Genomic DNA, 52542 nt, shown 5'->3' on the forward strand with positions numbered 1-52542 from the left:
CAGTTTCCTGCGTCGCAGGTATTGCACCTGCAAATCCTAGTAATTGATTATACTACATAAATATATCTATACTTACATATATAATGAGTATCATCATTATTATACTAACGATTTACAAAGTATCCGAACCTATCCAGAGAAAGATTGGTCACTCCGGGAACAGATCACTTTGCTTGTCAACGACCCCGGATATCATTGCCCTTCTTTGAGTGTGCGGTCAAAGAATGTCACCATTTGCCAGTAAGCATCCTCTGCCTCAAAGCTCCGGGATAGTTCGCCATCCTCAAGCATGAAACCATGCGGTTGTCCCTGGTATACTTTTAGTTCAAAGTACTTGCCAGCAGCATCAAGTTCGGTGGCGTATGTGTAGATATCGGATATGTTGCTTGCCTGGTCACTTGTCCCATGGATTATCAGTATAGGCTCTTCAAGCTGGCCGATCACGTCAGCGGGCCTGGTTGGTTGGGCTTCGGTCTCTCCCGAATAAGGGAAACCGTACCATGCAACTCCCGATCCGAGCTCTTCGATCTGAGGAAGGAAAAGCATGGTATAACGCCCGCCTGCACAGAAACCTGTCAGACCAATGCTTTCGGTGTCCACATCAGACCTTGTCCCAAGGTATTCAACGGAGTCCCTGATCAATTGCTCCACCACCGCATCATCGGGAGATGTCTCAAAGGTCTGCCACTGTGGAGATATCACGACATATCCTTCTGAAGCCAGCCTGTCACTAAGGTCCAGATAGCCCTGCTCCAGTCCGTTGAATGAGTGTATCAGGACCACCGCAGGCTTACTCTCGCTGGTCAAAGGCGCGGCCACGTAGGCAGGATAGGTCATATTACCACTAACGATCTCAACCTCCGTCCCTTCTACCTGAAGTTCTGTTACATTCTCATTTCCACTTGCATTGCTCCATGTTTCACTATCTTCGGTTTCATTCATGTCACTGGCACAGCCAGATATCCCGACAATGGTTATCACTAACAGACAAAGAAGTAAGTATCTCATTTGTAACCCCCCTTATTGTACAGTACCTACATGTAAACGGACATTCATCCACTGGACCCCGATCCCTGTTGAATGGCCAAAAACACTGGTTTACAAAAGAATATGCTATCTTATATTATTTCTACGATACGCCTGAGTACAAAATTAAATCTGAGAGCTCAAGGGGAGTTTCCAGAGCAGAGTGGTTTCTGTTCTTGTATCAATATTTGTGGGATATGCCGTCTATGACATGTGACTACATTGGTTACGAAATCCACTCCCGGAAAGAGCCCATGAATCTAATTCAGATGACGGGCATGCATATATCAAGAATATGATGCTTTTGTGGATGTTCTTCAGGGCTGTTCAAATATATCTCATAACTTGCCCTGGACATATCAATCTCAAGGTTATTCTGTATCAGCCACCCAGCGACCTTCTCCCATGCAGGGCCATATTCTTCTGCACCTGTCAGCTCTGTACGCATTACTACATACTTTCCTCCGGGAAGCTTTTTCTTTTTTATCTCCCCTTCAGTTTCAATGCCATCTTCAATGGTCATGCATACGTCCAGCTTGAGCTCTTCAGGAGGTGTAACGCCCGGATCATCATAATAGGCAGACATCAGGATAGTATCTGGTCCTATCAATTGTTTCGCACCTGCCCAGCCACAAAGTTTACCGAATAGTTCTCCAAAGATGCTAGCATTTCCCAGGTAGTTGCCGATAAATGAAACACATGCTACATTTCGTTCTTCTATTTCTTTTATCTCTGGTTCGTTTACAATTTCCAAACTTATCACCTACATTTATTGTGAATCCTTTTCTGTACTATTGATATAAAAACCTATAATAAGTTGGGTGAAAGTGTTCAACTGTTCCGTGTCGCCAGAAATGACTACTTTTCTTCCATTATTTATTGTATGTTCAGAATGTCAGATAGATATAAGAATGATAGCAGTGATGGCAGCCATCACTCCTGCCCACTGGCGTGGAGCAAGTTGTTCTTTTAATAATGTACATGCCAGCAATACGGTAACCGCAGTACTTAGCGATGACAGGACTGTGGCAACATCCAGTCTTCCTGCTTCTGATGCCAGAGCAAACAAGATAGCACCTCCCGTGTTAAATAATCCTGCAAGGAGAACTACCGGAATTACATCGGACGTGGGTTTACTGAGAGTGTTTGTTAAAATCATGAATCCCGTGAGCATGAGAAGTGCTGTAACTCTTGAAGCTGTTAATGGCCAGTATATTGCAGTGGAACTGAAATTATCAATGGATATAAAGAACAATCCAAATAACACACCTGCAAGGAGCGGGTATTCCATGTCTTTTGCTTTTAAACCCGGCCCGGCATTCATACTGACAATAAACCATATTCCAATGAACGCAAAAGTAAAACCCGTGATCTTGAGGATGGAAGGAACACCTTCGTTGAGAGCTGAATATATTACAGGTGTGATCACCGATATTACTGCAGCCAGAGGAGCAACTATGCTCATTTTTCCTTTGGCCAGACCTATATATAATGCTATCAACCCGGCAGCTCCAAAAAATCCTGCAAAAGCACCCCACATAAGATTGTTCGATGGAGGCAGGCTCTCTGAAAATGCAAATGCGAGAATTGGAAATGTAATGATACCCATGACCTGTGTGACCAGGACCACAGAATAAGCACTTGTCCGCCTGGTAGCACACCCTCCTACAAAATCACCTGCACCCCATGATAATGCAGCTGCAAGTCCAAAGATGATAGCAAGGGTTTCATCAGGTATCATTGTACTTTTCCGGTAATTTTCAGACCCAGGCACTTTCAAAACATGCCTGTTACGGTTTTAAAATCATTCAGCCTGTATTCCACATGACCTTATAGTTATAGTTCTTTTTGGACTCGTGGGAATGCCCGGTATCCAGGCACAAATTGTAAAAGAATGATTCTAGAAGTATTGCTTACACGGCAGTTCGGTTAAAATACCGCTCCCTCAATACTCTATGAAGGCATTTAGTAAAAACCCAAAGTGTTAGTTGCCTACGAAAACGCAATAGGGAAAGATTAGTGTTTTGTTCCAAATTTTGAGCTGGAACACGCTTCATAAGCCCAATAGAAAAATTAACTCTATTTACTTAAATGGATCATTTAAAAATGAGAGTAGAGAGCTTAGAGCTCTCCATCTTTCTTTTTCGGTCTAACAACTGCAACAGCTATGATTAGAACGATAATCAGACCAATTACCCAGTAAAGGTAGCTGGAACCACTTTCGTTTTCGGCAAGCGTTTCTTCTTCCTGTACATCAGGAGCATTGATATCTGTTCCCTGAGTTTCAGCTATTATCACTGTTGTTTCCTCGGCCTCTGTCCCAAACAGTGCATAGAGTGAGAAATGGCTGATCATTGCAGTTGCTCTGCCGTTCTCCCAGTCTACGGTTGTTTCCAGAGCGATCCATCCATCTTCTGACGTGTATGTGTAGATCACAGGAGCCCTGCCTTCAAAGTCTGCAGGGTCGAAGTCCATTGTTACCATTACCTGCTGGCTGAATGTGGTTCCTGACGGACCGAACCTGAAGTACAGGCCGGATTCAATAACCTCTCTTGGAGTGTCTGAAGGCAGGGAGGATGGAGTAGTTACTATAATACTGTTCACAGGGTTGCCTAATGGATCAAGTGCCTTTGTTCCCGTGAATAGTGTCAGGGTGGTAGTTGAATCCGAGGATTTGACAACAGTATCTTTGGCCAGTCCTCCATCATTTCCCCGGGGCAGATCGGTTATAGTTCCCTGGCTTCTTTCTCTTGCGATAACTGAGCTGCCGGAACTACCGGTTCTTTCCGAATCCTTGAAAAGTGCCAGTGTGACTGTATGTGGGGCGGGGGTGAGTACTGTTCCACCACCAATGGTAATTTCAGGTGCACTGATGCTTGCAGATACATAGTTGTGCTGGGTATTGAGTGTAGATCCCGCAACCTTAATCCATTCGTTGTCACTGAGATTATACAAGGCTACTGAAGATTCACCTGCAGTGTTCATTCCCGGATCGTCATATGAGAATTTGATGTCCATACCCATAGGGACATACATGGGCATACTTGTTATACCATAATTCAAATAGGCAATGTCCACATAACCATTTACATTCGTTTTTCCTGACGGAGATGCAGGAGCTGAGGATCTTTCGCTGAGGCGTATATCATAAAAGGTTCCAGCAAAAGAAATGCCTGCAGATTCGTCAGTTACTATTATATTGTCAACTGTGAGATTTTCAGATATATATGCCTGCAGTTGACAATCATTGCCGGTTGCGTGGGTATTTGATAACGTTATGTTGTCTGAATTCTCAATTTTTAATCCATATGAGATGCTATCGATGGCTATAACAGGCATCGAATCATCTGAGAGGATCCCGTTGATGGTATTTTTTGAGTGTCTTTTAACACCGTAATTACTTAACAGGTCCATATTTTGAGGTTCAGTGTCCTGCCTTTGGATTGCAGCAACACCATAAGCACCTGTGCTATCTACAGTGTTATCCATTAATGTAATGTTAGAAGCTTCATGCAAATAAATACCCACAAAGGCATTCTCGTTTGCCGTATTGTTGGTGAGAGTGCTGTCATTTGTATTATATATAGTAATTCCAATTCCTGAATTGTAATTTACAACATTGCCACCCAGAAGAATATCGTATGATCCTTCAATATCAATTCCATCTTCAGAATTGTAATTTACAGCGTTGGAATCCAATAAAACATTGTTCGATTCTTCAATATCAATTCCATCGTCTACATTGAAATGAATGGTGTTATCCAGCAGCATAACATAATTAGATCTCCAGACACTTACTCCATTATCTCCATTACCACTTACTCCATTACCAAGCAGAGCGATATAATCGGATCCACATAAGAAAATTCCGCCATCAAAATTATCGTTAACAATGTTATCCAACAGCATGGTATTACTGGAATTGTGGTTGTGAATACCAGCGTAGTTATCGACAGCAGTTACATTTCGTACCAGATTATATTCTGAATTGAACAGGAGAATGCCTTCATAGCATCCTGATACAGTGACATTTTCGATAGTGGAGTTGCTTGTATTGATCAAAGCTACACCATCCAGACCATTGCCTACCACAAGATCTCTGATTGTGATATTCTGGGAATTGACAGCATACACCTGTCCTGCATCTGTGGGTACTTCGTAATCAACTTGATTGACCAAATAATAAAGTGGCTGTTCATGGACTTTGTTACTGGAATTAATATCATGGATGTATTCTTCCAATGAATCACCATAAACACCAAAGTTAATTCCTGTTGATGCCATATCATTGTTTTCCATAAAGCCGCTTATAGAATTTTCCAGAAGGATATCAATATAATTTGAAGATAAACTATTATTGATCAAAGTCGGACGGCTTGCATTGACTACCCCAATACCAAAACCGAATCCAGATATATCGTTATTTACAAGTGTACAGTTCGAAGCGGAGCTGATAAAGATACCAGGAGATGGATTAAGGACATTATTAGAAATGTTGAATCCGTCAATTGTAACATTATGGGCAGTGATATTTATTGTCCTTGCAATGGTATCTGGGTGAATAGTGGTATTAGCAGAACCATTCTCAGAGCGAATAATAACTTCTTTATCAACAATTATGCTTTCGTGATATATTCCATCACTTACAAGAATAATACTATTATTAGTTGCATTGGAAAGGGCTGAACTGATGTTTAAATAATCCTTCCCTTCCCCGACGGTCAAAGTAGGAGTGTCTGCGGAAGCTGTTGCGATACATGATGATATTATTAAGAAAAATATCAAGCATTTAGAAAAATATAGTTTATTCAAATTCATTGTAACCACTTCATCTTCGATAATATATTGCTTCGTATATAACACAGATATTATAAAAATGCGTTTCCTTCACATTTTGGGATCAGCCTATGTAAATCCGGAAAACTCAGGACCATGAACTATTTCCATATGGAGGAAATTAAGAGCAGTGCGAGCGTGCACACGGCAATCATGGAGAAATATGTAGTGAACGCAGCATAGAGGTAACCGTTCTCATGATTGCTTTGTGGAGTTCCTTTCCTGTGTATCAGCCAAGACTCGTATGCAACAAAGATACTCACTATTATCAATAATATAGAAGCGCAAGGATAGAATAAAGACATTTTTACCTCATTTGTATAGTCCCCGGAGTATACAAGTCTATTAATATATAGATTGTACCCTTGATCCTGCAAATCTTACTTAGACCCGAGTTTGACAACCTTAGCAGATTAGAGCAAGAATACCCCGATCTTCAGGCCGGATAGTTCACTTGAATCCTGACATTGAAGAAGTATCTAATACAAAAAATACTTTCATTTTATTCTTTTGAAAAATACTGAGTACAAAGTAATATTCACTTCAAAACAGACTTTGCCCCTAAAAATCCCGCCATATTTCCAATGTTTTTCTAACGTGAACGTTCTTTCCACCTATACCGGGAGATAATTGTAATAGGAATTTATCCAGACAGGAATAATCTTTCTAATATATTATAACTTTATACAATTACAGCCGAAGTACTTATATATCTTATTAAAATATTTCTTTTTGGTGGTATGAACAATGAATCTTTTTAAAGAGCTATTGGTGAAAATATTATTTGTTTTCGTTATCCTCATTCATGTGCAAGGTCTTGGCAGTGCAGTAGAGTATTCATCATTCTCAGCAGATGTTACTGCAGACAGTGCTTCTTTAGCAGTTGGTCTCACGGATCTGTCGATCATCTATTTTGAGCCTGCTGGCGATTGCAAGATATCGATCGGTGACTCTCAGGAGTTTAGTGTACAGACCAATGAAGAATGCACAGTTGAATGGTACCTTGATAATATCCTGGTCCAGTCTGATGCAAACGTTACAAATTCACGATTTATTTTTGACTCCTTTAGTGACAATTCCTCATTCCCTGCACAGTATCGGATCAAAGCTGTCGCATTTAATGCAACCGGGACTGATGAAAAGGAGTGGAAGTGCTATGTCACCAGGAAAGTACTTCGCACCGGGCAAACACTGGAACTAAAAGACGGGTATGAATTGACTTTATCCTTGATAGATAAAGTGGGTAATAAAGCTCTGGTCGGTTTAAATAAAGATGGAGAGCTCGTCGATCGAGATATAATCAATGTCTATAAGCTTAATGATTGCTATTATTACAACAGGACACTTGATGGCAATAGTCAGGTCATAATATATGCTCATATTTCAGATATATTCCAAGGTCAAGTTGATTCTTTAGCCGTTTTTGAACGCATTGAGCAATATTCTGATGTGGGTACATTGAGTATTGATCCAGACATACTATTGGAATTTGAAGATAGATGGAACCTGGGAAATGGCTATTCTTTGAGAATAACAGATATAGCTCCCAACGGAAAATCCTGTCTGATCTCCCTTGATAAAGACGGAATAATTGTAGATAGACGTATACTTGCTGATGATGACCTATATATCTATCAGAGAGTAAACAAAGATACACAGGACATTGAACCAATTCTGCAAGTCCAGATTCTGGACACATTCAATTCAGCTGATAAAGACTATGTCCAGTTCTCCACTAACTACGTGTTAAACCCGGATATCAATACTATCGATATAGACCCTCTTACGTTAATAGGATCAGGCAGCCTCTGGACCCTAAGTAACGGATATGCAATTCATATAGATGAGATCTCTTCGAACCAGAAAGCACTCATTACTCTTAAAAAAGATGGTATTAATGCTGACCAGGCCATCATTGATGAGTACGATGTATACAACTACAGCAGATTGAATCCGGTAAATGGAACTAGTTCCCAGATACTACATGTGAACTCATCTAAGATACTTGATGGAGAGGATGGCGGCTACATTGAATTTGGTTCCTTCTATCTGATAAACTCTGATAGCGGTACTTTACCTCTTGACCAGAAAAGGATAGTCTCTGTCGGAGAGGTTATTGAATTAGAAGAGGGATACTCGCTTAGTTTACTTTCCCTTTCCGTTCAAGGTAAAAACGCGCTCATAGGTCTGAGTGAAGATGGAATGACAATTGATGAGCACATACTAAGATCAGGGGAGAATTACTATTACAACCAATCGGTAGAAGGCAACGATAAAATGGTAATTAGCTTCCTTCTTGACGGAGTTTTCTCAGCTGAAGCCAACAATCTCATGATCATAAAAGAGCTTGTTGTGAATTTATATGAGACTCCAGAGGAACCTGTAATTAGGCCTGTTACCAGAAATACAGCTATAATCAGAGGTTTGGTGTATAACGGCACCAGCCTTGATGAGATCACAGGCACTCTTGACTTTGATCGTATAGAGATAAATGCGTCGAACTTTGCCGGTTTCTACTATGATATGGACACAGGTATTTCGACTGAAAGCATTTGGATTTATAGCGAAACTACGACCAGTGGTAACATCATTGCTACGGAAGGACTTACTTATACAACGAGGATCTCGCCTGCTGATTATAAGAGCCGTAATTTATACGGTCAATACAACGTAATAGGATTCCTGGGTGAAAAATGTGTTCCACTGACTGAAAAAACGCCAGATAAATTCTCACGATTGCTTTTGGACAGTGATGAAAAATTTGTATTAAGACTAGGTCACCCTCTTGAGCTTCCAGGAGGATATGCTCTTGAAGCAAAGCAGATCGATGTCGAAGGTGACAAGGTCTGGATGGAGTTCTCCAAGAATGGAGAGTTCATTGATGATGAGATCCTCGACTTATCCGACGGCACAGTTGTCTGGACCTATGAGGAAGATGATGTTGCGGACGAGAACGATGTACCTGTAATGAAGGTTGCGATCACAGGTCTTCTACAGGACCAGGAAGTTGGCTGGGTCATGATCGACGGACTGTGGCTAACTGATGTCGGCAATATCATACAAGTGCATTCTCAAAGCCAGTTTGGGAAAATGGAAGTAGTTTGCATTGGATACAACGAGCTTTATTTAGCCAATCCAAATTCTATCACTCTAAAAAGAGGTTCATCGATAGAGATCATGGACAATTTCTCTATAAGGACAGCTGCAGATGACAATTTAAGGTTCTATATTGAGAAAGAGAATCAAACTGAAGAGGTGTATGAACTTCGCGGAGAAGTTGCAGAGAATGTGGCTACATTCCAGTGGAGTTCCACTAACTTTGAAGGATTCTATTATGATCTTGATGAGGGAGCAGGAACTGAAAAACTGGAACTGAAAGAGATAAACGGCAGGATCATTCCGGAAAACAAGTTAGTCTATACCTGCACACCTGCAGATGTATCCTTCAAACACTCTCCCTGGGGGGAATATAAGTCAGTCGGCTTCATTGCGGAAAAGTATTTTGTAGGATACCCCTCAAACCCCTTTGGAACTGGTAGTGATGATGTAGACATACTTTCCAGTGGAATGCTTTCCAAGGTCCTTGTCGATGAAAGTGATACACGGCCTATATATTCAGGCTCATCGCTCCTTCTTGAACAAGGATACAGGCTTGACGTTCATGTGGATGATGATACTCAAAGAGTCCTTGTGGTCCTTATTAAAGACGGCAATGAAATTGACACAGCGGTCGTTACTGAGAACAGTACCTATGTATATAAGGAAAAACTTGGAAATTTCCAAGACGTTCCGATAATAGCAGTTTCCTTCGGGTCCATAGTCAACGGTGACGAACCCTATGTATCAGCAAATGGTGTTTTTCAGGTATCTGAAGACTACCTTGTACTTGAGCACGGAGGTACCATTGGGATGATGGAAATTACAGGCAGCAGTGGAAGCATCATAATGTCCAACAAGTATCCTGTTTCCCTGACAAAAGGTACCTCTTTTCCTTTTATGGGTGATGTCTGCTTTAAGGTCGCGGACTCTTCTGTAGTCAGGTTTTACCCATTTGTGAATGTTAGGGCACATATCTCGCCATCTTTAGATATCATGACCTTTAGCCCGGCTGATATAAGTATTGAATCTGCTGAAGATGAGAAACGTACCTTTGAAGTAAACACGAATGAGATTTATGATCTTCTATGGCTGGTTAACGGAGTTAAAGTACAGGTAAATAATTCATGCAGATCAGCATCTTATTCCATTACGCCTGCATCAGCAGGATCTTACAATATAACCGTGCTTGCTGTAGGCTCAGACGAAACTCTCAGACGAACATGGGATCTGCGTGTTGTAAGCTCCGTCCCTGATGATGGAAAGCCATCAACCTCCTCAGGCGGCGGTGGAGGAGGTGGAGCTGCTTCTGGTGAAAAGTACGAGAATATCCAGGTGAAAGAAGTAAAACAACAGAATGTTAACAGGGACTCTGTAGTTGTGTACGAGTTCAAGGAGGAAAAGAACGCAATAGGATCTATTGAGTTTACTGCTCTTAAGAACTCTGGTGCCGTTTCAGCAACCATAGAGGTCCTGAAGGAGAGATCCTCTTTTGCAACAAGCGATGCTCCGGGTATGATCTACCAGAGCATGAACATCTGGGTGGGAAAGACAGGATTTGCAACACCTGAGAATATCAGAAACGTCACTTTAAGATACAGGATAGACACATCCTGGATCAGGGAGAATGGCGTTGATGAATCTTCAATAAGGATGTACAGGTTCCACAATAATGAATGGAGCTCTCTTCCAACGCAAAAGATTGATGAAGATTCCAGATATGTTTACTTCGCATCTGAAACGCCAGGTTTCTCTCCATTCGCTATCACAGCGTATGCAACTGGAGATCTCGCTGACAAGGATCACCAGGTGTCTTTAGAGTCTGAGCCACTCTACTCCACAGAGGATACAGTCAAGGACATAGAAATGCCTGAGGATATGTACAAAAGGACACCCGGTTTAAGCTTTGGGTTTAGCATGATGATTATCTGTGCTGTCCTAATTATGAGGAAGAGAAGCTAAAGCTTCATTCCTTTTTTTAAAGTCTGATATATGAATTGAATTATGATGACCATTATAACAGAAGATGCTACTGCAAATACTATTGCCAAAGTTGCATTCGGTGCATTATAACGATTCCAAAAGATAAAAATAGATACTCCTCCAACTATTATAGCAAGGATTTTGTGCATAAGCTGGGATGCATAGCAGAGAGTATGAATAACTGCTAGCCACAAGGTGAAAACTGCTGCAACCAGTGTGCTCGACATAATTCCGGCAATGACCTCACTTGGCGCATATGCTACATATGAAAATGCAAAAAAGGCAGCTAATATTCCCCATACATAAATCCAGTATTTAGGTGGCATTACTTTGTTATTCTGCAAATCATTTCCTCCAGTCCAATACTCATAAAGTGAACTACGGCAGCGTCCCGCATTTGCTGTAAATTCCCTGTACCTCTATCTGTTCTTATTCTTCCATAGATAAATATATGTTTCCTGTGATCCATTCTCCATTGATGCCTATCAATATTGAGACTGCAAGTCCCAATAGCGACCCATCATTGGGGGAATGCACCAAATCTTGTCAGCGGTGATTTTAGGCTCTGTAGAAAACCTATTTCTTAGGCTCAACAGAAATCCTTATAGTATAGTTTTGACCACTGAAACATACAATCACAGAGAACACACAGCTTGCGAAGACTAATGTTTTTGACCTGTATGTTCTCTGTAAACCCCGCGGTTCAAACTCAATACGCAGGTTCTCTACAGATTCAGAAAATACTTCCGCAATAAAAGTATAAAAACTCATTTAAGTAATGTGGGACACAATTTATAAGTGATATAAATGGAACCTCTTCCAATTATCCTGGCTGCTCTAATTTTAGCATCCACTGATTTTATGGGTATTCTTCTGCCTGTCAAGAATTATGTATCACGTAAGTGGTGGCTATCTTTCTCAGGAGGTGTCGCTGTTGTATATGTCTTTATACATTTGATACCTGAACTGAACAAAATAACTCCTTCTATCAGAGATCCTCTTACTTTTTCTATCGTAGCGGTCGGTACAATAACTTATTTTGGTGTTGCAAAATTTGTGAAGAATTCAAAGCAAACTTCTAACTCCCGTACTGCATTCTTCCTTCAAATGATAACGCTTATCCCATATTTCTTTACTATTGGATACTTTCTTGAACATTTCAGTACTCTAATAGCACTTGCTTCGTATACTATTGCTGCAGGGTTACATTTAGTTGCTTTTGGCTATGACCTGAAAGAAGATCATAAGGAAAATTATACTCACTTGGTTGCTTTTGCTCTTTCAGCAGTTCTGCTTGTAGGAACAGCTACCAGCTTTTTCTATAAGCTTAATGAACTCACATTAGGAGTATTACTGGCGTTTGTCACCGGAGGCATATTACTTAATAGTATCAAAGAAGAAATTCCTCCTGAAAACAAAAGTGCTTTCTTACCCTTTGTAGGGGGTGCATTTTCAATAGGAATCTTGCTTTTATCCGGAACGTGAACTACCCAGCCCCTAAAGGGTCAGGGCTTCCTGCTCAATAGTAGTCTTCTACTAAGAGTATCAACAGGCTATCCCCGCAGTTCCTGCGGTTTGTTGTATCATTGTCATTCCGTAGTTGCGGATATTGACAGCGGCATTAATATCTCGATCATGGAATGTTCCACAAGTGCAGGTCCATGTTCTGTCATCCAGAGTTAATCCTCTGTAGACTGCATTGCAGACAGAACAGGTCATTGAACTTGGAAAGAATCTTGGTATCTTGACAAGCTTCTTTCCAATTTCTTCCATCTTTTGTTCCAAAATTGTCCGAAACATTCCAAACCCATTGTCGTTTGTTGATTTTCCAAGTCTGAGACTTCCTGCAAGTCCTCTCAGATGGATGTCTTCAACAAAGACATAATCATACTTTTTTGAAAGCGATAATGCTTCTTTTCGAATCCAGTCCAGCCGTTGGTTCGCAACCATTTCATGTACCTTGGCAACTTTCTTTTTTTGCTTCAGGTAATTATTGCTGTTGTACTTCATTCTGGCCAGTTTCTGCTGTTCATCTGCTAATTCCGCCTGCCCTTTTCGATAAAACCTTGGATAATTAGCTTCTCTGCCTTGGTCATCGACATAGAAGCCAGGACTGCTGTAATCCAGCCCAATTGAATTTTCCTTATCTAGTGGCACTACGACTTCTTCTTGCTCAAATTCTACCAAAAAAGAAATGTAGAATTTTCCCGAATCGGTCTGGGAGATAGTAACTGATTTTATCTTCTGGTCTTCTGGAATTGATCGATGGACTTTACAACGGACAATTCCTATCTTTGGCAACTTGACATGTCGGTTATCAACGATGGAAACTGTTCCATTCTGGTTATTTGTAGTATAAGTTCTTCTTGAATGCTTTTTGCTCTTGAATTTCGGGAATCCTATCTTGTTATCCCTGAAGAAGTTTTTGAAAGCTTGCTGGAGAGTTAATTGTTCGTTAGCAAGAGCCAAGCTATCCACTTCTTTAAGCCATGGATATTCTTCCTTGTACTGAGCAGGAGTGTTCTTAAGCATTGTCTTTGTAGTCTGATAATACTCTATCTTGTCTCCGAGCATTTTATTGAAAATGAATCGACAGCAACCGAATGATTTAACGAAGAACTCGGTCTGTTCAGAATTGGGATATAATCGAAACTTATATGCTTTGTTTTGACATATTCTAACCCTGTTCTTCGATATATTTTCAAAGAATTTGTTGGCTGACGTTTCCGATACTACAAATCAAATATCCATCCGTCCAGAAAGTATGCTCTTTCCAGAAATAATGAGATAATTCTATTGGATATAATTTCCAAATGTGATATGTAGTATATGATTTCAATGTACTTATTGGTTTGGATACTGTAACAGTAGGCTCAGTTTCTAGTAGATAATGTATATGATCATTATCAGTGTTTATAGTTTTGATAATTGTATGTTGTTTTTGCAGATATCTTCAGATAGTCTTATGATATCAGTTCTTATTGGTTCGTTTAATAATTTTTCCGAATACATACAAGGATCTGGTGGTATTGCAGCACTTATTTATGTCGGTTTTTTGATTTCCATGTATTCACAATAATCGCCATTCAGCCCATACTCTAAAGAGTATGGGATTTCTGGCTAGTTCTATTTAAAATAATCCTCCAGGTTTTATTTAATTTGATATAAATAGTGATACCTACATATTTTAATTTGATAATGTCTGAAATTACAATTGATTATTGGGATGTGCGATAATTGACGCAACCACTACTCAATGTGATATTTGCATCGGAGAAGAGAAAGATCGCTCTGCTATTGCTACAGGATGGTCCAAAGGAAATGGAGTTTTTTCTCAGTTCTCTCAACACTACCAGACAGGCACTGCTTCCTCAAATGAAAGTACTTGAAGAGAATTATCTTATAACACATTATAAAGATACATACCACTTGACAAATATTGGAAAAGTGGTAGTTGATGAGATGATTCCTTTGTTAAACACCATTAGCGTTTTTGATAGTGATATTGATTACTGGGGAAATCACAATCTAGATTTTATCCCATCTTTTCTTTTAGAAAGAATTGGAGAATTGAAATCCTGTAAAAATAGAATTCCTCCTCTGCAATATGCATACGAAGTAGACAGAAAGTTTGCTGAAACGTCTCTTAGATCAAGTTTTGTTTATGGAGTTACCTCTGTTTTTCACCCCAATTTTACTGAAGTTTATACAAGCCTGGTAGATAGCGGGGCCCAGGTGTCGACTATTATTACAAAAGAACTTTTTCAAGACTTAAAAACAAATAACTATGATGAATTTAAGAATCTTATAAATTTAGGCAAGATTAATTTTTTCGTGTATTCTAATCCAGTACAAATAATATTTTTTGCTTTAAATGATGTTTCTATTATTTTCACCCTATTAACTATTGAAAACGAATGGGACCACAAAACACTTAGCTGCCTTGGACAGGAATCTATTAATTGGGGAAGAGAACTTTTTGAATATTACTTGAGAGATTCTACACCAATAACTGAAATTTAACATACCTTATATTCGTGGAGGCGATGCTCTACGAGGAGCTTGAGATGCTCAGGGATGAGAGAAGTGCAAGTACAGTCCTCAATAAGTCTGGAGCAAGCTCAAGACTACTTCTGTTTCCAGTAGGTCTTTGTGCCATTGCTTGTCATGTGTGATCCGACGGGTGCTTGAGTTGCCACGAGGATGAAGCTCAATACATCTACTGAAGATGCCATAGAGTTTAGCAGGATCAGAGCCATTGCCATGGTTGCCAGCAGGTCCGCACTTCCAAGTACCAGGGGCAGCAGTACCGAGATAATGACAAAAGGCAGTATTGTGATCAGCAGATATCTTAATCTTGGAATCTCCTCTTCGGTGTAAACAAATCCCCCCGCATAGGTGATGCCCATGTATGTACTGCCAGAAGAAAGGAAATCTGGGACCATCACCAGGTGCAGCATTTCGTGAGTAATCAAAAGCAATAGCAGGCCCGCAATAGCCGGCAGGCTGATGCTTATGCTGAATCCGTCCGGGTTGAAGCCAAAGTCTGCCATCCTGAATGGCTGGAACAGCCAGAATATCCCTATTGTCAGCACAAGATTGAGAATAGCCAGTGGGATTGAGGCTGCCATTGCAGTCATCAGGCTTTGAGGCTCTTTCAGTGCCGTCCACCCATCCCCTATTAGTTTATCATGTCTCTGAGAGTTTGTTGCCGGGATCTTACTAACGATCTTCATGATTGTACCTTGTCCATTTGTTATCAAATTCCGCTGATACCCCAAAAACAAAAACTGAACATCTGTAAATTGCCACTTATACAGTATAGGCTTCCTCACCGTTCAACGATACACAGATATTGTCAACGGCGATTTAATTTGCTCCAGCTTCGAATGTATAAAAATCCCTATCTTCTGATATAAAAGCCGCTATTTATAATAGCGGCTTTCAAGAACTGTTTACACCCAACCCTATATATCCACTCTACTACAGACAATACTCTCATCAGTGCACTGATTTCATGTCTACCCTCTTTGTGTACTCCTGATCACAAACTTGATCCCCTCTATTATGAGCAGAGTAAGGAACGCGGCTCCTATGGGCAGCACCCATTCCATAAGACTCAGGGGCGTCAGTTCGAATGCAATCTGCAATATAGGAATGTATAAAGCAGACATAATCAGTATGAGAGTTATAAGCATGCCTTTCAGCATCGATCTGTTGGAGAGTAAGTCTCTATTGAGGCCAGACCCTTCAAGAGATCTGAAGGCAGTGGGAACGAATAACGCCATACTGACTATAGTAACGAACGTCAGGGTTCTTGCCTTCTGCAGGTCCGCAAAGGGATCAGCCAGCAGGAATACAAGGAAAGAAACAATGCTCATAGTAAGCGCGGTGCTGATCACAAGGGTAAGATTTCTCCGTCCCAGGATCTCTTCTTTAGGATCACGAGGTCTCTTGGACATTATGCTTTCTCTCACAGGTTCCATACCCAGGGAAATAGCAGGAACTACCTCGTTGAACATGTTAATGAAAAGGATCTGCAGTGCCAGTAGAGGTATGTAATCAAATCCCAGAAGTGCTACGGACAGCAGGATCAGTATAACCTCGGTGAAGTTGCGGGACACCAGATATGTGGTGAACTTCTCGATATTAGAGTAGATACCCCTGCCCATCTTCACAGCTTCAACGATAGTGGCGAAATTGTCATCCTGAAGTACCACTACACTGGCTTCTCTTGCTACATCGGTCCCTTTGATACCCATCGCGATGCCGATATCAGCTTTCCGCAGTGCTGGTGCATCGTTGACCCCATCTCCGGTCATCGCTACAACGTGCCCTCTATCCTGTAGTGATCTGATGATCCTAAGCTTCTGCTCGGGGCGTGCTCGCGCGTATATACTCACTTTTTCCACTACATCACTGAACTCTTTATCGCTAAGATCGTCAAGTTCTCTGCCTGTAATGGCACCATCGGCCAAAATGCCTCTTATTTTTTCATCCGTGATCCCTTCAAGAGATACAGTACCATCAGACAGGCCAATCTCTCTGGCAATGGCTTTTGCTGTCTCCTGATTATCTCCGGTGATCATAATTACTTTAATGCCTGCCTTATGGCAGGTCTCAATGGCTCTTTTTGCCTCTTCCCTGGGTGGGTCTATCATAGCTGCAAGCCCCAGGAAGGTCATATTGTTTTCCAATTCTTCACTAGTACCGTGAATAGGGCTGTATGCCAAAGCGAGCACACGATAGGTCTCCTGCGCAAGTGTATGATTGATCTCAGATATCTCTTTGCGGTCCTGTCCTGTGAACTCTCTCACTCCTGAAGAACTATGTATGTACATACATCTGTCAAGCACCACTTCAGGAGCGCCTTTTGTAAAAACCACGCCCTCCTCTTGTGTACTGTGAACTGTACTCATCATCTTCCTTTCTGAGGTGAAGATCATTTCCTGCAATCGGGGCATTTCATCTTCAAGTTTACCTTTCCATATCCCGGCTTTAGCTGCAGCCACCAGTAAAGCTACCTCCGTAGGATCCCCAATGCCTTTCCATTCTTTTCCCGCTTCTTCCAGTGCAGCATTGTTGGATAGAGCAGCGGCCTTCAGCAAAAGTTCCAGTCCCTTCTCATTTACAAGATCAACAGGCGAATTATCGGAAAGCAGCTCTCCAATGGGTTCATAGCCTTTTCCGGTTACATAGATCTCCCGACCAGGCAGAATTATTTTTCTTACAGTCATCTCGTTGCGGGTAAGGGTGCCGGTTTTGTCAGTACATATTACAGTAGTAGAACCCAGTGTCTCTACACCCAGCATCCGGCGTATGATAGCATTATGTTGTGCCATATGACGCATCCCGTTTGCAAGAGTTATGGTCATGGTAAGGGGTAGCCCCTCAGGCACTGCTGCCACAGCCAAAGCAATGGATATCAAAAGTATCTCTGATACTGGTGCACCGCTATATATTCCTGAAATTAAGGTCACCAGAGAGGCGATCAATGCTAGAATAGCAAGTGTGCGTGTGAGCCTTGCAATCTTTTTCTGCAGAGGAGTGGCTTCTTCAGCCTGCTGGACCAATCCGGCGATCTTTCCAAGTTCTGTGTCCATGCCAGTGGCAATCACAAGTGCACTGCATTTACCACGTACGATTTGAGTGCCAGCAAAGATGATTTCATCCTTTTCCTTGCTCACGGGTACACTTTCCCCGGTCAGTGCTGCCTCTTCCAGCTGCACCCCGATCATCTCAAAGACGATAGCATCAGCTGGTACAATATCTCCACTCTCCAGTACCAGAATATCCCCGGGAACAACATTTTGTGAGGGTATTTCTTGCAATGTCCCTCCTCTGCGCACTCTTGTAAGAGGCTGCACGAATTTTTTAAGAGCTTCCATGGACTTTTCTGCCCTGTACTCCTGCATGAATCCCATTACTATTACGAAAAGGATGATACCGGTTATAGCCCAGAAATTTATCACTTCATCTGCCAGCAGTGCTATGATAGCTGCTGCAGCCAATACCCAGATTATTACGTTAGCAAGTTGTCTTACCAGCACTTTAATAGGCGTGATCCTATTCTTTTCTTCAAGTTGGTTAAGACCGTAAGTTCCAAGCCTATTCGCAACTTCTTCTTTTGATAGCCCCTCGCGGGAACTATTCAAATTTAAAAAAGCTTCTTCATATTTCATAAACACTCTTTATTCTCCGCAAAGCATCACAGCAATCTATGGAGCCTGTGATATTTTCATAGCCAATACCTTGTCAACTTTATTCCCATCCATGTCCACTACTTCATAACGAAACCCGTTTATCTCAATGTGATCCCCTGTTTTTGGTATACGCTGTAGGTTAAACATCATCAATCCTGCAATAGTCCGATAATATCCAAGTTCCTCTTGTGGAAAATAGTCTATGGAGAGAATATCTTTTAGTTTTTCTATAGGTGTATCTCCTTCAATCAGCCATGAACCATCTTCTCTCAAAACTACCGGCATTTCTATTGGCTCACCAAGAGATCTGACATCACCCACTATAGCTTCAAGGATGTCGTGTAAAGTAATAAGTCCTTCAATACCGCCATACTCATCGGTGATCAAAGCAATATGCACACCAAGCCCCTTGAACAACTCAAGGAGTTTCAGGATAGGAAGATACCTGGGTACAAAGAGAGGCTTTATTGTATTCTCTCGTATATCGACAGTCCCTGATTTTACCAGATTTGCCAAAACCTGCTTTATAGATACTATCCCGAGAACATTATCCAGATCCTTTTCATATGCAGGAAAATAAGAGCGGCCGCTGTGAATTATTTTCTGGAGATTCTCATCGGCATTATCATTCAAGTCGAGAGCTATGATATCTGTGTGATGGGTCATTAAAGATTCAACACGGAGGTCTCCAATTTCAAGCACACCTTCGATCATGCTCATTTCTGCAGTTTCAAATACGCCGGCCTCAGTTCCCTCCTCAAGCATGATTTTGATCTCCTCTTCTGTCACTGGAGGGTTCTTAGTATCCTGGATCCGCATTGCTCGAAGTACAGCCTCGGTCGAAGCACTGAGAATGATTACAAAAGGTCTTGCTATTAAAGAAAGGAGCATCATGGGCCTGGCAACCTTTATGGCAATATCCTCCGCCCTACTCAGTGCAAGTCTTTTTGGGACAAGCTCCCCAAAGATCAAGGTCATGTAAGTTATTATGACCACTACGAGGATTATGCTGAGCACATTGCTGTATGGACCCAGGATCGTTACTTCGCTTAAATAGTTTGCAAGCCCCTCCGCAATAGTAGCTCCACCGAATGCACCGGCAAGAATACCTATCAAAGTAATCCCTATCTGGATTGTTGAAAGGAATGGAGTTACATTATTCGCAAGCTCTAGTGCAGCGGAAGCTCCTGTATTTCCCTCTTCGGTCATTTTTTTGAGGCGGGTTTTTTTAGATGAAACAAGAGCAAATTCTGACATAGCAAAGATGCCATTCAGTAAAATCAAAATAGCGACAATTACAATTTCAAATGTATACGACATTTTCTTGCAACCATAGATTTACTATACATGTAAGTATTTCTTCAGTGAATTTCTCTCGTAGATGACTTAAGTATATACCCAGGATGTAAATAACTATAGTGTCTATGGCATAAGTTCCACGATAAACTGAAGAAAGATGCCTGCAACTTCACAGAATACAAGGCAAGGATGCACGGAGTTATTGTAAGGTTTGTTGATCCTGCATATACATCAAAGCAATGTTCAGTATGCGGTCATATTTCATGAAAGAACAGAAAAGAACAGATACATTCTCCTGTCAGAAATGTGGTCATACCCAAATGCAGACTGGAATGCCAGCAAGAACATTCCATCAAGGGCTGCTATCAACCAGCCTATTGTGCTCTGCTCAGCTAACTGAGAACTTGAAGTGCAAGCCTCGGGTTTGATTATGGTGAACAGATAGAGGTCACCGTATGAGCCGGCTACTGCTGGTAGATGCCAAAACAATGGAAACGATACTTTCTGAATACTTGCATAAAACAAATAGAACTATCAGAATGTGATAAGGCTATTTACCAGGCTGATCCACTCATCCCTTGAGATTTTCACGTCATTTATGATCTTTCTTAGCATGCCTTTTCCACAATACTAATGTGCATCAACAGAAATCTGAGAAGTAAAGATGAAGGATTGAAGCAGGAATTGTCTTGGTCTTTAGCCGAGATGTAGTTCGCTGCAGAGTCCATATATAGTACAAATGTAGATATTATACAGATTAAAGATGATTACCAGATTCACCGCTTACATCGAGAAAGATGTAGAAACAGGTTGCTACGTTGCGATTGTCCCGGGCATTCCCGGAGCTCATACCCAGGCTGATACACTGGATGAATTACATGTAAGGTTAAAGGAAGTGATTGAACTCTGCCTTGAAGAAATGGACCCTGAGGAAAAAGAATCAATACCGGAGTTTGTTGGTCTTCAGCAGATAGAGGTCACTGTATGAGCAGGCTACCGCTGGTAGATGCCAAAACAATGGAAAAGATGTTGTATCGGCTTGGATTTGAAAAAACAAGGCAAAAGAGCAGTCATGCTTTTTACAGGCATGCAAACGGCAGGACAACTACTGTTCTCTTCCATTCTAGTAAAGAGCTTGCCAGACCTCTGATAAGAGTTATTCTTAATGAGATCAGTATTTCGATTGAAGAATATAATGAGTTGATCAGGGATGCTTGATCTTCTATAGGTTTTTATTGGGATCTTTATAAGATGCATTTGCATTAAAAACTTTCCCGGGTTTGATTATGTCAGACAGATTGAGGTTGCTGTATGAGCAGGAAACGCAGAATAATATCAGGTGGCTTCTCTGCTTTTTACGATCATTCATAGTGGAATGTTCCGCCTGCGGCGGGGTGGTTGTTTTGCTCTTATATTTGAATGCTTTTCTTTTGTTCTGTTACTGCGGGGGTCCAGGTTGTCCGAAGAGGATGCTTGGGTTATAGGATAAGCACAGATTCAAGACTATGTCTCTGTCACTAAAAATAACATAAATTTTCATCTGTGTTAATCGGTGTTGATCCGTGTCTTAAATATGATCACTAAAATATTTCATCCGGCTGCTACGCCGTCAAATTAGAATACGGTTTTCAAGAGCTAATTTGATATCCTCCAATAAATAGAGAGGAATAAACATATATGATGATATATTAGAACTTACTATAGCTAACAGAGGATACAATGATGGAAGATTCTGATTTTTTAGTTAGGCGTCTTGACCGGATATCACATGAACTTTCGCAGGTGAAGAAAATGATTGCTTCTATACCTGTCGATAAGCACGCATCTGAAAAAGCCTGGGATGACCTGATGGACCTTTCAGAAAAAATATCCGATAAATGGGAAGATGGTACTTCTGTTGACGAAATAAGATCCCAGAGAGAAAAATGGTGATCTTGTGCATCTTTGCCTTGATAGTTCTGTGATTGTTGCTGCCCTCAGGAGGCAGGAGAAAGATCATTTACCTGCACTAAAACTTCTCAGGCAAATTAAAGATCAGGAGCATATAGCCATTGAACCTTATACGGTACTTGTAGAGGTTGTGGCAGCCATCAGAAGACGGACAGGATCAAAAGAACTTGCTACAAGAGTTAAGGATGACCTGCTCGCATTAGGGACTTTTCGTTTTGTTGATCTTGACGCTGTTAGCTCATCTTCTGCCGCAGGGATTGCCGCAGATATCGGAGTAAGGGGAATGGATGCAATAGTCATACAGGTTGCAAAAGAATTTGGAATCCCCCTGGTCACCCTTGATGTGGAAATAATTGAAAAGGCAAAGGGAATTGTTGAAATGCCCGACCTTGCTTCCCTTTAAGCACGCTAATGTATTTTACACACTGGAAAAGTCCTGATTTATAGATAAAGTTATGCGAAAATTAATGATCCTTCCCTGCGTGTCCATCCGCTTGCTGCAGGGGAAGTTAGCCTTAGCGAGATAGAAACTGAAAACTGCTGATCTTCAGGGTGATTCTTTTTTTGGACGCAGACCGCACGGTCTGCCACCTGTATGTTTGCGCCATTATCAGACCCGCCAAAGAGCATGCACCAAATCTCAGCAGACCGATCAGCAGAGTCCTGGACAAGCGATACAAGAGCCCGGGATATGGATGGAACTTACAAAAATGCGGTGGATTGTGTCGTGTTTTTTAAAGTGCGTTAGCTCAATAGATCGCCAGGACCTCATCCGTACTGATTATGTCTACTCCTATAAACTGGGTGACCTTTTCCCTGACATTCAGGAGAGAGCGCACATCCATTGTTGCAAGGGGAATTGCATACTGATAAGCAAGTACTACTATTGGTGCATCCTTTGGCTCTATACCCAAAGCGGTTGCAAGGGCACAATATTCCGGACGACTTCTAACTTCTTCCAGAACCATTGCCTGAAAATCAAGAGGTGTGAATGTTGTCTTTACAAATGGTTCTCTGAAAATGGACCATATGGCAGTCTGTAGTTTATCGATATCGTAGCCTTTTCTTTTTCCTTCCGGGAGGATGTTATTAATGACTTCTCTTGCAATGTAGGGAGAAACTACAGGTTTCAGATCTCCTTTAATTACTTTCTTCAAAACCGTAACGCACTTATCATCTGTCTTTAAGAAGGCATGTATCCATATGCAAGAATCAAGAACTATCATTTGTTCTCCAGATTCCTGTATGCCTGTGCATATTCGCTATCTACGGACTTTCTTGTATTCTGAACCGATTCATCTACTGCATCTTTATCAAGATTCCCGCCAACAGACGCAAGCATTTCCAGAGCTTCATCTGCCGGAACAGGCTGTTTCCAGGCATTATGCATAAGCTCTGCTGAATGACCTGTTTCCATGAACAGTTCACAGCGTCTTTTACTTTGATCGAGGTCTTCAAGATAGTGAACTATAGCCTTTTTTACAAGTTCTTCCCTGGAATGAGCATAACCTGCCTTTACCCGGGAATCTATCCTGCGGATAAGATATTCACCAATGTTTACATCTGCAGCAGTTTCTGACATATTGATAGTTGTATTTACCTATAGGTAAATATAAATTCCGTTTTTTTATTGTGAAGGATAACTGCTTCTTAGATCAACATATATTGATGATGGAACGTGCCGCCTGCGGCGGAGTGATTGTTTTGTTTGATCATTAGCTTGAGACCACATCATACAGAAGGTCTGACTTGTAGAGATTAACACAGTGGAGAACATTTCAAGCAAAAACATATATTTCTAACACTAAAAAAAAGCCTCAAAACAGTTAGGACCAGTATCAACTACATTATTATTTTTATTATACAGTCCAGTTTTTCGATGATCCAAGGTCATAAAGGCCTCTTTCTTGTTCTTATAGTAGCAGATGTGGACCATCACCCATTAAAATAAGTGGTCTTCTTGCTTCATCTGTTTCTCCAGCGAGAATACGTCCACAAGCTCAGACTTCTCAGATTGGGATTGCAATCTGTCGGCATAGAAACCGTAGAAGCCCGCGCACTTTAGTCGAGGGAGCAGTCACTTTGTGCAGTGTGATACATGTATCTCATTAAGGCCATTAATAAACGATAGTACAGTTGATAATATAAGACTGGTAAATACCAATCCAGAAGTAATACAATGGGGAAGAGAACTTTTGGAATACTACCTCAAAGATTCGACACCGATTACAGAACTGTAAGTCAACCAATCTAATGACATCAATGTGTAGGAGTACTGATACTCTAAATTACTTATTCATTGTTGTTAAACTTATTTCATATTGGTGTTACAAATTATGCATGGGGAATAGTTGTGAATATATCAAATCGTTCAACTGAAGAGGTATTTGAGGACCATTTGCGCTGTGCTAAAGAATTGAATTACAAAGACGACATGAAGAAGAACTATTCAGAAAATTGCATAATCCTGACTACTAAAGGCAAATTCTCAGGTTATGACGGAATAACATATCTTGCCGAGCTTCTGAATGAAGAATTGCCAAATGCAAAGTTCGAATATACGAATAAGCTGGTTGAGGGGAAAATTGCTTTTTTAGAGTGGAAGGGAGAAGGCGGAAACCATTATGTGAATGATGGGACAGATTCCTTTGTGATAGAAAATGGTAGGGTTATAGCGCAGACCATACATTATACTGTCAAGAGGAAATCAAAAAGAAACTGATCAGGCCTTTTTTATACTGCAAGAGAATTTCTAATGGATTCGATCTTTTTCTTGTAAAATAATCCCTCCACTGCATCACATATGGACAGGACACGTTCCATGTCAGATGTCAGGCTCACCATGGTAATAGCGGTCAAGTAAATACTATGAAATGCCTGAATACATGGTTTCATTGTAATTGGAACAATGGCTGGCTCTACTGGCAAAACAAGAGTCCTTTGGAAGGCTTAGACTCAGACAAGTCTTGATAAGGAAGTGTAATTATCGGCCCTCAAATTCTTTCTTTCAATCGTGTAATGATCTTGAATGTTTCTTGTTGTTCCTGGAGGATTTGCTTCTCAAGTGCTTTGATGATTGCTTTCAATGGATATTTCAGTTGATACAGATTATATGGTCTGCCTTTCTGCTCAACAAATGGATCTTGCTGCACACTTATCCAATCCTTCTTCATAAGGTGACTCATTGCATTGCTTACTTCAGGCTGACAAAGGCCAGTCACTTTTTCGATCTCAAACGATTTCATTTCTTTCTGGCCAGCAAGTGCTACAATTACCAGCGCATGAGATCTTTTAACTTTGAGAGTCTGTAACATTTTGACTACATTGTATTCTTTGTCGTTCAGCTTTTGTAGAGACTTTTCTTGCATTCAATCACTCAGACATATATCATTCAGATTATTATAATAATAACATTATCTGTTATTATATATTTATCCCTCCGCCCAAAGCAACATGGAGTCACAGGCATTGATATGAGAATGATTAATGTTGCTGCGACATCGTTTGCTGGATTTCGGCAAAAAGCAGCAGATGCTATAAGAACAAAAACAAGGAGAAGGTATGATACAGGAACGCCAGAAGCGCGTAGGGCGTCCAAAACATACCTGTGCATATGTAATCATTATTTTGAAAACATATATTGATATTTCAAAGATAGTGAAAGCCGCAAATGTAGGAGGCAGCATATCTTTGAGTGAATATTTTTAAGGTTAGTCGGAGATGCTGGAAAAAGAAACCAGTATATATTATACAATCTTTGAGTTCGTTGAAGTGATTAAAATGAAAGCCAGAATTATAGAGAAAGATGCATTTCGCATAGTTGGTTTAAAGGAAAGAGTCCCTATTATCTTTCAGGGAGTAAATCCTGAAATTGAAGCCATGTGGCAACAAATGAATGATGAATTATTAAATCAGCTTCTATCTCTCTCCAATATAGAACCTTCTGGGATAATCAACGCCTCTGCAAATTTCTCAGAGGGACGAATGACAGAAAATGGAGAATTGGATCATTATATTGGTGTAGCAACAACCAAAAGAGGATCAGATAATCTATCACAACTTGAAGTCCCTGCTTCATTGTGGGCAGTATTCGATGCAACTGGACCGTTTCCTAGTGTATTGCAAGACACCTGGGGACGTATTTACTCTGAATGGCTTCCATCCTCAAGCTATGAAGTAGGTGCTGGGCCTGAAATCTTATGGATAGGAGATAAAGATCTATCTTCACCACTGGTGAAAAGTGAAATATGGATTCCAGTAGTGAAAAAGCAAGAGTAAGCAGAGAAAAACATAGCTCCCAAAGGTCAGCTTGCTGACACAAGTGGGACAGATTCAAGGATGTCTTAAACGCACGGTTTAAGTCTAGATAACATGACTACAGATTCAAATGATTATCTTCGTACAGTAAAAATTTTAGATACGTTTATTGATAGAGCTCTCGGTCTGAAACCCGCTGACAAATTTTTATCGGGCTTCAATTACAATCAAGACCTTCTCAAAGCTTCGATTGGCAACACATATGTTGAAACGATTGGAAGCCGGGCAGATTCCTTACACCTCGCCATAAAGAACACATCAATTTCTAGTATTTACTGGGAATACATTCAAACAGTCAAACTGTTGGGTCCAGAAGTTGGTCTTCCAGAAAAGGATGTCATACTGGCCTTTGACTATACTGATGAAGATTTTTATGGAAATCCTCAGGGCTTTTTGATATCCAGGTGGGGAAGAAGAGATACAGAAACGAAAAAATTCAAATTCCTTACATGTTCAATTGTCAGTTCAGATATTCCGCAAAATATCCCTTTAGTTTCCATTCCCATTTGGATGGGACAAAATATAACACATGCCATAGTATGGTGTCTCACAGTTACTGAACCAATGGTAAAATCAATCTCCCTCATTATGTTGAATAAAGGATTTTACAGCAAGGAACTTATACTAACCTTTTCTGGCTCAATGCATCCGTACCTGATCTTTGTTCCTAACAACTCAAAAATTAGAAGTGAATTGAACCAAATGGAAGAAGCGACAATGGAGACAAGACATTCAAAATTAAAATTAGATATAAACCAAACGACACTGAAGAATGAGAGCACTCTGAGAATGCTAAAACAGATATTTGGTAGAAATACTGATAAGTTATATGACTGGATGTTTGTCACTAACCAAACAGAAATTGACTTTGGCCATATCATTGCCTCGTACAAAAGAAAGTGGAAATTGGAAGATGGCTTTAAACTTCAGGACGAAACGCGTATAAAATCTAAATCTACTGACGCAAATATTCGTTTCTTTTATTTTTGTTACGAGCATATGTTACATTTCATATGGATTATCCTGTTCAAAGACAAGGTAAATTTTAAAACATTTATGATAAATTTATACGAAGAATGTTTGAAGAGATCTAACAGCGTATAAGGGAACAACACCTGAAAGAATATTCATGTATTATAAGTGTTATCATGTAGGCATTTTTTTCTTCAAAGTCTACGAGGAAGATAGCGATAGTGGGGAGGAACTTATGATATTTGAAGAAAATGAGGGGATGGTATGATACAGGACACCCAGAAGCGCTTAGGAGGCGTGTATCATACCTGAGCATATACAGCTATTATTTTCAGATTATATACACATGAACCAAGCAAAGCGAAAGTATTGTATATTGTAGGATATTCTCTACTTACCCTATAGTCTTTCCTTCCCTGGAAGTAAACAAAGGAGCCTTCTCCAGCAACGCAGACATAAGCTCCGTCAACGGCTTCATCCTCAGTACAGCCTGCAACCGATGGATAACAAGCCAGAAGCAGCTTAAGGAGCATACCGATGAGAATAGCAATATAAGATGCTGTAAAGCACAGCGATAAAGAGAAAAGAAGGATGCTGGACCTGATGGGATGAAAGGTTTTTGCGATCCGTTTTGATGATGACATTGGTGCGAAAACGACCAACTATGAAAAAGTTGGTAATGATCTATACTACGATGGTAACTTCAAGATCGATGTCCAGAAAGAGGTGAATTCCAAGCTTAAAACACTGAAAACTGAGGGAACATTCTCAGGAGTGATAAAAGCAGATGGATCTAATCATGCTGAATATGTTGGACAAAATTTTAATTTTGTGATGGATTTATCTATTATTGAAGAAAAGCAAGAAAGCATTTTGTTCAACTACGAGCAATCACTGACTGTTGATGGCGTAACTAAGAAATCCGCTGAAGTTGTAGAAGTGCCAAAAGAACAAGTTGATATTGTCAATCAAGATATGTTAGTTTCTTTAAGCAACACTCCATCTATCGGTTTGCTTAGATTGACTAAGATTAACGTTCCAAGCTATGCTCCTCTAGGATCAGTTTTGATCTATAATGATCTTCAGTACGCAGATCTTTTAGTGTCAAGTGGAATAATTGTAGCTGTAATGGCCTTTTTTGGCCTAACCGTTGCAGCAGGACTGGCTGCAATTGCTGCTGCTGTTCTTGCAGCAATCCCCGAGTATTACGATGTTGATTATCGTAATATATACCTCGATTTCTTCTTGACTCCATCTCTTGGAATGCATGTTGAAGTAGATTACTTCTATATTTAAAGGAGAGATAAATTTTCTCCTTTAATTTTATTTAAGAAAAGGATGATAGTATCAACAGAGGATTACACATGGACACACAATTCTATCAACATATGTCACGTATTTTCGGAGTTATTGCTATTGCGACCGCTTCCGCTAATGCTTATCTATTGTGGGCAGAAGATGAGTTTAGTTTGTTTTTGCTTATTTTAACATTGTCATTTTCCATGTTGGCTGTTATTATACAATACAATATAAATAAATACAAAAATAAGAATGCTCATGAGTCTACAGAAAATGTACCTAGCAAAAAGTAAGGTAACTATTCAGCCTAATCATTGCTAATGATGCAAAAAACAATATACTATGACTTCATTCTAAGTATAAGTAAAATATTTCTGCCATGTCATAAAAAACGTCTATCAGAATGAGGGATTTGTATAGACCGTGAAGAGATACTTGCAGTTTATGAAGCTGGTCCTGAAGCAGTAGTAGAACTTGTAACTCGATTACTTGGCATTATAGAACAGCAAAACCTTATCATTGGACAACAAGCTCTACGTATTGCACTGCTAATGGAGACCTTACAGGTTACGAGAACCTGCTCATGTTTGCCAAACTTTTTTATATTGAAAAGAAAGAGCGGGCTAAAAGGATAAATGAAGCTCTTGGATATATGGGACTTTCAGACAGAAGTGGCAGAGAGAATCAAGAGGTCTATAGAGGATCCAGCAAAGTAGCGGAAGTAGTCCAATTCTTTGAGGAAAGAAGGTTTAACAAAGCCATTGAAACACTGGAAAAATTCTACTTTGATACTCATAACTACCAGGCATTTCCAAAAGAGCATTTGAGGAAGATAAGGAATACGAATATCTTAGAAAGAATCAACAAGGAACTCAAAAGGAGAAGCAGGTCATTGGGGCATTCCCTAATGATGAGTCGTTATTGAGACTTGCAGTCTCAATATTGATAGACATCAATGAAGAATGGATCACTGGAAACAGATATTTATCTATGGAAGAATAAGAACAGATAGAGGTACAGGGAATTTACAGCAAATTCGCTACACTGCCAGTAAAAAGAGTAAATATGAAGATGTTGATGACAGTTTTTTCTTTTAATCTTCATCAATTGAGAACACTGAAAAGGAGGAGAATTGTCTAGGATAGCGTAAGCTCTCCTATAAATAAAGAGAAAAGCAATAAAAACATAAAAATCGGGGATAAAGCGGGACGAGTAACAACTTGGATTTATCCGATACTTAAAAAAGAGGGGTTAATCTGAATTCTCCATAGCAGAAATAATAGGTATTAGTGATGAAATTAAAAACCACAGAGCTATTATCCAATATATTGTTGTTTCACTGACATCTAAAAATGTAATCACTAATACAAAAATAATAGCAACTGATATATTAAGATATGCAATTCGGTTTATAAGTTTTTTAGTATCCATAATTACTAGAAGATTAATTAGATATATAATCTTATTTATTGGATAAAAATGAAATTGGATATATCATCGGAGATATATGAAAAACCCATCTTAAAACGATAAAACCCTCATTTATACTTGTATTATGGGGATGTGAATGGAATTCAGAGAACTCTCTGATAAACAATGGAAGTTTATTAGACCACGCTTACCACTACAACCTATTGTCGGAAGGAAACCAGCTCGATGGCAATTATCTCGTTGCAAGCTATTCAGGTAATCCTCGCATCGTATTATGGGACTTGGAATCCATGACAGTTGCCAGGATTATAAAAACCGATAACGTTGTCAAGTATCTTGATTTTTCAAATGATGGAAATGTCTTTGCAGGTCTTACAATCCGCGATGGATGTATTATAATATGGGAAACTGATACAGGAAATGTTCTAAGAAAGTTTACTGCTTTTAATGGACGGACTGCGACTATGGATCTGTCTTCAGATGGTGAGTATATTGCAGGCATCGGAGACGGTCAAATGACCATATGGAATGTACCATCCTGTGAGAAAATCCTTGATATTAGTTCATTACCAGAAGTGGGTGATCGGATCAAATTTACTGGTCTTCAGTTTTCCCCAGACACTACATACTTAGCTGCTGGTGTAAGCTCAGACGAAGCTAGTCCATATTCATTGAGTGTCGATGACTCCACGAAAGCTTTCAAAAGTGGTGTAGATTATGATTTACTTTTCTCTTTCAGAGGAAATAATCCTGTTTACCTATGGGATTTTCAGGACCAGCCGAATTTTTGGTTTACACATGCAAATAATATTTCAAATGATGGGCATGCTTATATAGGGCGAATATATACTTTTCTTTACTAACATAGTTTAGTATTAAATTCAAAAAAGAGAACAGTAAAACAATAGTGTGGTAATATAAATGACAGCAAATCGGGGTAAAACAATAATATTGTTTTTGGTTTTCATGCTTTGTGTCTCAGTAGCAAATGCAAATCAGACGAATGACTCAGATAAATATAATTTTGATAGGTATGGTGGCGAAAAGTTCACCCCTCAACCGATGGAATTTGGTAAAAATCTACAGAATAAAGGACAAGATGGGGTAGGGGTATCAGGTAGTACAAAAGCAAACGAGACTGAAAGAAAACATATGTTACTTCAGTTCTATGCAAATCCCAATGAAGAGCAGCAAGAAATGTTGAAAGAACGTGGTGTTAATTTTGTCCATGGAGCTGGTACGTATTCATTTGTTGTTTCAATGCCTGCAAGCCTTACTCCTGCAGATCTTCCTGCTGAAGCCGGCCTTCGATGGATGGGAGAGATACCTGTTGAGAATAAATACGATCGTACTTTTGGTTTGAACGTGCCGGAATGGGCAAGGATGGAAGATGGACATGTAGAGATTGTAATCTGTTTTTATGAGGATGTTACATATGAAGAGGCACAAAACATTGCAAACAAATACTCATCATCCACTCCACAATTTTATCTTTATCCTCATTCATTTAATAGCCATGTTACAACAAATGAAAGCAATATCTCCTTGATAGCTAGTGAAGATTTCGTAGAAGGACTAACATATCCCCCAGGAGAGCTTGTTAACGAAGATTTAGTAAATGGAAAAGCAATTCCAGATTTGGAATTAATTTTTGTTGTTCTGGCTATATTCTTAGCTATTGCTATCTTAAAAAAGTGAAAGTATTGTAGATTGTATCATGAAGGTTCACAAGAAAAATGGGCTTAAAGCCCATTGTTATTCTTTTTCTTATTACCATAGATGAGCCCCAGACCAATTACAAGCACAATTCCAATTACCCATGGAACGAAACCAAATCCTTTTTCATCGGCGGATTCTTCTACAGGAGCTTCTTCAACCAATACCTGTTCAGTATTTTCTAAAGCTGGCTCGAATGAGACTTCTTTTACAGGCTCAGAGTCAGTCCCAAACAGTGCATAGAGTGAGAAATGGCTGATATAGGCCGTTGCTCTGCCGTTCTCCCAGTCGACTGTTGTTTCCAGGGCGATCCAGCCGTCTTCTGAAGTGTAGGTGTAGATGACCGGGGATCTGCCTTCAAGGTCCTGTTGATCAAAATCAATAGTTAACATGATATCCTGACTAAAACTTGTCCCAGATGGGCCAAACCTTAAGTAAATACCGGACCATAAAAGCTCCGCAGGGACGTCTTCAGGCAAGGATGCTGGTGTTGTGACGATTATCCTATCCACAGGATCTCCTAAAGGATCTGTGGCCTTTGTTCCGTTATAGAGAGTAATTGTGGTAGATCCCGATGATGAGCTAACAATAAAGTCATCTTTTATCTCTCCTTCATTACCTACCGGCAAATAGCTTATGGTCCCGTCCCTTCTTTCTTTGGCCATAGCAGAACTGCCAGAGTTAACGGCGAAAGAATCAGATAAAGAATTTTCCAAATCCTTGAAAAGGGAAAAGGTAGCTTCATAAGTTTCAAAGACAGCATCATTTATCAACGGATTTGCGTCAACTGCACTAATAGCTGCAGAAACATAATTGTCATTGATATTAAGCACGGTATTTGCAACTTTCACCCACTCGTTTCCATTTAGCCTGTAAAGGCTAACAGATGATTCGCCTACACTGCTCATGCCGCAATCGTCATAGGAAAATGTAACAGGCATGTTATCCAGATGTGCCGGGACACTGCGGAACAAGTCTATATAACCATTTACATTGGTTTTTCCTAACAGGGATGTGTCGTGTGAATCATTGCCTGTCAGGCGGAGGGTATACGCATCAGTTAAGAAGCTAAGAGATGCATTGTCACAGCTCAATATCAGATCGTTCACTGTAACGTTCTCAGATCCCATAGCAGCAAATTCATATGTGTTATTCAGCACCTGATTTGCCGTCAAGCTATTATCCGGACTGGAAATTAAAGAAATACCCGATCCGGGTGATATATCTATACCGCTGATCGAAATGCTGTTTAAAGTCACATCATTTTTGACCGGATCATGTTTTTTAATAATTTTTATCTCTGCCGGGTCTTTCTCAAAAGAGCTCCTGTCAAGAGTTACCCCCCCCGGGACAATACTACTGAAAATATTCTCATTAGCGATATTTTCTGTCAATATGTTGTTAGCTGACCCATAAAGGTATATCCCCATCAAGGAATTAGAATTAACAGTATTTTGGATCAAAGTGTTATTATCAGACCCTCTAAGATGAATTCCGGATTCAGAATTGAAGTTAGCAATGTTTCTGATCAAACTGTTATTGTCAGATGCTTCAAGGTAAATACCTGAGCATGTCCATAATATCGAATCTATACAATTGTTATTAGCAGTATTGCCGGTAAAATTGTTATAATTAGATTCATAGACAAAAATACCATCGTAATTACTGTTACTAATGACATTATGAATAAAAGTGTTATGTTCAGAATGTTCGACATATATTCCATGGTAATTGTCATCAGTCCTGATGCCATCGACAATATTGGAACTGGAATTTATAAGAGAGATAGCATAGTCATTATAAATTGCTGTAACATTTTTTATCATAGAGTTGTCCGTATGTACAAATGCTATACCGTCAAAACCATGTGATATTTCAATGTCTTTCACAGTGACATTGCTAGAGTTCACAACATATACTTGCCCGGCATCATAGGGAATTTCAGCATCTGATACGTTAATCCAATAATAGAGTGTTTTCCCATTGACAGTGTTACTATCATCGATATAATGAATGAAATGATCTAATTCAGGTCCATAAACACCAAAGTTGAAATCAGATGATATCAGCGTATTATTGGTAAAAATATTTTTTGTTGAATCGCCAAAATAAACATTCATTAAATTAGAGTTCAGTCTGTTGTTCATTATAACATTGTCACAAGAGTCATAAAAGAGCAGACCTATATAGAATCCGGATATCAGGTTGTTTGAAATATTACAGCTTGAAACCGAGCTGACGTAGATGCCATAATTTACATCTGCACTACCACTTGTAATGTTAAAACCACTTATACTGATATTATCTGCCGTGAGATTGAATACAGGCTCAGCAGTTGTGGCAGGCTTTATAATAGTTTTTGCGGATCCATTTTCAGAACGGATCACGATCTCCTTGTCAATCAACATGTTTTCAGTATAGATCCCATCACTGACAATGATCGTATCGCCATTGTTTGCAACGTCCATTGCAGCGCTTATATTTCCGTATTCTTTATTTTCTCCCACATAAACTTCACGCGGACCATCCACAGTAAATGCTTTGATACAAACGTTCCCAAGGGAACTTCCTATATCCTCCCACACAGTTCCGTTCTGACTAATGAAACTTTCACCAGGACCAGAAGTAGCCTGACTTGAATAATTAGCTATTGGAGACTCAACTGGGATCAGATATTGATATGAATCATGTTCAAACTCTATAACTATGGAAAAATTGATATTCTCCAGAATAACGATCGGATCTGGTAGTTCAACAGTATGATATCCGGCAAACTCTTTAGATCCCGTTAGCCCATCCAGACATATGTTGTTGCTTATCGGTGATACAACAGGATCTTCAGGATCAAGATATATAGATATATTATAGTTAGTGTTAGATGTAGTTGTATAGAAGCCGATAGCTTTAATAGCTTCATCTGTATCGGATCTGAAAATATTAGATGCCCATGCATGTGTTTGATTATATCCTATTTCTTGTGTGTTGCCTAACATATCATATTGATAAATGTTCTTATATACATCCCCGGAATTCCCTTCCAGGAATAAGACATTTGATCTGTTTCCCAGAGAATAAGAGTAATATGAAATATAGAAGTAACCTTCATTTGCACCCCAGTTTGTCCCCCAGCTATTCTTTGCTAAAAATGCTCCCTCACCAGGAGGCCTTGATGATTCGGGAAAATTATCCATGGAAAAAGAGTCATCCCAGCCGACTAATAAAACAGCATGCCCCCCATCATAATCTGATGTGGGATTGTAATATGTGGTATACGGACTTTCTTCATTGCTAGCATTAACCAGCCAGGCAATACTGGTATAAAGTGCACCGTGTTCATAAATTGTTTGCTTTAGAACATTATTGTCAAGTGGGCCTGATCTAAGAGGAAGAAAATATATGTTGTTGACAGTTATTTGTTTTTCAATGTCATTGGGCGATAGATGATAAGAATGATTGTAGGGATCATCACTTTCCAAAACAGGTCCATCTCCTCTAGTATAATAAGCAGCTGCCATATAGGCATTACCGCCTTCTTCAGCATCAAAATGATGTTCATATGAACTTCCTGCCCAGATATTTAAAAGGTTTTTCATATGATTTTCAGAGAAATTCCATTCAATACCAGTTGCCCTAAGTTGGTTTGATTCAAGAGAACCCTGCGAAGCGAATGCCCAACACGATCCCACAGGACCCTGGTCTTTGACAGGTGTAACATAATTTAAGTCTCGGAGATCAAATGCCACAGGTAAACCTGGATCTATATCTAATAAACTGATCTCTGAATTTTTGGGCGGTGTTAGGTGAATATGATCAATAGGAGCGGGAATCTCTCCTAATGCATTTACCCGGTTTGATTCAGAATACATGTTCAGATCAACATTAAACCCTTCTGTATTATTCTCTTTAAGGGTTGACATATATGCACTGAATTCAGGATTAAATTCTTCTACATAATATGTACCAGAGGCAGCAAAAGATATTGTACTAAACATGCAAAAAATGATCAAGCCTATGGAAATTAGTTTCCAAAAAGTATATGTTTTCAATAGATCCACCATTTTATTTAAATAAATGTTAGATGTGCATTATTACAATAGTAGAGTGCGCTTTATTATAAAGTTATCTATATATTATAAATAATATGATGGTGTCGGATCAAAACCTTCTTTGTGACTATTCAGCCTGCTATTATCAGCTTATTGATGTTGATTTCATCGAAAATGATATGTTTGGTTACCAATAAATCAAAAATTAAAAAAGGAATCAATAGCAACAATCAAAAGAAATGATACCAAAGAAATTTGCCAATCAGATATTTGATTAAATGGCTGTTGATAATGTTTTTAGTGGGTTGAATTGTTACTCCTCTTTTTTAAATATATGATAGATCCAAGCGCTTACTGTCCACAAAACCCCAGATCTTTATGTTTTTGTTGCTTTTCACCTTAATTCTAGGATAGCAGCCTAAATTGATGACAACATAATGGAAGAAGGCACAAATGAATGCAAAAAGAGAATCGAAATACAGAAAACAGCCCTGTAGAAAACCTATCTAAATCAACATCATCTGGTCAATTTTGGAAAGGCCGATCAATAATAGTTAGTACATTTTCAATTATTGCCAACTATTGTTTTCTCTGAATAATGAGGGTTTTTACGGAGCTGAAGTTCGCAATACATAAATAAACTGAACTCCCATAATAATTGATAACAGGTAAACAAATTGTCTGTATCGCAAATAAAGGGGGTTATAGTAGTGACAGTTCCAGTGATAACACCAGCTTCTTCTTTACAGGGAGAGAAGGTGGTAAACAGAAAAGGTGAAGAACTTGGAGAGATTAAGGAGGTTGTACTTGATCTGACAAGTAATTCGATTGCTTATGTTGTGATATCCTTTGGTGGTTTTATGGGGGTTGGCAACAAGCTTTTCGGCATACCTCTCTCATCTTTGACTATGAATATTGATGAAAATATCTATATTCTCGATATCGATAAAGAAAGATTGAAAGAAGCTCCGGGATTTGACAGAGACAAGTGGCTGAACCTTTCTAATGAAGCCAGGACCGAGTATGCAGCTTGCGTTTATGAGCATTATGACTATAAATGTCCTTATACTGAAACTGAGATAATCGGCGAAAGTGTGCACTCAAGGGACAGGTCTTTAGAAGAGCCCAGTGGGCGTACCCTTCATGAGTTGGGAGGCATCAAAACCGAAAGCCAGACCATCCAGAGCATGGGCAATATTAAGACCGGAGGCGGAACTCTTAAATCACCTAGAGGGAGATCAGGAAAATAACCTAGTTGTCGGGAAGTCATAGTTTTAATTTTTAATATCAAAAGCTATTCCTTCCCAATAAGTACACTTGCATGCAGCTACATATCCGAATATTGCCAGTGCATAGACTGAAAGTAAAAATACCAGTAATCTCCCTTCAATTGTTTTTGGCCAGTACTAACTACCAATCGTTACCACGATCATGCCTGTTTACCAGAGTGCATCTCCGCAGGAGCTGAAGTTAGGTTACAGGCATCCTTCCTCAATTTATCGTAAACCTCCCCGGTCTAAAGACGGGGGAATGCATATCGGGATACTTCTTCAAATAATATTCCTCTTGAAACCGGTCTAAGTTATGCATGTTTCCTGAAAAAGATACTAAGCAACTCTTATTCTGATTGGAAGAGGAGAAGATTTTCTAAGGGTACATTGCATTTTATAAAAAAATACAGAGGCAGACTAACATTTGCTCTAAATGCTCGGTTAGAGAAAGGTTCCCTGTGGATTCAATTACCCACAAGATGTTGAAGGGAACCTTATGATCAAATGATCGTCAGCCATTATATGGGAGGGAGTTGATGTTACGATCAGGCGATGTCGAAGCGATCAAGGTTCATTACCTTGTTCCACACCGCCACAAAGTCATTCAAAAACTTCTCCTTGGAGTCCTCACATCCGTAGACTTCCGCCAGGGCCCGCAGCTGGGAGTTCGAACCGAAGATCAGGTCGACACGGGTACCGGTCCACTTGAATTCGCCTGTTGCGCGATCACGACCCTCGAACACGTCTTTGTCTTCCGAGGCTGCCTTCCACTCCGTGCTCATGTCAAGCAGATTCACGAAAAAGTCATTGGTGAGCGTCTCCGGCTGTTTGGTGAAAACACCGTGTTGGGACTGTCCGAAATTGGTATTCAAGACGCGCATACCGCCTATGAGAACCGTCATCTCAGGAGCGGTCAATGTTAGCAGTTGTGCCCGATCCACCAGCATTTCCTCTGCCGATACAGCGTATTTGACTTTCTGGTAGTTGCGGAACCCGTCTGCTTTGGGCTCGAGTACACTGAATGCCACAATGTCGGTTTGTTCATCTGATGCATCCGTGCGTCCCGGAGTGAATGGAACGGTCACATCGTGGCCGGCATTCTTTGCCGCTTGTTCGACACCTGCACATCCACCCAGGACGATCAGGTCGGCAAGTGAAACCTTCTTCCCACCAGGCTGAGCGTTGTTAAACTCTTTTTGGATTCCCTCAAGGGTCTCAAGCACATTGGCAAGTTGTTCAGGCTGGTTGACTTCCCAATCTTTCTGAGGCGCAAGACGAATGCGTGCTCCGTTCGCCCCTCCTCGTTTGTCGGAGCTGCGAAACGTGGACGCCGATGCCCAGGCTGTTGAGACTAGTTGTGAAACAGACAATCCCGAGGCAAGTAGCTTGCTCTTGAGATCTGCGATATCCTGTGCGTCGATCAGATCATGATCCACTGCCGGAACAGGGTCCTGCCAGATAAGTTCCTCTTGCGGGACCTCCGGGCCGAGATAGCGCGAGCGTGGCCCCATGTCACGGTGGGTCAGCTTGAACCAGGCTCGGGAGTAAGCGTCTGCAAACTCCTCGGGGTTTTCCAGGTAGTGTCGTGCAATTGGCTCGTAAATCGGATCGAACTTTAACGAAAGGTCCGCAGTGGTCATCATGGGTCGGTGCTTTTTGGACGGGTCGTGGGCATCGATGATCATGTCCTCTTCCTCAACGTCCTTGGCCAGCCACTGTTTCGCACCGGCAGGACTTTTGACCAACTCATAATCGTATTTGAACAGGACCTTCAGATAGCCCATATCCCATCGGGTTGGGTTTGGCTTCCATGCTCCCTCAATGCCGCTGGAGATCGTATCGCCGGCCTTGCCACTGCCAAAGCTGCTCTTCCAGCCAAGACCCTGTTCTTCGATGGGAGCAGCTTCAGGTTCCAGACCAACCAGCGCCGCATCACCAGCGCCATGGCATTTGCCGAAAGTGTGCCCACCGGCGACAAGCGCGACGGTCTCTTCATCGTTCATGGCCATGCGTGCAAAAGTCTCTCGAACATCCTTGCCAGAGGCGAGCGGATCCGGATTGCCGTCCGGACCTTCCGGGTTCACGTAGATCAGGCCCATCTGCACTGCAGCCAAGGGATTTTCGAGATCCCTTTCACCAGAGTAACGGCTATGAGGCTTGTCACTTGTAGCCAGCCATTCCTTTTCTGAACCCCAGTATACGTCTTCTTCCGGCTCCCAGATGTCCTCGCGCCCGCCGCCAAAACCGAAGGTCTTGAATCCCATTGATTCTAAAGCACAGTTGCCAGCCAGGATCATGAGGTCCGCCCAGGAGATCTTTCTGCCGTATTTTTGCTTGATTGGCCAGAGCAGCCGCCGAGCCTTGTCGAGGTTGACGTTATCCGGCCAGCTGTTTAGGGGCGCAAAGCGCTGGTTCCCGGAACCTCCCCCACCACGGCCGTCGCCCATGCGGTAGGTGCCTGCGCTGTGCCACGCCATCCGGATGAAGAGTCCTCCGTAGTGACCATAATCGGCTGGCCACCAGTCCTGGGAGTCGGTCATCATTTCATAGAGGTCTTTCTTCACGGCCTGCAGATCGAGTTTCTTGAATTCCTCAGCGTAATTGAACTCTTCACCCATCGGATTGGACTTGGAGGAATGCTGGTGCAGAACTTTAAGATTCAACTGATTTGGCCACCAATCTCGGGTTGACATGCCACTGAGAGCAATTAATTCCATCGTTGGGTTTTTGCTATCTTTACTCATAATGTTTTCTCCTTTCGTTGTTTGAATTTATATCGATTGATGTTGGTGACAATGGGAGACTTGAAAGATTGCTAGAAGAACGTCACATCACTTTTCATGCTTGCGTGCCTGAGCTCATCAGCAGCATGCTGTATAAGTTCGGCTGCAGCCTCCTCTTTCATAGGGCCCTTGATGACCTTAGCTCCTACCCAGTACTGGTAATATGCAAGCCATTCATCTGCAAGAGCTTCGTTAGTGATTCTATCAGATCATTGACGTCTACTCCGAGATTTTCGAGCAATTGGATTCCTTTAGTTCCCATTTTTGCCACCTGTTTTTTCAATGATACGATATTTAGGATTGTTTCCTGAAGCACATGAACCAGTCAAGGCAGTATGTGTTTGCATCCTTGGTCTCAACTCTCTCCTTTGCGACTCCGCATGATCCCGGCGGCGGAATGATGACATCTTCCCCAGGCTGCCAGTTAGCCGGTGTTGCAACACCTTCAGCGTCAGATTTCTGCATGGCTTTAAGCAGTCTCATAACCTCGTCCATGTTCCTTCCGTTTGAGAGCGGGTAGTAGAGTATAGCCCTTATCTTGGCCTTCGGGTCCATGAAGAATACCGCTCTCACAGCCTGGGTATCGGAAGCACTTGGCTGGAGCATGCCGAATTTCTTTGCAACGGTCATCTTGAGGTCTTCAATGACAGGGAAAGTCACCTCTACATTCTTCATCCCTTTGTATTCTATCTTCTCCTTGATGGTACGAAGCCAGGCGATATGTGCATAGATGCTGTCGATGGACAATCCAATGAGTTCACAGTTCAGCGCTTTGAAATCCCCTTGCATGCTTGCAAATGTCATGAACTCTGTTGTGCATACCGGCGTGAAATCTGCCGGGTGACTGAACAGGATTACCCATTTGCCTTTGTAGTCTTTTGGGAAATTGATCTCTCCCATGGTTGTCTTTGCTGTGAATGATGGTGCGTCTTCGCCTATAAGTGGCATTGTGCATACTTCTTCCATATTTAATCCTCCCTACATTCTTTACAGAATCCGTAAAAGTTCGTATCTGTAGTCTCTACTTCAAAGTCTTCTATATCCCCCGCTATCTTCAGCGAGTAATCTGTCAGTTCCTCTGATTCGTAATCAGATATCCTCCCACAACCTATGCATATGATGTGGTGGTGCGGTACAAGATTTGCCTCAAACCTGGAAACTCCCTTGATATTCACCTCTTTGACAAGGCCTTTCTCGGCTAGGAACCTCAGATTATTATATACAGTGGCTTTGCTGATCCTGGTCAGTTTTTTCCTCACGCCTTCGTACACATCATCGACGGTTGGATGCCCGTCGAATTCCTTGAGGAACTCTAGGATCTCTATCCGCTGATTAGTGTATTTTATGCCTTCGGTATCCGTCTGTGATCCTTCCTTCTCTGTTTGTCTTTACCGGTTGTGCTTATTTTTAACAAATCCTTTTTAACAGTAAATACTAATTAATACTTTTTATTATTTAAAGTTAATTACTGATAAACAGCTCATACTTGTTCGGATAAAAACAAAGCTAAAATATGCCACAAGTACTCTCAGTGATGTTCAAAAAGAAAAGATGAAGACTAGTGGCAGATCAAAGCCATTCGATCCTACTGTCAAGCTGATGCAGCATCCGGACTGTTTTTGCGCATGTGATGTATACGTAAAAGGAAAGGGCATCATGTGGAGTTTTGATGCCCTTGGGAGGCTCCTGTCTTCAATTCCACATTATTCACCAAGTAAACCACCTCGTCTGGGTTGATGGAGTTGTTTAGAGACTTTAAGGGGATTTTGGGTTCAAGGTGGGAAATTGGGAATAATGTTTTACTTATTCACAGGAGGGGGCAAAATAATGTAATAGGGTGCCCTAAACATTCTTTTATTCACTCCCCGTGTCCGATTTAATATCTTATATGATATGATATACCCTTATCGAAACTACCTTCTGACATAGTAAAGTAATTGCACAGTATAGTAAACATATCATTAAATTAAATCTAAATAATGATGTATCGACATTGTTTATTATACTTTTTGATATCCTACAATTCTTGTACTTGTGGGATTCTCCCGCATACTTCTAAAAATATTATCTGAGTATATATATACCTATCGAAATTCTCTTTCTCATAATGAAAATTAAGTATAGATTAGAAAGAGAAATATACTCTTGCAGTTTTCCCTGTTGAGAGGAACAAAACAAAGGTTGATTACCTCACTTATTTTATAGATCTTATCAAGGAACTGAAACTCTGTATCAAGGTGCTTTGTCTGGAGCGTGAGTTCTACTCTCTAGATGTATTCGAGTTCTTACAGAACAATGAGGTCCCTCCCATTACACCCGTAGTAAGGAAGGGAAAAGAAATCAAACAATTACTTGATGGCAGAAAAGCAAGGTCTGCTGAATATGTAATGAGGAATGCTCAAAAGAAGAAGTTCACCTGGATATTGTAATTGGTATCAAGTATCTGAAAGGTAAAAGAGGTAAATATGGATGTGAGAACCTTGGTTTTGTTTTTATGGAGTTAACAGGCCTCCAAGAAAGGTTAGTACTGTTTACAGAAGACGGTTTGCTATTGAATCTGCAATCTTACAGACAGAGACATCAATGCATCTATCAACATCAAGAAAATAGCATTGAGTAACTTAAACACCGCAGGAACTGCGGGAAGAGCCGATGGACTCACTGGCACAAGCCAGGGGAACGAAGTAGGAAGCCATCGGTTTTAACCGGTGGTAGTTCACGTAGAGAAGAACTACCGCCTGGATTTTTGCTCCGGCACCCATAAAATGTGACATTACCAAAAGAACTATATACATCTTAATATTATCAGATTTATTATATAATAAAAGGTTGTTATAATATGCAAACTTCACAATTGACCGGCCCGGACATTATCAATATGGCAAAACATGCCATATTAAGCCTTGACAAGAGAGAAGCTGAATGTGCTGCAAGAGAAGCACTGGAAGCAGGTCTTGATCCTATAATGCTTATCGAGAAGGGGTTCGTAGCCGGTATGAAGGAAATAGGGGACATGTTCGAGGAAGACAAGATCACCATGACGCAGATATTTGCAGCCTCAAAAATAATGGATGCCGGTATAAATATTCTCAAACCCTGGATGGACAGCCCCGAACACAAATTCTGCCTTTTCGGCAATATAGCCATGAACGTTTGACAGGTCTTGGGCTTAAGCCCTCCTCAACCTCAGGTCATCAGGGGTTTTACAGCCTCTTTCTCTTTTAAGTGGTATTTTATCAGATCTGATCCTATATAGGTTCTGTTCCTCTTTTTCAGTTCAGTATGTTCATCCATCCCTGTACAAGTATGACCAGAACAATTAAAGGCAGTAAATATCGTACATAGGGGCTGACCCACCTGGGGATTTTCCCTCCTATTCCTGTATTTGCTTCTTCTAAAAACCTGTCCCATCCCCAGCCTCTTTTTAGTGTACAGAACATTACGATCGAGATCGCACCTATGGGGAGGATATTGTTGCTGAAAATGAAATCCTCCAGGTCCAATATCCCACTGCCGGGGCCAAATGGCTGTATACCGCTTAAAGGACCAAAGCTCAATGCACACGGGAGCGAAAGGATGAATATGGCGATGGCATTAATTATAGATGCCTTCCTGCGGTTCCATTTCCACTCATCGATAGTGAAGGCCATTATATTTTCAAATATTGCAATAACCGTTGACATAGCAGCAAAAGATAGGAACGCGAAGAATAGGAAACCCCACGCTTGTCCTCCGGCCATCTGGTTGAATATGTTGGGGAGGGTCACAAAAAGAAGCTGAGGTCCTGAGCCGGGTTCAATCCCGAAGGCAAAAGCTGCAGGAAATATAGCAAGTCCTGCAAGCAAGGCAACAGAAGTATCAAGCGCAACCACATTAATGGCTTCGCCGGGGAGGGATCTCTCCTTCCCTATATAGCTGCCAAATATAGCCATTCCTCCGGCACCTGCACTTAGGGTGAAGAAAGCCTGTCCCATGGCTGCGGAGATTGCGTCCCTGTCAATAAGACTGAAGTCGGGTTCAAGATAAAAACTAATTCCTGCGGAAGCTCCCGGAAGTGTCACAGATTTAAAGACCAGCAGCAGCAAAATCACAAAAAGACCTATCATAAGATACTTGCTTACCTTCTCGGCTCCTTTGCGAAGTCCTTTTGAGCATACCCAGAACCCGGTAAACACGACAAAGGCCATCCAGAAAACAATTTCTATGGTGTTACCGAGGAAAGCCCCGAAAAAAGAAGCTATCTCCTGAGGTCCAAGCCCGTTAAAGTTTCCTGCCATTGAATAATACATATATGCAAGTCCCCAGCCCGCTACAGTAGTATAGAACATAACGAGCAGCACGTTCCCTATGATCCCCATGTATCCGAAAACATGCCATTTACTGCCCGCAGGCTCCAGTTGTCTCATGGCCCCGGCAATGTTCAGCTTACCTGCTCTACCTATTGAGTATTCCATGATGAGGATTGGCAGCCCAAGTAATACGAGAAATGCGAGATAGATCAGGACAAAAGCCGCCCCTCCGTATTGGCCGGTAACATAAGGGAAACGCCATATATTACCAAGGCCTATGGCGCATCCGGCTGATATTAATATAAAGCCGGTCCTGCTTGCCAGTTGTTCCCTTTCCATGTTGAAATGTTCTTTGCCTGTCATTTTTTCTCATCGCTTTCTTTTAAAAGGAAGTGAAAGGTCTTAGAGTCCTTCTTTGTAGTTTTGTCAGTATATAGGAAATAAATATACTTATATTCTACTCCTGTTTCTTAAAATAATCAGTTACACATAGATTCTAAGGAACCTGACATGATAGGAATACTTCAGGCAGTTGGGGTACCTTTTGGTCCAAAATCCATTCTCAAATAAGGAGGACTGACAAGAGGAAATATGGCTTGACATCCTAAATGTCCATTATGGAAAAGTAAAACCTAAAGATATTGAAGAGAAGCACTCTAACCTCTATGCTATTTCAAAGCTTGCTGTTAGCACTCCTAATGTATGGAACAGGTTCAAGAAGCTCAATAAAGGCAAACCTTGGAAGGAGCAGATCAAGCCTTTCAATTTCTGTATGGTTGGCTTTCAGGCAATAGAGGAAGATGGAAAAGCAATCAAACCTCTAGCTCCTTATTGTGACGATCCTCAAACAATAGTGCATGAGCCATTCATTGACTATGAAACAGGAGAGATCATGCAAGGATCACACTATTTCAAGTCGTTGAGTAAAACCATATTACAGTATGCAGAGCACCCTGAACATAAGTTTGAAGGGGATATTGGCATATTGGAGAGAAAACATGTCCATGCAGATGGCATTCTCTACATCGGAAAAGAAGCAAACAATATTGATGAAGAGGAATTAGAGCTTCAGAGAGCCCAGACATTCATTGATGAGGAATCCATTAAACAGAAAATATTGGCTTTGACTCCAAAAGAAGCAAGAGAATATGGAATAATGCAAAGGAGCACCCTCAAGCGAATGAAGGATAGGATTCAAAGTGATGGAAGATTCAATTTCAGGACAAAAGAGGTGAGGAAATTGGTAAGTAGATTTTAACACTTACCTTTTCTTTCATTCTAATTTTTTAAAATAGTAACAAACGTCTCATAGTAGACAAAAATACGATTCAAGGTTGGCTATGCGTAGAAGATGTTGAAAACCTTCATATCAAAAGCTATGATTGTTTTTAGTTAAAAAATATATTGTTAATCAGAATTATTTATCTCATCAAAGTAAAAAAAGTACTCTATTTATATATTATTAATAAAAACATGTGCAATTATTTGGTATGTGATAACATATAAATAATAAATGCTTCCATTTTAATTATTGGTGAGATATAAATGACAAATCAAATTGTTGATGATATATCTTTACGTAAAGTTGCAATAATTGCCGGTTTAAGTTATCTTATCATTTTTGTACTTGGCATTGTAGCTAATTTTGTTGTTCTTATGAATCTGTTTGTACCGGAAAATGCTGCCACAACCGTAAACAACATCACGGCTAATATGAGCCAATTACGCCTAGGAATTCTGGGTTTCATAATCATGGTTATTTTTGATGTGGTTGTGGCTTGGGCACTCTATATTTTTCTGAAACCTGTAAGCAATAGTCTTTCATTACTTGCAGCTTGGTTAAGACTGGTGAATGCAACCATTTTTGGAATAGCTCTATTCAATTTGTTCAGTGTTCTGCGCCTTTTTGGAGATGCCAACTATTTGACACAGCTTAGTACAGGTCAGTTACAGATTCAGGTAATGTCGCTTCTACATGCTTTCAACGACACGTGGTTGATAGGATTAATATTTTTTGGCCTTCATCTTGCTGTGCTTGGTTATCTGATTATTATCTCAGGATATATACCTAAATTTATAGGCATATTGTTAGTAATCGCATCTATTGGATATTTGATTGATAGTTTTGCACATTTCGTCCTGAGTAACTATGCTGATTATGCAGGGATATTTATGATGATAGTTGTCGTGCCAGGAGTCATTGGAGAATTGTCATTTACGTTATGGCTTTTGCTAAAAGGACGAAAACTTGAGTTATAAAAAACTTATAAGGAATTCTGTGGTAGACAATTAGTCCAATTAACCACAAACTTTTCTTTTTTCTATCTGTTGGGTATTGAGATTTTACAAAATAGATGCAGTATTAATTATCGTTGCGTTTTTTGTAGATTACTATATCCCTCCCTTTCTGTGCGAGGAATGAAACTCGAATGCTTATACTAACTTCTTCAGTTTAAGCTTCTCAATCACCAGCTCGGCAGTCTCCTCCAACTGTTTCTTCTTGAGATCGTTCTGCATCTTCGAATAATATTCCGCAATGAAGTCCACAGCTCGGCTCTTGTTGCAATCCTGCTCTCTCATCACCCGATGAAGTACTGCGGTCGTATTCTTGCTCACGGTTGCATAAAGTTTTGGTCTCATGTATTCACCTGGGTCTTGTTCTGATAAGTGCTGACAGGTCCAGCTCCTGTGCTCCAAACCTCGATCTGCTAAGCTCTGAGAGAGCCCACACGAGAGCATCCACGCGGTCCGGGCTACTTCCCTCTCCCGGGACCCAGTCACACATCTGGTCCTCAAGAGCTGAAAAGGATCCCACATGATGTACCTTGCCCTGCTCGTACAGAGCACTGATAGGCTCGGCTCTGGTCTGCTTTCCCCGGCTGGCCCTAACCGACTTATAGGAAACATTCGGATCGATCGTTCGAAGCGTATATTCCACGAGCTCCCCTCCATTGTTCACTTCCCCGATCACCCGATCTGCAGAGTGTTTGTAGTAGGCTGCAATTACCTCCTGCGCCCATTTTTTCGGTGTTGAGTGGATGGTATGGTCCCCCAGCACATAGTACTCCCCACGCTCATCCACAGCTGCAACAACAATGCCTGTGTCATCTGCGGATGAGGAGGACGTGACCGCCGGGTCCACGCCCACAACTATCCTGACCAGTTCAGGAGTTTTCGTGACCTTGTTGTTCTCGATCACATCTCTTGTCCATAGTGCATCCGGGTTGTCGTCCAGGATCTCTGCGTTGAGCTCCTGCCTACCCAGCCGGGTCCCTTCGTATCTGCTGATGATCACGTCGATGAAGGCAGGTGCCAGGTTGGACAGGTTCTCGTAGGTAGACCCTCTTGTCACGTGGGTGCTGGAATCGTTCAAGAGTGCTTTGACAAGTGGAATTGGCCGGGGAGTTGTGGTGATGGCAGCTCTTGGATCATCCCCCGCCCTTAGGCCAAACTGCAGCATATCCCAGGTCCTGTCAGGATATTTCCATGCGGCTATCTCATCACACCATGCAGTGTCGTGCTGTGGACCTCTCAGCCTATCCGGCTCCTCGGCACTGAAAAGCAAAGCATTCGCACCGTTGGGCCAGGTGAGCCTGCGTTTGGATGGTTTATAGACTGGCCGGTTCCAAGGTGGGCAAACTGACAATATTCCAGATTCTCCCTCCACCATGGTATCCCTGGCGTCTGCTGCTGTTGGGGCCACCAGGGCTATCCTGCGAGCCTTGCCGGACTCTACCCTGTCACGGACCCATTCGGCTCCAACTCGTGATTTACCCCAGCCTCGCCCCGAGAGCACCAGCCAATACTGCCAATTTCCTTCAGGTGGCAGTTGGTTGGACCGGGCCCAGAACTTCCAGTCGTATTCTAGCTTTGGGAGCTCCTCGTCGCTGATATCACTCAAGATCTTCTGGCGCTCTGAGCCTGGCAGCAATGCTATTGATTCTGCTAGTGATTCTCTCTCTTGTTTCATCTGTATTGATCTCGACATTGTTCTGGGTCATATTGATCTCAACTTCCCGCCGACCGAACTCAGCAGGACAACTGCGCTCAAGCCACCATGCTGCAGCCTGCCAGGTATGGGGTGCTGCTTTCTGGATGATGGCAACATTCCTGGCAATGGCCTCTGCCCTGGCCTTTTTTGTCTGCAGGTAGAAATCATGATACTGCCCCGTTGTTTCTTGTTCTCCGCGCTTCATCCAGTCGTAATAGGTGGTAGGAGCGATGCCCACAGCATCACAGGCATGGATCACAGGGACACCGGCCTTAAGCAGTTTGATGAGCGGTTCGGATACTTCAGCTATTATTAAGCTGCCCTTTTGTCTTCCCATGTGAATATCTCTCCATTTCGTTTCAGTTCATTGTTGCCGGTCAGATTGACATATCTCTGAAGGATGACATCGACATACCGAGGATCAAGTTCAACTCCGTAGCAGACACGATTGAGTTGATGTGATGCGATCAGTGTCGTGCCAGAGCCGCCGAACAGGTCAAGGACAATATCCCTCTGCCGGGACGAATTACCGATGGCATTTGCAACCAGGACCACCGGCTTTGTGGTGGGGTGAAGCTTAGAGGCTGAAGGCCTGTCAAAGTTCCATAGGTCAGACTGTTTCCTGTCCTCCACCTGGCACAGCCTGGGAGCTCCTTCCTTCCAGCCATACCATATTGGCTCGTACTGGGTGTGGTAGTCCTTCCTGGAGAGGACGAGCCTGTCCTTGGCCCAGATTATCGTGCTGCTCCAGTGGTAGCTGTTCTCCTTGAGGGCCAGCATCATGTTCCCCCATTCCTGAGCCGACATCACAACGTAGGTCGGGCATCCGTCCTTTGAGAACCGATTCATGCACGCAAAGCTTGCCATCATGAATTCTTTGAAGTCCTCTGTTTCCATTGCATCGTTCAGGATACTTCGCTGCTTCCAGGAAGGATGCTTTGTTGCACCATAGTTCACATTCCAGGGCGGGTCAGTGAATATCAGATCGGCCTTTTGCTCACCCATGAGCTTTGCAACCTGGTCCGGGTCAGTGCTGTCCCCGCAGAGCAATCTGTGATCTCCCATCTCCCATATATCTCCGAGAACTGTCACAGGCTCTTCAGGTGGCTCAGGTGGTTTGTCCTCAATGACCTCGACCGGTGTTATCGACCCGAGCAGGCTGTCCACATCATCCAGCGTGTAACCGGTGGCTTCAAGGTCGAAGTCCGGGATCTCCGCGATCTCGTGCAGCAGCCTTGCAAGCATCTCAGTGTCCGTTTCTGCCAGTTCAGCCAGCCTGTTATCGGCAATCACATAGGCCACAGCCTTCTCATAAGGCAGGTCGAGGGCTATTACGGGAACCTCGGTAAATCCCAGCTCAAGGGCTGCCTGGAGCCTTGCGTGGCCTGCTACGACCATATTGTCTGATGCAATTAGGATAGGATTGGTCCAGCCGAACTCTCGTAATGACTTCTTAAGCATGGTCAACTGGCTTTCAGGATGCCTTTTCGGGTTGTTGGCAAATGGTCTCAACTCGCCCACTGGCATAGTAATGACTTGCATTTATTCGCACCTTTTTCCAATGTTCGAAAGATATATCTTTTTCATATGAGTTCGGGTTTTTCTGCCGATGTTGCCGGTCTTCGAATTATCCACTGTTTTTTGAACCACAGGCAAACTTGAGGCCTTCTCGCCTAGACTGACAGGAATCCTGGATGGCCCGAGCTTCTCCCCCCTGACCAATTCCGCCACTTCTTCACATCTGGAGCAGGTGACCTTATCAAGCGGTTCTGTGACGAAGGTCCTCTCCTTGCAATACAGGCACATGCAGGATACTGGAGCAAAGTTCATGCTACCACCCTTTGAATAGCTGGGACTTTGTACCCTGCCCGACATGTCTTACTTTTCTCTAACTCCTTATATATGGAAAAATAAGACATGTATAGTATAATAGGAAATACACGCAAGAAAACAATTCTCAAAATAACCCGGACAAGCCGGGCACAGTGCAAGACGGTCATAGTTTCACCTGCTCGGTCTTGAGCCTTATCACGGGTGCTGCAAAAGCAAAACCGTGTTTCCATGCTCCTGGCAGCTCGTATGTATGTATCCTTACGCCATTCTCATCGATCGGCCTTCTTGCATACACCTCGTACTTGTCCACCGATTGTGTCAACCCGGTCGTTGTCGAGGGTATCTTTCCGGTGTCCACATCATTGGCCAGGGCCCAGCGGAAGATCGAATCAAGCAGGTCTTCCTTTGCGACGTTCACGTTCACACCCTTTCTCTCATGATCGAGACCTTCCTGAAGGAACTGGTATATCGGATCAGAATTGTAGCTCCACATCTCACGAACCTCACCTGCAGAACTTCTGACCACCAGGCCGTTACGTTTGATCTCTATCATTTTCTTTATCACTCTGTATAAAAAGCCAGATAGGTTTTCAGCAGCGAACATCTTCACAGTGAAATCGGGATCCTTCTCAAACCAGTAGGGAAAGAACACGTATTCCCACCTGTCCCAGAAGGCAGTGTCGTTCTTGACCTTCTTATCAAAAGACGGCGGTGCATTGCATGTGAAAACATGTAGTGCTCCAAGTGGGGCCATATATGCCTGTTTACCCTTCTTCTCGATAGAGTGCCACCGCTTGCCAGTAAGTGTTTTGAACGTCCCGGTCTCTGACATGGGGATGTCACTCATATCATCAAAGATATTGAGTGTCTTCCCTTCCAGATTTGCCTTGGCGAATCGGTTCTCGCTGAGTGACTGCAGCGACTCTGCGCTTATGTTCTCCATCCCAAAGACCCGTTCAAGTAACTGAAGGTAAGTGGATTTGCCGGCGTTGGGGTCGCCCTGGATAAGATACGCTTTCTTGTACGGTTCACTTGCCATCTGCAGGAGTGCCTGTGCCGGGATCTGATACAATATGTCAATATGTTCGGGAGCCACGTACTCTGTTACCATCTTTTCGTGGATCTCATCAGACATGGTGCTCTGATCAAAGTCGGCGTGGAGCTTGTAATTGAACATATACCTGGGGTCATGTGACACCAGGTCCACATCGCCTGTATCAAAGCAAAACTTGACCACACCGTTGTTGACAGGGATCATATTGTCTATCTGGTTGAAAGGATACTCGTTGTAGGGTGTCTCATACGTCAGATAATGAATGATCTCACTGGTGACCCTCGACAGGGGCCCGGTGTATCCCACGGTCTTTGCTATGTTCTGTATCTCAGACTTGATGGCAACAAGCCCTTCCACATAGCATCCTTCCTGGTAGATGTAAAGCTGCTCTGCATAGCTTATCACAAGCAATTTCTTTGTGACACCCGCTGCAATACCTGCCAGGTTCAACTTTATATTGGCCTTGCCATTTGCTCCTATATCGACCGAATAGTAGTTCCTGTACTCGTCCTCGACTGTGTCCGATCTGCTGGGGCTATGGAACTGGGAAAGCACGGGGTCGGCTTTTATCGAGGCTGTCTTTGCAGTTGCGCCAGGATCGATCTTTTTAAGTTGATACGCACTGGTCTCCCGATCGAACTCGTTACCAAACGCCATCATGCAGAACAGCATCATCTGCTTCTGGTCAGCGCCGTTTGCCATAAGCTCTGCACAGATGTGCAACATCCTCTGCCTTCCTTCCATGTCCCTGAACACGCTAAGGTCATGATACATAGGATTGGGTATCTTGTTACCATCTGCATCCTTTCCGAGGTCATCTTTTACAAAAACGGACTCAAAGAACTCTTTAAAGGCCGGTCTGCTCCTGTTCAGTGTCATCCGGAGCTCCTGGTAGGTGTTCAGCCATTTCATGAAGCTGGATATCACCTTGTTGGGGATCTGCGGCCTTTTTGTGATATCTCCGTCCATCTTGTAAACACTGCCAGCCTCATGTATCGACGGGCTCATGACGACGTTGCCAGCCTCTCCAAGCAGATCTATGCCCAGTGGTTTGGCGTGCTTTAGCTCCAATGCCGGGTTGAACCTGAACAACCAGTGCCATCTACCAGATGTCCGGTGCTGTTTCACCCAGTCAGATGTATCAACGCCTTTTAAGATGTCGTCCCACATGCCCTTGATATACCAATCAACATCTATTACCATAAGATCAGATGCTTTTCCACACACTGCACCGATGTTATAGTCCTTCTTGACAAAATAGTTGTCAAGCTCCTCATCAGAAGGGTTTGTGGCCAGCTTCTGCCATCTGGAAAGCAGTGGACGCTTTCCTGGAGATGGCTTGTGGTCCTTTGGTGAGGAAAGTGGGTGAACGATTATCCCCGCTGCCCTATATTTTTTGGCAGCATCTATGATCTCTTCCATCAAACCCCTCCGCAATTCTCTTTTCTCATCTGTTTGACATCGACTATCATGCCCGCACCTCCACACCACTGCTGCTGATACCCATATCCGCGATCTTTGTCCGGTGGCCAACGGACCTGCTGCGAAACGCACTGATGCGAATGTTGGTATATGCTGGCTTGCGGTCCACAATCTCGGTCTTCCAGATCTCTTTTGCGCAAAACTGGCTCTTGTCACCAAATGGTC

49 protein-coding genes and 2 pseudogenes are annotated in these 52542 nt (G+C 41.7%); 23 read left to right on the plus strand and 28 right to left on the minus strand.

The window, feature by feature from the left end:
• Positions 1–192 precede the first annotated feature (192 nt).
• The 4 genes from QZZ22_RS13410 to QZZ22_RS13425 all read right to left on the minus strand — a co-directional run bounded on the left by QZZ22_RS13410 (position 193) and on the right by QZZ22_RS13425 (position 5751).
• The gene (locus QZZ22_RS13410; protein WP_292465804.1) at positions 193–1008 is read right to left on the minus strand and encodes a dienelactone hydrolase family protein; all 816 of its coding nucleotides are present in this window, start codon (positions 1006–1008) and stop codon (positions 193–195) included.
• 283 nt (positions 1009–1291) lie between these two features.
• Positions 1292–1780, minus strand: a complete 489-nt coding sequence (locus tag QZZ22_RS13415; RefSeq protein WP_292465805.1) for a GyrI-like domain-containing protein — start codon at positions 1778–1780, stop codon at positions 1292–1294.
• A gap of 141 nt (positions 1781–1921) precedes the next feature.
• Positions 1922–2767: a DMT family transporter gene (locus QZZ22_RS13420; RefSeq protein WP_292465807.1), complete on the minus strand. Its 846-nt coding sequence runs from the start codon at positions 2765–2767 to the stop codon at positions 1922–1924.
• A gap of 380 nt (positions 2768–3147) precedes the next feature.
• Positions 3148–5751: a right-handed parallel beta-helix repeat-containing protein gene (locus tag QZZ22_RS13425; protein ID WP_292465809.1), complete on the minus strand. Its 2604-nt coding sequence runs from the start codon at positions 5749–5751 to the stop codon at positions 3148–3150.
• Between the two features lie 858 nt (positions 5752–6609).
• Between QZZ22_RS13425 and QZZ22_RS13430 the strand changes: the two genes are divergently transcribed.
• Positions 6610–10920 carry an S-layer protein domain-containing protein gene (locus QZZ22_RS13430; protein ID WP_292465811.1) on the plus strand — a complete coding sequence of 1437 codons (4311 nt, stop codon included), beginning with the start codon at positions 6610–6612 and terminating at the stop codon, positions 10918–10920.
• Here QZZ22_RS13430 and QZZ22_RS13435 read toward each other — a convergent pair.
• On the minus strand, positions 10917–11285 hold the full coding sequence (locus QZZ22_RS13435) for a hypothetical protein (protein ID WP_292465812.1): 369 nt from the start codon (positions 11283–11285) through the stop codon (positions 10917–10919). The two genes, QZZ22_RS13430 and QZZ22_RS13435, sit on opposite strands and share 4 nt — an antisense overlap.
• Before the next feature lie 463 nt (positions 11286–11748).
• Between QZZ22_RS13435 and QZZ22_RS13440 the strand changes: the two genes are divergently transcribed.
• Positions 11749–12426: a hypothetical protein gene (locus QZZ22_RS13440; protein WP_292465814.1), complete on the plus strand. Its 678-nt coding sequence runs from the start codon at positions 11749–11751 to the stop codon at positions 12424–12426.
• Positions 12427–12486: 60 nt separating this feature from the next.
• Here QZZ22_RS13440 and QZZ22_RS13445 read toward each other — a convergent pair whose 3' ends face one another.
• The gene (locus QZZ22_RS13445) at positions 12487–13638 is read right to left on the minus strand and encodes an RNA-guided endonuclease TnpB family protein (RefSeq protein ID WP_342765112.1); all 1152 of its coding nucleotides are present in this window, start codon (positions 13636–13638) and stop codon (positions 12487–12489) included.
• A gap of 540 nt (positions 13639–14178) precedes the next feature.
• Between QZZ22_RS13445 and QZZ22_RS13450 the strand changes: the two genes are divergently transcribed.
• Complete coding sequence (locus tag QZZ22_RS13450; protein ID WP_292465816.1) at positions 14179–14964, plus strand: winged helix-turn-helix domain-containing protein; 786 nt, start codon at positions 14179–14181, stop codon at positions 14962–14964.
• A gap of 104 nt (positions 14965–15068) precedes the next feature.
• On the opposite strand, the gene QZZ22_RS13455 is transcribed toward QZZ22_RS13450, so the two are convergent.
• The 3 genes from QZZ22_RS13455 to QZZ22_RS13465 form a co-directional block, all read right to left on the minus strand.
• Positions 15069–15677, minus strand: a complete 609-nt coding sequence (locus tag QZZ22_RS13455; protein WP_292465818.1) for a DUF3267 domain-containing protein — start codon at positions 15675–15677, stop codon at positions 15069–15071.
• A gap of 285 nt (positions 15678–15962) precedes the next feature.
• Positions 15963–18623 carry a cation-translocating P-type ATPase gene (locus QZZ22_RS13460; protein WP_292465820.1) on the minus strand — a complete coding sequence of 887 codons (2661 nt, stop codon included), beginning with the start codon at positions 18621–18623 and terminating at the stop codon, positions 15963–15965.
• 36 nt (positions 18624–18659) lie between these two features.
• Complete coding sequence (locus tag QZZ22_RS13465) at positions 18660–19964, minus strand: hemolysin family protein (RefSeq protein WP_292465822.1); 1305 nt, start codon at positions 19962–19964, stop codon at positions 18660–18662.
• 168 nt (positions 19965–20132) lie between these two features.
• Between QZZ22_RS13465 and QZZ22_RS13470 the strand changes: the two genes are divergently transcribed.
• The gene (locus QZZ22_RS13470; protein ID WP_292465902.1) at positions 20133–20210 is read left to right on the plus strand and encodes a zinc ribbon domain-containing protein; all 78 of its coding nucleotides are present in this window, start codon (positions 20133–20135) and stop codon (positions 20208–20210) included.
• Here the strand turns inward: QZZ22_RS13470 and QZZ22_RS13475 are convergent.
• Positions 20205–20432 (minus strand): hypothetical protein, encoded by a 228-nt coding sequence (locus tag QZZ22_RS13475; RefSeq protein ID WP_292465824.1) that lies wholly within the window; start codon positions 20430–20432, stop codon positions 20205–20207. The genes QZZ22_RS13470 and QZZ22_RS13475 overlap by 6 nt on opposite strands.
• Positions 20433–20706: 274 nt before the next feature.
• Here QZZ22_RS13475 and QZZ22_RS13480 point away from each other — a divergent pair, with 274 nt between their 5' ends.
• The 4 genes from QZZ22_RS13480 to QZZ22_RS13495 all read left to right on the plus strand — a co-directional run bounded on the left by QZZ22_RS13480 (position 20707) and on the right by QZZ22_RS13495 (position 22296).
• The gene (locus tag QZZ22_RS13480; RefSeq protein ID WP_292465826.1) at positions 20707–20931 is read left to right on the plus strand and encodes a type II toxin-antitoxin system HicB family antitoxin; all 225 of its coding nucleotides are present in this window, start codon (positions 20707–20709) and stop codon (positions 20929–20931) included.
• Positions 20928–21161 (plus strand): type II toxin-antitoxin system HicA family toxin, encoded by a 234-nt coding sequence (locus QZZ22_RS13485; protein WP_292465828.1) that lies wholly within the window; start codon positions 20928–20930, stop codon positions 21159–21161. Before QZZ22_RS13480 ends, QZZ22_RS13485 begins: the two co-directional genes overlap by 4 nt.
• Positions 21162–21662: 501 nt before the next feature.
• Complete coding sequence (locus QZZ22_RS13490) at positions 21663–21875, plus strand: hypothetical protein (protein ID WP_292465831.1); 213 nt, start codon at positions 21663–21665, stop codon at positions 21873–21875.
• A gap of 4 nt (positions 21876–21879) precedes the next feature.
• Positions 21880–22296 carry a type II toxin-antitoxin system VapC family toxin gene (locus QZZ22_RS13495; RefSeq protein ID WP_292465833.1) on the plus strand — a complete coding sequence of 139 codons (417 nt, stop codon included), beginning with the start codon at positions 21880–21882 and terminating at the stop codon, positions 22294–22296.
• Between the two features lie 50 nt (positions 22297–22346).
• Here QZZ22_RS13495 and QZZ22_RS13500 read toward each other — a convergent pair whose 3' ends face one another.
• The 3 genes from QZZ22_RS13500 to QZZ22_RS13510 form a co-directional block, all read right to left on the minus strand.
• Positions 22347–22523 (minus strand): hypothetical protein, encoded by a 177-nt coding sequence (locus QZZ22_RS13500; RefSeq protein ID WP_292465836.1) that lies wholly within the window; start codon positions 22521–22523, stop codon positions 22347–22349.
• A 119-nt stretch (positions 22524–22642) separates the two neighbouring features.
• Positions 22643–23119 carry a PIN domain-containing protein gene (locus QZZ22_RS13505; protein WP_292465838.1) on the minus strand — a complete coding sequence of 159 codons (477 nt, stop codon included), beginning with the start codon at positions 23117–23119 and terminating at the stop codon, positions 22643–22645.
• The gene (locus tag QZZ22_RS13510) at positions 23116–23475 is read right to left on the minus strand and encodes a hypothetical protein (protein ID WP_292465840.1); all 360 of its coding nucleotides are present in this window, start codon (positions 23473–23475) and stop codon (positions 23116–23118) included. Before QZZ22_RS13510 ends, QZZ22_RS13505 begins: the two co-directional genes overlap by 4 nt.
• 502 nt (positions 23476–23977) lie before the next feature.
• Here QZZ22_RS13510 and QZZ22_RS13515 point away from each other — a divergent pair.
• Together QZZ22_RS13515 and QZZ22_RS13520 are read left to right on the plus strand one after the other, a co-directional pair.
• Positions 23978–24133, plus strand: coding sequence for a transcriptional regulator FilR1 domain-containing protein (locus tag QZZ22_RS13515; protein ID WP_292465842.1), 156 nt, complete (start codon positions 23978–23980; stop codon positions 24131–24133).
• Positions 24134–24309: 176 nt separating this feature from the next.
• Complete coding sequence (locus QZZ22_RS13520) at positions 24310–24615, plus strand: nuclear transport factor 2 family protein (RefSeq protein WP_292465844.1); 306 nt, start codon at positions 24310–24312, stop codon at positions 24613–24615.
• Between the two features lie 271 nt (positions 24616–24886).
• Here QZZ22_RS13520 and QZZ22_RS13525 read toward each other — a convergent pair whose 3' ends face one another.
• Complete coding sequence (locus QZZ22_RS13525; protein ID WP_292465847.1) at positions 24887–25261, minus strand: transcriptional regulator; 375 nt, start codon at positions 25259–25261, stop codon at positions 24887–24889.
• A gap of 352 nt (positions 25262–25613) precedes the next feature.
• Between QZZ22_RS13525 and QZZ22_RS13530 the strand changes: the two genes are divergently transcribed.
• On the plus strand, positions 25614–26171 hold the full coding sequence (locus QZZ22_RS13530) for a GyrI-like domain-containing protein (RefSeq protein WP_292465849.1): 558 nt from the start codon (positions 25614–25616) through the stop codon (positions 26169–26171).
• Between the two features lie 93 nt (positions 26172–26264).
• Complete coding sequence (locus QZZ22_RS13535) at positions 26265–27314, plus strand: hypothetical protein (RefSeq protein WP_292465851.1); 1050 nt, start codon at positions 26265–26267, stop codon at positions 27312–27314.
• A gap of 170 nt (positions 27315–27484) precedes the next feature.
• Here QZZ22_RS13535 and QZZ22_RS13540 read toward each other — a convergent pair whose 3' ends face one another.
• Positions 27485–27715 (minus strand): hypothetical protein, encoded by a 231-nt coding sequence (locus QZZ22_RS13540; RefSeq protein WP_292465852.1) that lies wholly within the window; start codon positions 27713–27715, stop codon positions 27485–27487.
• Positions 27716–27908: 193 nt separating this feature from the next.
• Between QZZ22_RS13540 and QZZ22_RS13545 the strand changes: the two genes are divergently transcribed.
• The 5 genes and pseudogenes from QZZ22_RS13545 to QZZ22_RS13565 all read left to right on the plus strand — a co-directional run bounded on the left by QZZ22_RS13545 (position 27909) and on the right by QZZ22_RS13565 (position 31610).
• Positions 27909–28478: a hypothetical protein gene (locus QZZ22_RS13545; protein WP_292465855.1), complete on the plus strand. Its 570-nt coding sequence runs from the start codon at positions 27909–27911 to the stop codon at positions 28476–28478.
• 68 nt (positions 28479–28546) lie between these two features.
• Positions 28547–28774 (plus strand): hypothetical protein, encoded by a 228-nt coding sequence (locus QZZ22_RS13550; protein ID WP_292465857.1) that lies wholly within the window; start codon positions 28547–28549, stop codon positions 28772–28774.
• A 431-nt stretch (positions 28775–29205) separates the two neighbouring features.
• Positions 29206–29483 (plus strand): annotated as a pseudogene (locus QZZ22_RS13555) (transposase); the annotation flags it as partial.
• Between the two features lie 632 nt (positions 29484–30115).
• Positions 30116–30775, plus strand: coding sequence for a hypothetical protein (locus tag QZZ22_RS13560; protein ID WP_292465859.1), 660 nt, complete (start codon positions 30116–30118; stop codon positions 30773–30775).
• Between the two features lie 58 nt (positions 30776–30833).
• Positions 30834–31610 (plus strand): hypothetical protein, encoded by a 777-nt coding sequence (locus QZZ22_RS13565; RefSeq protein ID WP_292465860.1) that lies wholly within the window; start codon positions 30834–30836, stop codon positions 31608–31610.
• Positions 31611–31654: 44 nt separating this feature from the next.
• Here QZZ22_RS13565 and QZZ22_RS13570 read toward each other — a convergent pair whose 3' ends face one another.
• Entirely contained in the window at positions 31655–35674 is a 4020-nt protein-coding gene (locus QZZ22_RS13570) for a lectin like domain-containing protein (RefSeq protein WP_292465862.1), read from the minus strand.
• Positions 35675–36384: 710 nt separating this feature from the next.
• On the opposite strand from QZZ22_RS13570, the gene QZZ22_RS13575 reads away from it, so the two are divergent.
• A complete protein-coding gene (locus QZZ22_RS13575; RefSeq protein WP_292465864.1) occupies positions 36385–36924 on the plus strand; it encodes a PRC-barrel domain-containing protein in 540 nt (179 codons plus the stop codon).
• 566 nt (positions 36925–37490) lie between these two features.
• Here QZZ22_RS13575 and katG read toward each other — a convergent pair.
• The 4 genes from katG to QZZ22_RS13595 all read right to left on the minus strand — a co-directional run bounded on the left by katG (position 37491) and on the right by QZZ22_RS13595 (position 41074).
• Positions 37491–39689, minus strand: coding sequence for a catalase/peroxidase HPI (katG, locus tag QZZ22_RS13580; RefSeq protein WP_292465866.1), 2199 nt, complete (start codon positions 39687–39689; stop codon positions 37491–37493).
• Positions 39690–39760: 71 nt separating this feature from the next.
• Positions 39761–39928 (minus strand): ferritin-like domain-containing protein, encoded by a 168-nt coding sequence (locus tag QZZ22_RS14085; protein ID WP_342765113.1) that lies wholly within the window; start codon positions 39926–39928, stop codon positions 39761–39763.
• A 94-nt stretch (positions 39929–40022) separates the two neighbouring features.
• Entirely contained in the window at positions 40023–40694 is a 672-nt protein-coding gene (locus tag QZZ22_RS13590; protein ID WP_292465869.1) for a peroxiredoxin, read from the minus strand.
• 2 nt (positions 40695–40696) lie between these two features.
• Positions 40697–41074, minus strand: coding sequence for a transcriptional repressor (locus tag QZZ22_RS13595; protein ID WP_292465906.1), 378 nt, complete (start codon positions 41072–41074; stop codon positions 40697–40699).
• A 205-nt stretch (positions 41075–41279) separates the two neighbouring features.
• Here QZZ22_RS13595 and QZZ22_RS13600 point away from each other — a divergent pair, with 205 nt between their 5' ends.
• Positions 41280–41465 carry a hypothetical protein gene (locus tag QZZ22_RS13600; RefSeq protein ID WP_292465871.1) on the plus strand — a complete coding sequence of 62 codons (186 nt, stop codon included), beginning with the start codon at positions 41280–41282 and terminating at the stop codon, positions 41463–41465.
• 398 nt (positions 41466–41863) lie between these two features.
• A pseudogene (locus QZZ22_RS13605) lies at positions 41864–42290 on the plus strand (ISH3 family transposase); the annotation flags it as partial.
• A gap of 59 nt (positions 42291–42349) precedes the next feature.
• Here the strand turns inward: QZZ22_RS13605 and QZZ22_RS13610 are convergent.
• Positions 42350–42490 (minus strand): hypothetical protein, encoded by a 141-nt coding sequence (locus QZZ22_RS13610; protein WP_292465873.1) that lies wholly within the window; start codon positions 42488–42490, stop codon positions 42350–42352.
• A gap of 77 nt (positions 42491–42567) precedes the next feature.
• On the opposite strand from QZZ22_RS13610, the gene QZZ22_RS13615 reads away from it, so the two are divergent.
• Complete coding sequence (locus tag QZZ22_RS13615) at positions 42568–42885, plus strand: B12-binding domain-containing protein (RefSeq protein ID WP_292465876.1); 318 nt, start codon at positions 42568–42570, stop codon at positions 42883–42885.
• Between the two features lie 115 nt (positions 42886–43000).
• Here QZZ22_RS13615 and QZZ22_RS13620 read toward each other — a convergent pair whose 3' ends face one another.
• Positions 43001–44380 carry a sodium-dependent transporter gene (locus QZZ22_RS13620; protein ID WP_292465879.1) on the minus strand — a complete coding sequence of 460 codons (1380 nt, stop codon included), beginning with the start codon at positions 44378–44380 and terminating at the stop codon, positions 43001–43003.
• Between the two features lie 409 nt (positions 44381–44789).
• Between QZZ22_RS13620 and QZZ22_RS13625 the strand changes: the two genes are divergently transcribed.
• Positions 44790–45275, plus strand: coding sequence for a hypothetical protein (locus tag QZZ22_RS13625; protein WP_292465882.1), 486 nt, complete (start codon positions 44790–44792; stop codon positions 45273–45275).
• A gap of 287 nt (positions 45276–45562) precedes the next feature.
• Positions 45563–46276: a DUF4386 domain-containing protein gene (locus tag QZZ22_RS13630; RefSeq protein WP_292465884.1), complete on the plus strand. Its 714-nt coding sequence runs from the start codon at positions 45563–45565 to the stop codon at positions 46274–46276.
• Positions 46277–46450: 174 nt separating this feature from the next.
• On the opposite strand, the gene QZZ22_RS13635 is transcribed toward QZZ22_RS13630, so the two are convergent.
• From QZZ22_RS13635 to QZZ22_RS13660, 6 genes are all read right to left on the minus strand, one after another.
• Positions 46451–46657 (minus strand): hypothetical protein, encoded by a 207-nt coding sequence (locus QZZ22_RS13635; protein ID WP_292465887.1) that lies wholly within the window; start codon positions 46655–46657, stop codon positions 46451–46453.
• A 4-nt stretch (positions 46658–46661) separates the two neighbouring features.
• Entirely contained in the window at positions 46662–47987 is a 1326-nt protein-coding gene (locus QZZ22_RS13640) for a terminase family protein (protein ID WP_292465889.1), read from the minus strand.
• Complete coding sequence (locus tag QZZ22_RS13645; protein ID WP_292465891.1) at positions 47911–48345, minus strand: hypothetical protein; 435 nt, start codon at positions 48343–48345, stop codon at positions 47911–47913. Before QZZ22_RS13645 ends, QZZ22_RS13640 begins: the two co-directional genes overlap by 77 nt.
• Positions 48321–49550 (minus strand): site-specific DNA-methyltransferase, encoded by a 1230-nt coding sequence (locus QZZ22_RS13650; protein WP_292465894.1) that lies wholly within the window; start codon positions 49548–49550, stop codon positions 48321–48323. Before QZZ22_RS13650 ends, QZZ22_RS13645 begins: the two co-directional genes overlap by 25 nt.
• Positions 49551–49838 carry a hypothetical protein gene (locus QZZ22_RS13655; protein ID WP_292465896.1) on the minus strand — a complete coding sequence of 96 codons (288 nt, stop codon included), beginning with the start codon at positions 49836–49838 and terminating at the stop codon, positions 49551–49553.
• 166 nt (positions 49839–50004) lie between these two features.
• A complete protein-coding gene (locus QZZ22_RS13660) occupies positions 50005–52317 on the minus strand; it encodes a DUF5906 domain-containing protein (RefSeq protein ID WP_292465898.1) in 2313 nt (770 codons plus the stop codon).
• Positions 52318–52542 lie beyond the last annotated feature (225 nt).

It is taken from the genome of Methanolobus sp. (assembly GCF_016278365.1).
Classification (GTDB): Archaea; Halobacteriota; Methanosarcinia; order Methanosarcinales; family Methanosarcinaceae; genus Methanolobus.

Coding starts and splice junctions, on each gene's coding strand:
- QZZ22_RS13410 (WP_292465804.1), bottom strand. CDS start 1,008: ATGAGATACTTACTTCTTTGTCTGTTAGTGATAACCATTGTCGGGATA.
- QZZ22_RS13420 (WP_292465807.1), bottom strand. CDS start 2,767: ATGATACCTGATGAAACCCTTGCTATCATCTTTGGACTTGCAGCTGCA.
- QZZ22_RS13430 (WP_292465811.1), top strand. CDS start 6,610: ATGAATCTTTTTAAAGAGCTATTGGTGAAAATATTATTTGTTTTCGTT.
- QZZ22_RS13440 (WP_292465814.1), top strand. CDS start 11,749: ATGGAACCTCTTCCAATTATCCTGGCTGCTCTAATTTTAGCATCCACT.
- QZZ22_RS13455 (WP_292465818.1), bottom strand. CDS start 15,677: ATGAAGATCGTTAGTAAGATCCCGGCAACAAACTCTCAGAGACATGAT.
- QZZ22_RS13460 (WP_292465820.1), bottom strand. CDS start 18,623: ATGAAATATGAAGAAGCTTTTTTAAATTTGAATAGTTCCCGCGAGGGG.
- QZZ22_RS13465 (WP_292465822.1), bottom strand. CDS start 19,964: ATGTCGTATACATTTGAAATTGTAATTGTCGCTATTTTGATTTTACTG.
- QZZ22_RS13470 (WP_292465902.1), top strand. CDS start 20,133: ATGCACGGAGTTATTGTAAGGTTTGTTGATCCTGCATATACATCAAAG.
- QZZ22_RS13480 (WP_292465826.1), top strand. CDS start 20,707: ATGATTACCAGATTCACCGCTTACATCGAGAAAGATGTAGAAACAGGT.
- QZZ22_RS13485 (WP_292465828.1), top strand. CDS start 20,928: ATGAGCAGGCTACCGCTGGTAGATGCCAAAACAATGGAAAAGATGTTG.
- QZZ22_RS13490 (WP_292465831.1), top strand. CDS start 21,663: ATGATGGAAGATTCTGATTTTTTAGTTAGGCGTCTTGACCGGATATCA.
- QZZ22_RS13500 (WP_292465836.1), bottom strand. CDS start 22,523: ATGCTCTTTGGCGGGTCTGATAATGGCGCAAACATACAGGTGGCAGAC.
- QZZ22_RS13505 (WP_292465838.1), bottom strand. CDS start 23,119: ATGATAGTTCTTGATTCTTGCATATGGATACATGCCTTCTTAAAGACA.
- QZZ22_RS13510 (WP_292465840.1), bottom strand. CDS start 23,475: ATGTCAGAAACTGCTGCAGATGTAAACATTGGTGAATATCTTATCCGC.
- QZZ22_RS13525 (WP_292465847.1), bottom strand. CDS start 25,261: ATGCAAGAAAAGTCTCTACAAAAGCTGAACGACAAAGAATACAATGTA.
- QZZ22_RS13530 (WP_292465849.1), top strand. CDS start 25,614: ATGCTGGAAAAAGAAACCAGTATATATTATACAATCTTTGAGTTCGTT.
- QZZ22_RS13535 (WP_292465851.1), top strand. CDS start 26,265: ATGACTACAGATTCAAATGATTATCTTCGTACAGTAAAAATTTTAGAT.
- QZZ22_RS13540 (WP_292465852.1), bottom strand. CDS start 27,715: ATGCTCCTTAAGCTGCTTCTGGCTTGTTATCCATCGGTTGCAGGCTGT.
- QZZ22_RS13550 (WP_292465857.1), top strand. CDS start 28,547: ATGGACACACAATTCTATCAACATATGTCACGTATTTTCGGAGTTATT.
- QZZ22_RS13565 (WP_292465860.1), top strand. CDS start 30,834: ATGACAGCAAATCGGGGTAAAACAATAATATTGTTTTTGGTTTTCATG.
- katG (WP_292465866.1), bottom strand. CDS start 39,689: ATGAGTAAAGATAGCAAAAACCCAACGATGGAATTAATTGCTCTCAGT.
- QZZ22_RS13590 (WP_292465869.1), bottom strand. CDS start 40,694: ATGGAAGAAGTATGCACAATGCCACTTATAGGCGAAGACGCACCATCA.
- QZZ22_RS13600 (WP_292465871.1), top strand. CDS start 41,280: ATGAAGACTAGTGGCAGATCAAAGCCATTCGATCCTACTGTCAAGCTG.
- QZZ22_RS13610 (WP_292465873.1), bottom strand. CDS start 42,490: ATGGGTGCCGGAGCAAAAATCCAGGCGGTAGTTCTTCTCTACGTGAAC.
- QZZ22_RS13615 (WP_292465876.1), top strand. CDS start 42,568: ATGCAAACTTCACAATTGACCGGCCCGGACATTATCAATATGGCAAAA.
- QZZ22_RS13620 (WP_292465879.1), bottom strand. CDS start 44,380: ATGACAGGCAAAGAACATTTCAACATGGAAAGGGAACAACTGGCAAGC.
- QZZ22_RS13625 (WP_292465882.1), top strand. CDS start 44,790: ATGGTTGGCTTTCAGGCAATAGAGGAAGATGGAAAAGCAATCAAACCT.
- QZZ22_RS13630 (WP_292465884.1), top strand. CDS start 45,563: ATGACAAATCAAATTGTTGATGATATATCTTTACGTAAAGTTGCAATA.
- QZZ22_RS13635 (WP_292465887.1), bottom strand. CDS start 46,657: ATGAGACCAAAACTTTATGCAACCGTGAGCAAGAATACGACCGCAGTA.
- QZZ22_RS13640 (WP_292465889.1), bottom strand. CDS start 47,987: ATGAAACAAGAGAGAGAATCACTAGCAGAATCAATAGCATTGCTGCCA.
- QZZ22_RS13645 (WP_292465891.1), bottom strand. CDS start 48,345: ATGGGAAGACAAAAGGGCAGCTTAATAATAGCTGAAGTATCCGAACCG.
- QZZ22_RS13650 (WP_292465894.1), bottom strand. CDS start 49,550: ATGCAAGTCATTACTATGCCAGTGGGCGAGTTGAGACCATTTGCCAAC.
- QZZ22_RS13655 (WP_292465896.1), bottom strand. CDS start 49,838: ATGAACTTTGCTCCAGTATCCTGCATGTGCCTGTATTGCAAGGAGAGG.
- QZZ22_RS13660 (WP_292465898.1), bottom strand. CDS start 52,317: ATGGAAGAGATCATAGATGCTGCCAAAAAATATAGGGCAGCGGGGATA.